Genomic DNA, 57,671 nt, shown 5'->3' with positions numbered 1-57,671 from the left:
TAATGACTCCAACACCAAGGCTCCTGCCCCACTTCCCGGGACAAATCCTGAAGCAGTCTCACTTAGTGGCCTGCTTGCTTTGGTTGGGTTATCATTAAAACTTCTTGGAAGTATACGCATAGCATCAAAGCCTCCCCAAACATAGGGACCACTATCACTGCAACTCCCCACCAGCATTCTTGATGCCTTTTTAGATTTAATACGCTCATACCCCATTAATATGGCTTCTGTTCCCGTTGTACAAGCTGATGAATTGGTGGTGACTTGATTTCCACAACCCAGCATACCCCCGAGATAAGCACTGATGCCACTAGCCATGGTTTGGACTACCGAGGTACTGCCCAATCGTCTCACATTACCTTCATCAACTTGATATATGGCCTCTCTAAACTTATCCACTCCAAGAATTCCCGTGCCAAAAATCACGCCACTGTCCCAATCTGGGCTTTCTGAACCCAAAGGTGACAAACCTGCATTTTCCCAAGCATCCTTACCCGCGATTACGCCGTAAAACATCCCACTTGCATTCAATCCCCTTAATTGAACATTAGTGAAGTAATTATTTAGATTAATGTTATTAATATTCGGTTTTCCAGCTATTTGACATCCAAATTTTAATTTTTCAAGTTCTGAATGAAAACGTATTCCACAGCTTCCTTGTTTTAAGGATGAGGTAAACTCTGGAATACCAGTCCCATTTGGGGCGCAAACCCCTAAACCTGTAACCACTACCCTATTTTCCATCCGAAGTTTGTTTAAACATTCCAGCTAAAACGCCTTTGCAAACCAATTTCTTTTCAGAATTAAAAAGCTTAACGTTACATTTCAACTTATTAAATCGAAAATATTTTTTTTCAGAGACCACTTTCACGGTTTCACCAGGAGATACCGGTAAATAAAACTCCATTTCCGAGCTACTCATTGCTATTTGGAGTGTGTTTTCATTTATGTCAGAAGTTTTAGTTCTTCCCTTTAAAAGATAAATCCCGAGACATACCAAGCCAATTTGAGCGCAGCACTCGGTTAATAGTACACCTGGTGTTATGGGATAATCTTTAAAATGACCTTGATAAAAATGAGAAGTCTTTTTAAATGTATATCTCCCCTCCACACCATTTTCATCAACAAAGTCGATTTCATCCACAAAAAGGAACGGTTCACTGTATGGTAATTGCGAAAGTATTTCTTTTGAAGTCATAATCTTATTGCAAGCTTTCTCCTCCATCAACTTTTAGCACAGTTCCTGTAATCCATTTTGCTTCTTCACGTGTTAACAGATAAACCACGTTAGCAACATCTTCGGGTGTTGTAAGTCTATTGTTGGGGCTTCGTTTTAAAGCTTCTTTTTTAAGAATATCGCTATTGGGAATCATCTGCAGTGACCTAGTGTCCGTAACACCGGCCTGAATACAATTGGCTTTTATGCCAACTTGTGCAAACTCCAAGGCGATATTCCGTGTTATCGCCTCCAATGCGGCCTTAGCGGCGGAGACCGCCGCGTAATTTTTCCAGGCCTTTGAGTTACCCTCACTGGTAAACGCAATTACTCGTGCATCTTCTGCAAACAATTTCTCTTCAACCAAGGTATCTACCCAATCATAAAGACTTATTGCCATCGCATCAATGGTCAAATGAAAATCTTGATTGCTGAGTATTTTATCACTTTCACCTTGCATTGGCTTTAAGTTTCCTTTAGCAATGCTATGAACCAACACTCTTATCTTATCAATCCCAATCAATTCTTTAACTTCTTGAATCAATTCATTACGCTTTACGGGATTAGTGGCATCTTGGTTAAAACTATGAAGTATGCTTTTTACTGCTATTTCTTCAAAGTCTTTTTGGATGGTCTCCAAATCAGATTTCCTGTCTCGGTGCACAATCAATATATGAAATCCTTCTTTTGCCAATTTCTTTGCAGTAGCGAGGCCCAATCCACTGCTACCTCCCAATATTAAAGCCCATTCAGGTCGATTTTCCATTTCTTTAAAATAGTATTACCATTCCAATAGTAAACGCTGTGCGGAAAACCCAGGGCCAAAACTCAATACCATGCCCTGCTCTCCTTTTTTGATTTCTTTACTTAAAAAACGTTCCAAAACATAAAGTACGGTAACACTGCTCATATTACCATAGCTATGCAACACGTCTCTGGTATCATCAATATTCTTTCCCAATTTACCAAACAATTCTTCAACAGTCTGTACAATTTTCTTTCCTCCAGGGTGAAAAATTAAATGTTCTACTTTTTCAATATTAGAATCAAATTTCTCTAAAAAAGGGTGGACGATTTCTGGAAAATACTTCGCTATTATTTCAGGGACAGCGGGGTCTAAAATCATCTTTAAACCGGTATTTGTCAAATCAAAGCCCATTAAATGTGTGGCATTGGTGAAATGATACATTTCTTCGCCGATAATTCTAGGCCCCTGTCCTTCAGCTTCGGAGGATAGCAGCACGCATGCCGCGCCATCCCCGAATATGGCTGCACTCACCATATTGGCCATTGAAAAATCATTTAATTGAAAGGTTGCTGTGGGACTTTCTACAGCGATAATAGCCGCCCGTTTTCCCGGATTGGATTTAAGGAAGTTAGAGGCATAAATTAAACCGGAAACTCCAGCTGCGCATCCCATTTCTGTAACAGGAAGTCTAACAATATCCTGTCGTAATCCCAATGAGTTGACCAAATATGCATCCAAAGAAGGAATCATAATACCCGTACAGCTTACTGTAATAATATAATCCAACGATTCAGGCTCCCATTGAGCGCCTTTTAATGCTTTTTCAAGCACCTGCTCGCCTAGAACTTTTACTTCCCTGGCATAAATGGCATTTTTCTCTTCAAAGGAGGTCGCGGTAAAGACCTCATCAATATCCATAATCCCATAACGGCAATCCACACCGGCCCCTTCAAATATTTTGACCACTTTTCTTCTAAAACGACTGTCTTGACCCGAAAGCCAACCATCAATAAAAGGGATTATATCCGAGGTTTTTCTGCTATACTTTGGTAACTGTTTTGACACCTCTACTATGTGAACTGCATTCATTAATTAGTCTGTCGATTAAATTTCATTACCCATACATACCGAAATGCCCATTTCCATTTAATTTCATGCATAACACTTGGTATTTTTTTTGATAAAGCGATAAGTTCATGCTTCCGAAAACCTTTACTTATGGACACTAACCCATCGTATTTTGCCAAATCGGTCTTTATGAAGAAAAAACCAAATACTTGAAAAAGGGAATATGCCAACCTGCTACGTTGAAGGTCATTTATTACCACCCCAACCTTGGCCAAGCTTACAAACTTGTTTAAAAAAGCGTCTATACGCTCCTCTTCAAAATGATGCATGGTCAATGTGTTGATCAAGATATCGCATGAAAGAGAAGAATCAGCCTTTAGAATGTCAACTTTCATGAACTCTATATTAGAAAAATCCAATGATTTTTGGCTTGCAATGTGTAAAACATCATCTCTTAAGTCTATTCCTGTCATACTGTGCGAAACGCCTTTTTCACTGAGAAAAGTAGAAAGTTTCCGAAGCATGGTTCCATCTCCACAGCCCATATCTAAAATCGTATACGATTTTTTAATGTCCAATTTAACCAGATTCCAAACCGCATTTATTGTAATTGACTCTCCTCCCAGCAACCTATTGCATCTATTAATGTCTGCATAGGCATCACTTAGTGTGTCAAATCCCATATCTGGATTGTCCATGAGTTCCAGTTCTCTACTTCTTACTGAAAAATCCATTAACTCAAAATTGGGTTTCCATGCGTATTCCTAATCAAACTACGGAGCATCAATTTAGAATTTGCCACGGTATTCATTCCAAAATTAAACCAATTGGTATGCATCATAAGGGTTTGTAATTGCCTACCCATCCATAATCTGTTTTTAAAATTCTTTTCCCAAAGGGCTTGATACTCTTTTTCCATATCTTCTCGGGTGAAATTAGCTTTTTCCAAAAAAATCACCACTTGATCGGCTGCTAATTTCGCACTATGTATTGCCATTGCCATTCCGTTACCACAAAGAGGGTGAATTAAACCTGCCGTGTCGCCACACATCAAAACATGGTTTTCAATTGCTTTCTTTCTTTCAAAAGAAATCTGTGCAATGCTTAAAGGTTTTTCAAATTTTGATTTTGCGTTTGATAGGAAATCCTTCAATATTGGATTTTGCGAAGCAATCTTTTTATAAAATGAAGCAATATCACCTTCTGTTTTAAAATCATCGTAACGAACCAAGCAACAGAAATTTATGCTTCCATCCTCTATTTTGGAAAGCCCACCATAACCCCCTGGGAAATTATGAAGTCCTACAACGTTTGATGGGTGCCCCGTATTTTCATAATGGGATTTTATTCCCAACCAGGGAGATTTCTGTTGGATAAAATTTCGTTTCAGCTTTACATCAAGATTGGAACGCTTGCCAAATGCCCCTAAAACAACTTTACAGGTTATTTTTTGTTTCGTGGATAGCATTACCGAAAAATTATCCTGTACATACTGCACCTCCGTTACGGTATCAAAAAGAAAAACAACTCCCCTTTTCTTTGCTAGAATGTAAAGTTGATTATCCAAGGTATAGCGACTAATACCAAAACCGCCCAATGGCAAATTCACCTGAACTAATTTACCTGCTTGTGTGCTGAGTTGAAATGTGTCGATTTTTGGCAACTGAAAGTCATTAAATGCTATACCCAAATACTCTAAATATGGTAACACCTCATTGGATACATATTCACCACATACTTTATGATTTGGATATAGGTTCTTTTCAATGACCAATACCTCTTTTCCTTTATTCGCCAAATCCAAAGCAGCTGTTAATCCTGCCAGACCACCTCCAATAATAAGTACTTCGGGACTATTCACTTTATGAAGATAACCCTTTAAAAACAAAAAAACCGATGCAATTGCATCGGTTTTCCAAAGAAATGTTCTGTTTATTTTTAGTTTGTTTTTTCGTAAGCCTCTTGTTTAAGCTCTTCACTTGCAACAATAGCCAATTCAACACGTCTATTTTTCGCTTTGCCCTCAGCAGTTTCATTACTTTCACGAGGTTGGGTTTCTCCATACCATTTGGTGGTGAACCTTCCGCTAGAAATCCCTTTGGAAACCAAATAACTGGTTACAGATTCAGCTCTTTGCTGTGAAAGGCTCCAATTGTACTCTTCGCTACCTGCGCTATCGGTATGACCTTCAACCAAGACATTTGAATTCGGGTATTCCTTAAATATTCCAGCTAATTTATCCAGTGTGGAAGCGGAAGTTCCCTTAACGTCAGACCTGTTGGTGTCAAAGTAAACACCCGCATCTTCATTGAAAGTAACGTTGATTCCTTCACCTACCCTTGTAACCTCTGCTCCTGGAATCTCTTCTTCAATACGTTCTGCCTGTTTATCCATTCTATTCCCGATATATCCTCCAGCCGCGCCGCCAACAACCGCTCCGATAATTGCTCCAAGAGCTGTATTTCCGTTCTTTCCTACATTATTGCCTATTATACCTCCAATAACAGCACCTCCAGCAGCCCCTATTGCAGCGCCTTTCTGTGTTTTGTTGGCATTTTGAACTGCATTACAGCTCACTATCAGACTTAATGCCAGAACAATCGTAGTACTTTTAAATATTATATTTTTCATCTAGTTATTTTTTTGTGAATTCATAAACTATTGTAACAAGTTCTCCGTCGACTGTTACATTGGATTTAAGTGTCATTGCCTGCTCATTTATCGCAGCAATGGTTAAGCGGTATCCAAAACCTCCTGAGATATCCTTGCGTTTCTCATCAATAAATTTAAACTGTAATTGACTGCTGTAGTTTTGAGATGGTTCTACCACAGACCATCTAAAGAAACGATCTCCACCCTGACAAAGGGTACTTGAAGAAATTGTGTATCTCCCAGTACTGTTATTATCCCTGAAGAACCAATCGCTCCCTTCAAAACAAATATCTTCTGCATCATTAAAAATTACGGACTTGAAATTACCTGTATTGTTTTCATAAGAAACATTGTTCAAACTCCAAGTGCCACTAAGAAGATTTCGCTGGGCCTTGGCATTTTTGGAAACCGAGCATGACATCATCATAAACGATGATAATGCCACAAATAAAAATGTTTGTTTTACCATAAGAAATTTAGGTTATAAGTTTAAGTATATACGATTGAGACACCATATTGTTCATATGGATATGTTAAATTATCCTTAAATGATACATTCAATAGGCAAAGAGTTCCAATAAACGTGTTTCAAATCTCTGCTTGGGCAGGTAATTCTCCTCGAGTCCCTTAGCAAAAGGCACTGGTGTTTCCAAACTACCAACCCTCATTACAGGTGCATCCAAGTGTTCAAAGCATTGCTCCATAACCATTGCTGAAATATCGCTGGCAATACCACCAAACAATGTATCTTCTTGTAAAATAATTAGTTTTCCTGTTTTTTTCACCGAGGTGTAAACAGTTTCTATATCGAGAGGTTGAAGTGTTTGCAAATCTATAAGATCCGCATCAATTTCTTTATGTTTTTCCAAAATTTCCAAAGCCCAATACACTCCAGCTCCATAGGTGACCACCGACAATGAATTTCCCGTGCTTACCAGACTGGCTTTTCCAAAAGGTAGGGTATAGTAGTCTACTGGCACATCTCCATAGACGCTTCTATATAATCCTTTATGCTCAAAAAACAGTACTGGGTTGGGGTCGCTTATTGCAGTGTTCAACAATCCTTTTGCATCATATGGAAAGGCAGGATAGACCACCTTGAGCCCTGGAGTCTTTGTAAACCAAGCTTCATTGGTCTGGGAATGAAACGGTCCTGCTCCAACGCCTCCCCCGCAGGGCATTCTAATAACAACGTCCGCTTTTTCACCCCATCTGTAATGTACTTTTGCCAAATAATTTACAATTGGATTAAAACCAGAGGTCGCAAAATCCGCAAACTGCATCTCCATTACAGCTTTCATCCCATTTATTGAGAGCCCCATTGCTGCGGAAACTACTGCCGATTCACAAATTGGCGTATTTCTGACCCTACTTTTTCCGAATTTGGAGGTAAATCCTTCTGTTATTTTAAAAACACCCCCATAATCCGCGATATCTTGACCTAATAGAATCAATTCATTATAACGCTCCATGGATTGTTCCAAACCCTCGGAAATCGCATCTACAAAACGAATGTTTTTTATTTTTTCTTTTGATTCAATATGTTCATAATCAAAATATTCGTATACATCATTTAATTCTTTAGTTTCAATAATGTCAATTGCGGGTTCTTCAAAGGCAAGTTTTAGATTTGAATTGATTTCTTCAGTAATTTCGCTTTTTAATCGCTCAATATCTTCTTGGGATATAAGCTTCTCTTTCAGCAAAAAAGCTTCGTAGTTTGCAATAGGGTCCTTTTTTGCCCACTTTTTCATCAATTTCTCTGGAACATATTTTGTCCCACTAGCCTCCTCATGCCCACGCATTCTAAACGTTTGAAATTCCAACAGCACAGGCCTTGGCCTTTTTCGAATGGATTTGCATAGTTCATTTACCTTTGAATAGACCTCTAAAACATTATTTCCATCAATAATCCGAGATTCCATTCCATACCCCTTGGCCCTATCGGCAAGATTCTTGCAATTGTACTGCTCATTGGTCGGGGTGGAAAGACCATAGCCATTGTTTTCGATACAAAAAATAACCGGAAGTTTCCATACAGATGCAATGTTGAGAGCTTCATGAAAATCCCCTTCACTGGTAGCCCCTTCCCCAGTAAAAACAGCCGTAACTCTCTTCTTTCTTCCGAGCATATCTGCTAGTGCAATACCATCGGCAACCCCTAATTGAGGGCCAAGATGGGATATCATACCCACAATTTTATATTCTTGTGTGCCAAAATGAAAGCTGCGATCTCTACCCTGGGTAAACCCGCTTTGTTTTCCTTGCCATTGCCCAAAAAGCCTATTAAGAGGTACTCCCCTTGAGGTAAATACACCTAAATTTCGGTGCATGGGCAGAATATATTCCTCTTGTTTCAATGCATTGGTTACTCCAACGGATATGGCCTCTTGACCTATACCACTGAACCATTTGGAGATTTTGCCTTGTCTTAACAAAACCAGCATCTTTTCTTCTATCATTCTTGGCTTAAGCATTCCTGCGTACAAGTCCAGCAACTTTTGATGATTCAGATCTCCTATGTGATATCGCATAAAGTCAAAATTCAGAGGAGATAAAAGTAATGAAAAAGCTATCCATAGGTCACTTAATTTCTGAAACGTTCCGGTTAATTCATTATTTTTGATTGGAAATTAATATTGATGTCATGAGCGCAATTCCAAGTGTAGATTTAAAGGATTTTGTTTCTGAAGATTCGAAAAGAAAAGAAAAGTTTATCAAAGAAATAGGAGCTGCGTTCGAAGATATTGGCTTCGTTGCCTTAAGAGGTCATTTTTTATCGGATGAACTTGTGGAGCAACTTTACAGTGAAATCAAAAAATTCTTCCAACTCCCACAGGAATCAAAAGATAGATACGAAATAGAAGGTATTGGCGGTCAGAGAGGCTATACTTCTTTTGGAAAAGAACATGCAAAGGGGAAAAAAGAAGGAGATCTCAAAGAATTTTGGCACTTTGGGCAATATGTTGAGGACAACCCCAGACTTGAAGCGGAATACCCTGACAATGTAATAGTCTCCGAACTCCCCAATTTTAATAAAGTAGGTGAAGAGACCTATAAAATGTTGGAAAAAACAGCCAAATATGTTCTTAGAGCCCTGGCACTTCATCTTGGATTGACAGAGACTTATTTTGATGATTGGATAAAAAACGGAAACTCCATATTAAGGCCGATTCACTACCCCCCCATTCAAGAAGAACCTAAAAATGCGGTACGAGCAGCTGCGCACGGAGACATTAACTTGATTACGCTGCTTATGGGTGCGCATGGAAAGGGATTACAAGTGAAAAATCATCAGGATCAATGGGTAGATGCAATTGCTGAATCTGACCAACTGATGATCAATGTTGGCGATATGCTTTCACGCTTAACCAATAATAAATTAAAATCAACCATACATCAAGTGGTAAACCCACCCAAAGAACTTTGGGGCACATCCCGCTATTCTATTCCATTTTTTATGCATCCGGTTAGTGAAATGCCCCTAAACTGTTTGGAAGATTGTATTGATGAAGAACACCCAAAAGGGTTTGAAGACATAACTGCCGGGGAATATTTAAATGAAAGACTCATAGAATTGGGTCTTGTAAAAAAGTAACATGGACTTACAAGATCAGCTTAAAAATCTATTTCCGGATCATGTACAGCAGGACAATGAACCGCCTAAAAAGAAATCTGACTATTGGCTACAGGATGCCCCTATTATATGCAAATATGAAAAACGAAAGGGGAAACCTGTCACCATTCTTGAAGGCTATACTGGGGCGGACAGTGATTTTAAAAAATTAGCCAAAGATTTAAAGTCCTATTTAAGTGTTGGAGGCAGTTATAAAAACAATTCGATCATTATTCAAGGTGATTATCGGGATAAAATCATGGATTTTTTAAAAGATCGTGGATTTTCTGTAAAAAGAGTAGGCGGGTAATACTTTTTCTTAAAAAGAACTCTTTTTTTTTATCCGCTGTTAAAATCAGTCTCTGGTAACCAATGTTTTACGAAAAAATTTTTGTGTTCTTAGTTTAAATCTTACATTTATCCTCCTAACCGACGAAAACAATAACGAAAATGAAATCACTGTTGCATATCACCAACGGGGACAATTTCACGTCAAGACTACAATCACTCAAACTTAAAGGAGATATTATTACATGGAGGGAAATGCTTTGTGAAGGCAAGACCCTGTGTGCAGTAGGCAGCGAATCCTTTTGGAAGACCCGGTTTGAATTTTTGAACAAAAATTATAAAGTTTCCAAATCTTGGTTTGTTGAAAAAACCTTAAAAGAGTACCGGTCTCTATGCAACCATAAGCAACAAGATCAAATTGTACTTTGGTTTGAATACGATCTTTTTTGCCAAATAAATATGTTAGCGGTCCTTAGCTGGTTAAAAACCCATAGAAGACACGCTGAAATATCATTGATCTGCAGCGGAAAAGAAGATGAAAGTGACAAATTATATGGTTTAAATGAACTAAGTGATGAAAAACTGTTGAATTTGTATGAGAATAGAACAGTTTTATCTCAAGATGATATTGAATTTGCCGATTATGTATGGCAACTATATTGTAGCGACAACCCTATTCGTTTGGAAAATCTGGTTGCACACAATAACTTTCAGTTCGAATACCTCTCAAGTGCTTTAAAGACACATCTCAAGAGATACCCAACAATTAAAAATGGGCTTAACGAATTGGAAAATCGTGTTTTAGCTACTGTAGTTGATCAAAAACCAGAATCTAGAAAAGAGCTATTGGGAAGCATTTTGTCAGATCAGGGCTATTATGGTTTTGGAGACACGCAATATGAGCGTATTATCACTTCTTTAAAACCACTATTTGGTTCTTTTAATCCAGTAAAGCTAACTAAAAAAGGTAAAGAAGTTTTAGCAAATAAGGCTAACTATTATTCGCAAATACGTGATAATCAATTATATTTAGGTGGTTCCTTAAAGTATAACTTCTTATACAATTCAACTTCGGACCGTATTTTAAAACTTTAAAATGGCATTAGGTGACTCAGAATTAATTCTGAACCCTGATGGAAGCATCTATCATCTTAATCTTTTACCTGGAGATATTGCCTCTACCATAATTACGGTGGGTGACCCAGACCGCGTCCACTCCGTAACAAAGTATTTCGATTCCATAGGAATTAGAAAGGGAAAACGGGAATTCTTAGCACATACTGGGACCTACAAAGGAAAAAAAATTACTGTTATCTCCACTGGTATAGGAACGGACAATGTTGACATTGTTTTCAATGAATTGGATGCACTTTTCAATATAGACTTTACCACCCGAAAGATAAAAGAGAATAAAACACAAATAGATTTTATACGGATTGGTACATCTGGTGCCATACAAGCTGATATTCCTGTAGATTCCTTTATATTGAGCCAATCTGCTATTGGTTTAGAAGGACTTTTACACTTTTATAATACTGGACATGTCAGAAATAGTAAATTGGAAACACAACTTAATAGCTATTTAGGCTGGGATACCCACAATATCGTTGCTTATGCAGTAGATGCTGATGAAGTGTTGAAACATAGAATTCTGTCAAATCGTATACGATTAGGCATAACAGCTACTAATTCAGGGTTTTATGGTCCACAAGGCAGGACTCTGAGATTGAGTCCAAAGATTCTGGACTTCAATAGCAAGTTAACAGCTTTTACCTATGAAAATCAGAAGATTACCAACCTAGAAATGGAGACCTCTGGCATATATGGTTTGGCCAAACTGCATGGACACCGAGCTGTTTCGCTAAATGCCATTCTTGCAAATAGGATTACAGGTGAATTTTCATCCAATGCAAATAAAACAGTCGACAGTCTTATTCAATATACTCTTGAAAAACTTAGTTCCTAAAAGATTGATCCAGCCCTAAACCAAACTCTTTTCTATATATTTAAAACGTAAGATAAATGAATAAAATTCTGAACAAAGCTGAATGAAAACTGTCAAAATAATTGGTGTCCCAGAACATTTTAATCTTCCCTGGCATCTAGCAATAGAGGAAGGTGCTTTTGAAGATCGGGGAATAAAACTACAATGGACGGATGTTCCTGAAGGGACTGGTAAAATGTGTCAGTTGTTACAGGAAAACGAAACGGATTTGGCAATTATCCTTACAGAAGGTTTGGTAAAAAGTATTTCTCAGGGAAATCCGTCTAAAATAGTACAAGAATATGTTTCCTCTCCACTACTCTGGGGAATTCATGTTGCCGCAAACAGCTCACGTACATCTATTCCCGAATTGAAAAATGATAAGGCCGCTATTAGCCGAATGGGTAGCGGAAGCCATCTAATGGCATATGTAAATGCCCAAAATCAAGGCTGGGATACAACCCAATTACAATTTGAAATCATAAACAACCTAAATGGTGCGGTTAAAAACTTAAGTTCCGGTTCCAACGCCTATTTTATGTGGGAACACTTTACAACAAAACCCTTGGTGGAACAAAGCATCTTTAAACACTTAGGAGATTGTCCTACTCCATGGCCTTGCTTTGTAATTGCAGCAACTGATTCATTCTTAACTACACATGCCGATGTACTTACCCATATTCTGGAGGTTATTAATATGTATACCATTGAATTTAAAGCAATTCCAAGTATAGATAGAACCTTGGCAAATAGATATGGGCAAAAATTGGAAGATATTCAAGATTGGCTTACCAAAACAGAGTGGGGACAAAAGCAATTGACAATCGAAACCTTGGATAAGGTTCAAGAAAGACTTCTTAGTTTAAAGCTAATTGACGGTATTAAAAAACCGCAGGAATTTATGATTTAAGTAATCTAAGAAAAATACTTCTTGATTAATACCTTAAATTTTAAATCTGAAAGAGGCTTTTGGGCAGTATCTGTAACATTTGGGTTTGCCATTGCCATAGCTGTTGTCTCCTCTGTGTCTAGTGCAGTTAGCATAATGACAACAATGTTTTTTCTTAACTCTTCATTAAGCCTTTCCTCATAGGCATCCAGAAATTCCCACCCATCCATTATTGGCATATTGGTATCTAAAATAAGTAAACAGGGGGTATGTTCTTCATTCAGAGAGGTTTCTAAAAAATCAATGGCCTCCTTGCCATTACTTGCCGTGTTGACGGTTAAATTGGTATCTACTTGTTTTACAAAAAATCTATTTAAGAAATTAGTTGTATCATCATCATCAACTAACAAAACTGATTTTGGTTTGCGCAAAATATAAGAATTTTCGTACGGGTTATGTTATATAAACGTAACAAATTTACTTGTATTTTATTAACAATTGAGTAAGAAGTAATTCACCAACTTATCAACGGTCTCCCCTTTTGGGCTAAAATTGTATTGGTTTTACTAAAATGTTGATTGCCAAACCAAAGTCCTCGGTTAGCACTCAGCGGTGAGGGATGTCCTGAAGTAAGTATATGATGTTTTGTTTTATCAATCAACACCATCTTCTTCTTGGCAAATCCTCCCCAAAGCAAAAAGACAACACCTTCCTGTTTTTCTGAAACTATTTTAATTACGGCATCCGTGAATTCCTCCCAGCCCTTCTTTTGGTGACTTCCTGCCTGATGTGCCCTCACAGTCAAGGTGGCATTTAAAAGCAGTACGCCCTGCTGCGCCCACCGTTCCAAATTGCCACTCTTGGGGTATGGTTTTTCTACATCAACTTTTATTTCCTTGAATATATTTACCAATGATGGCGGATGGGGAATACCATCTTTTACTGAAAAACAAAGTCCGTTGGCCTGATTTGGACCATGATATGGGTCTTGACCTATAACAACAACTTTTACTTCCTGAAAAGGGCAATGGTCAAAAGCGGCAAAAATATCTCCTCCTTTGGGGTAACAGGTGTGTTGTTTATACTCTTGTCTTACAAACTGTGTCAACTGTTTAAAATAGTCTTTCTCAAATTCAGGCTGTAAATGGGCTTTCCAGCTAGGGTCAATATTCACTTTCATTAAATCGTAATTAATTCTTGCGATAAATCTAAAAATAATATCTTACCATACAACTAAAAATCAAAACCAACCAATGTTCTTTTTCCAAAAAATCAAGTTTCCAACGGCACATACTATCTTGTTTATTATTGCTGCGGTTGTTGCCATTTCTACATGGATTATTCCAGCTGGCCAATACGACCGATTATCCTATGAGAGTGATATGGATACCTTTATCAGAATTTCTGATGGAAAAAGTTCAAATCTTGTAGCTACCCAACAAACGCTTGATGATTTAGGAATTCAAATTCCAATAGAAAAATTCAAAAAAGGGGCAATTTCAAAACCGATTAGTATTCCTGATACTTACAAAAAACTAAAAGGAGAACCTCAAGGTTTTATTGGTTTTATCCAAGCTCCGCTGAAGGGAATTATGCAATCTGCTGATATTATTTTATTGGTGTTGATCATAGGTGGTTTAATAAGTATTGTAAATGCTACCAAAGCATTTGAGGCAGGAATCGCTTGGCTAGCCCTTAAATTGAAAGGAAGAGAGTTTATTTTGATAATAATGGTGACCACTCTGATTGCCTTGGGAGGAACCACTTTTGGGTTGGAAGAAGAAACCATCGCCTTTTATCCAATTTTAATTCCAATTTTTTTGGCGGCCAAATATGATGCAATTGTATGTATTGCATCCATTTATATTGGCTCATCAATTGGTACTTTGGCATCTACAGTTAATCCTTTTAGCACCATAATTGCTTCTGATGCAGCGGGAATAAATTGGACTGAGGGTTTGAATAGCCGTTTGATTATGTTATTGTTAGGTCTGGCTATATGTATTTTTTATATTATCCGCTATGCGCAACGAGTAAAAAAAGACCCTGAAAAATCCCTCATATACAATCAAAAAAAGGAGATTGAGAATCTTTTCACCAGTTCATTGTCCACCACTACAAAACTCACATCAAAACTTAAATTGGTACTTTTCGTATTTGCTAGCTGTTTTCTCATTATGGTTTACGGTGTATCTCAAATGGGATGGTGGTTTTTGGAAATGACCTCGGTTTTTCTTGCGGGAGCTTTGCTTATAGGAGTTATAGCAAGATTAAATGAAAAGAAATTTGTTCAAGAATTCATGTCTGGCGCAAAAGACTTACTTAGCGTAGCTTTCATAATCGGTATTGCAAGAGGAATAACAGTCCTTATGGAAGATGGCCAAGTCAGTGACACCCTATTATTTTATGCCAGTGAGCTAACTGCGGGAATGCATAAAGGTGTATTTATTAATGTGACTTTCATTTTATATAATGGTCTTTCATTTTTCATTCCTTCTTCCTCAGGAATGGCCGTGCTAACAATGCCTATCATGTCACCCTTGGCAGATAGTGTTGGAATAGGAAGGGAAATCATGGTAAATGCTTATCAGTTTGGGGTAGGGCTTTTTAAGTTCATTAACCCAACGGGTATTATTTTGGCCTCCCTGGCCCTGGTCAATGTAGGCTACGATAAATGGTTAAAGTTTGTTTGGCCTTTGGTTGCACTTTTGGGGGTTTTAGCCATGATAATGCTAACGATTGGCGTTTATTTTTAAATAAAAATGTACAGACCAATACCGCGGAAGGCCTAAAAAAGCAACCTTTTGTAATATGGACATCTATCCAAAAAATCCAATATGTACAAACCTACCGTTCTTTTAGGAGTGTGTCTTATTTTCCTTACATCCTGTTTTAACGACGATAACCCTGAGATTACCGAATATTCGTTTTATGAAAATGCAACCATCGTGACCACAATGATGGATGGCTATGGGTTTGCAACCATAGAATCAGGGCAAAGTTTAGTTTTTGAATACTTCTTTACAGCCAGTGAAGAACCCCAAGTAGCGGATGATGAATATGAAGAACGTATTATTTTCGAAATTGACGCTACTGCTGAAAGTTTTTCAATGTCAGGGGATGATTTAACAATGGCCAATACCGTTTTTGACAAATACTGTTTTTGTGATATAAGGGGAAGTATCCCTATCTCATCAGGAACAATTTCAGGAGAAAAAATAAGTGACAATTCCTGGAATATCGAGATTGACGTGACATTTACGGATTATAATGAAGAGTCTCGAAATATTTCAGGGAGTTTTAAGCTTACCAACCTATAGTTCACTCTACTTTTCCATAGTTCCCTATCTTTGCGCAGCCAGAAAGAGAACATGCAGAGCATACATCCCAAAACACTTAAAGATTTAGAATTTCCAACCGTATTGGAGCAGGTTTCAGCTCGCTGTAACACTGAGTTGGGAAAAGAAGTAGTTTTAGAGATTATGCCTATCACCGATAATGGTCTTTTGTTGGAAACTTTAGGTCAGACTTCAGAATATCTAGCTTCATTTTCCAATGACAACAGAATTCCCAACCACGGTTTTGATGCTATAAACAGCGAGTTAAAGTTGCTTACCATTGAAAACACAACCTTGGAAATTTCTGGATTTCGAAGAATAGGAAATATTTGCAAAACGGTTTCATTGCATCAAAAATTCTTTAAAAAGTTTAAAGAATACTATCCATTGTTGTTTGCAACCGTGGATGCGCTCGAGACCAATGAGTTCATTCCAACCGCAATAGACAATGTTATTGACAAGTTTGGAGAGATAAGGGACAATGCGTCAGAAGAGTTGCGAAGAATCCGAGTACAAATCAATGAAGTTCGCGGAAAAATCAACCAAAGCTTCGGAGTTGCCCTAACACGATATCAAACCTCTGAGTTTTTAGATGAAATTCGGGAATCCGTAGTTGAAAACCGTAGGGTTTTGGCCGTAAAAGCAATGTACCGTAAAAAAGTAAAAGGAACGGTAATGGGAAGTTCCAAAACGGGTAGCATAGTCTATATTGTTCCAGAGACCACCTTGAACTTTGTACGCCAACTCAATAATTTAGAATTTGAAGAAAAAGAAGAGGTACAACGTATCCTAAACCAACTTACCGATACCTTCAGGCCGTATGGCTATCTACTAAAACACTACCAAGATTATCTTACACATATAGATATCACTGGGGCTAAAGCAAAATATGCCTCGGAGATGAACGCTTTGCTCCCAAAAATCAATAATGAAAAGGAACTCTTTCTGCGGGATGCCTATCACCCCCTACTCTATTTAAACAACAAATACAAAAAGGAAAAAACTTGGCCACAAACCATTAAACTGCATAAAGAAAACAGGATAATTGTTATTTCTGGGCCAAATGCAGGTGGTAAAAGCATCACCCTAAAAACCATTGGATTGCTGCAAGTAATGCTGCAGAGCGGTTTATTGATTCCAGTACATGAACGAAGTACGGTATGCCTTTTCGACAAAATTTTAACGGATATCGGAGACAATCAATCCATTGAAAATCATTTAAGTACCTATAGCTATCGACTCAAGAACATGAATCAATTTCTTAAACGATGCAACGACAAAACACTGTTCCTGATTGATGAATTTGGTACTGGAAGTGACCCGGAACTGGGAGGTGCACTTGCTGAAGCATTTTTAGAAGTTTTTTATGAGCGAGAGGCTTACGGAGTTATCACTACGCATTATGCAAATCTAAAGGCTCTTGCCAATGAACTACCGCATGCTACCAATGCCAATATGCTTTTCAATTCCAAAACATTGGAACCTACCTTTCAATTGATTTTGGGAGAAGCGGGCAGCTCATTTACATTTGAGGTCGCACAAAAGAATGGTATCCCCTACTCCCTTATCAATAAAGCAAAGAAGAAAATTGAACGGGGTAAGGTTAGGTTTGATGCGACAATAGCAAAACTGCAAAAAGAGCGTTCCAAAATGGTACAGACAGGCTCTAGGTTGCAGGATGAAGAAGCCAAGGCCCGTGATGAAGCATCACGCTTGGAACAACTCAATGCCAAGATAAAGTCCAAGCTTGAGAATTATCAAGAGCTGTATGATCATAACCAACGTATGATTCATCTAGGGGACAAAGTCAATACAGCTGCAGAAAGGTATTTCTTGGATAATAAAAAACGTCCATTAATTTCCGAATTGCTTCGTATCGTAGAAACAGAAAACAGTAAGCGTAAAAAAACCTCCGCCAAACAAACCAAAGCCAAACAAGCACAAAAAAAACAGGTGGCCCAAGAACTGGAAAAGAAAATAGTTAAAGTACGCCAAGAAAAAAAGGTTGAAAAGAAAAAGGCCATTCAAAAAGAACAGAACAAGCCAAGGCCTGTCTTCAAAATTGGTGATCGCGTTAGACTGTTTGACGGTAAAGCAGTTGGAACCATTGATACTTTAGAAAAAAACAAGGCATCTGTTAACTATGGCATGTTTATGACCAATGTAAATGTGGATCAGCTAGAGCTGGTAGAGAAAAAAAAATAAAAGCAACAAATCTATCCCGTACCAGCCCCAACTTATCGAAAATAATAGGGCCATGTAACTTTTGATTGCTATATTTGAAAATTGGTTAACCAATTTTGCTATGAAGTTCATCCATCTATTTACACTTTGTATTTTGTTTATATTGTCCTGTAGTTCTTCGGAAACTATGGAGCTTGAAGTTCCTGAAGACCCTATTTCCGATGTTGAGGAACAAGAGGAGGAAACCAATGAGGAAGAAGAACAGGAACAAGAAGAGGAAACGAGCGAAGATATCATTGTTTGGGAAAACTGGTATTTGTCAGTACCTATAAATAATGGTGAAGGCAAGGCAACCTCTATTTTTTATGAAGACATCGAAAACGATGTTTTATCTACAGATGAATCTGAATACTTCTATAAAAACGAAGATGGAACATATACCCTATTCACCAAGTTTACCGGTTTTACCACTTCTGGTCTTTCGGAACTAGGTGATAAATACTGTAGAACAGAGCTTCGCGAATTTTGGAGGGGCAATCAGGAAACCAATGACAATTGGTTTATGAATGAAGGCACACATATTTTGGAAACTACCTTGAATGTGGATTTTGTGGAAGGAAATGGGCGTACCATTGTGGCCCAAATCCATGGCAAGGAAACACCCGGACTTGAAGGATCCCCGGCAACGGTCAAAATACGATGGAACAGCGGTATGATCCAGTTGGACCATTATACCAAACCGGATGAAGGAGAACTATGGACAAGTCAGTTCGATACCAAAGTGGATGTCGCCCGGGTAGACAATGAAATATTTACCTTTAAACTAAAGGTCGAGGGAGGCAAGTGCTACTATGCCCTCAGCTGCGAGGCCAAGGACATCGACATTGATTATACCTTGATGTATGACTATGTGGGCAATGGATATGCCCATTGGAACTACTTTAAAACGGGCAATTATTTTGGTTGGCACGATGACTACGAGAAGACCGCCCAAGTGACCCTTAGAAAGGTAGTGACTGACCACTATTAACAGCAATCGGTCAAAAGCATTTCACACATTATTAATTTCCACCCACCAGGTCGCGCAAACGTTTGGCCGCATTGGTATAGAATGCCGTGTACTGCGCAACATTTTCTTCGGTAGGATTGGTCAATACTTCGTCCAAATAGGGCAGCTCGGAAAAATCAAAGAAGCTATTTTTCATAGCCTCCGAATGAATCAGGGTGTTAATTTCGGAAAATGTTTCCTGGGTGGTCAAATTTCCATCAATGCCGTATTGTTGCATCACCACTTGTTGCATGGTTTTTGATCGGGTGGTCTGCACCGTATTGGAAAGTGATACGTTTTCCACATCAAAATAATGGGGAACATAGGAGGGGTTGGTTTGCACCATGGCCTCCTGCATTTGGTTCATCACCATTTGCATCTGGCTAATCTCTTGGACCAAATCATTGCTGTTGATTCCTACAGCTGTATTGATATACGAGAACAGTTCGTCACCATGGTACGATTCCCACGCTACGCCTATAATACGCTTGTAATCATTGACCCGCATCGCATCAGGGTGCACCGCTATGGCCATCCCATCGGCATTGCCGGAAGGAAGGATATAATCGCCTTTCTCCACTTCTCCCAAAACTTTAACGGGCACCTGCCCGATAAAGGCCACCTTTTTAAATTTATATTCTTCTTCGGCCTTGGGCATGGCACCCGAAACAATGGGGTTCTTGGAAATCACCATGAACTTTTCCGCATCCGCAAAGTTTTTTGAGATAACCCCAGATTTAACGCCCACCACATCCCCAAAGGACATGATTTCATTAGGGTTGTTTTTTTGGAGCCATTCGGCATAATCAGCTCCCCCGGATTCAAAGGCAACTCCGGTATTGGTCTCATTGTACCGTACAAAGTAGGTCAATTGTACCCCTCTCAAATAAAGCGCAAAGGCCGTCCATACCGCATCATCACAATCTCCTGCCACCCCTACCCCGGCAATACAGGCACCAAGGTTTACCCCAAAAGCAGCAGAGGCCTCATAGAGGTCAATGATTTCCAATAAAAGGTCCATGGAATAGGTATCTGTGGCATAAATGTCCAGTTCGGCAGGTGCCTCAGCAGGTGGGGCGTTGTCATCATCTTCCCGGTCTTTTGCCTCGTCTTCGTCCGGTTCAGAAAGAAATAGAATATCAATAACATCACCATTGTCCACCGTGGTAAAGGCCCGGAACCCTTCTATTCGTCCAATGGCTTCATCATCCGAGTTCCAGAACGAAATGAAATTATTGCTTCTAAAGGCTGTTGGCGTGTTCAACTGAATGGCCATGCCTTGGTTACTGCCTGTGACTTGCAGCGGATAGGCATCAATATTGGCTTGGTCCGTTTCGGTCATTGCAGCGTCAATGGTCACCCGATCAAAAAAATTGGCCTCGTCTTCAACGGTCAATACCTGGTCAATGTTCACATCACCATCAAAATTGGCGGTGCTTTGGTTGTTGACGTTCAAGGTACTGTTCAAGTTGGTAATGCCGTCTGCGACCAAATTTCTGTGGCGCACATAGGGCACATAGTTTAGCGACTGGGAGCTAAAGGCAGAAAAATTGGTACCTGCCTCCAAATCAATATCCACATTTAAGGTCTTTGGTCCATCCCAATTAATTTGATTAAAATTGACCGAACTTTCCTGGGTACGCTGTCCCTCCCCGATCACCAGATTGATGGTGCCATAAGCATCCGTTTGCGTTTCCTGGGTTTCTTGGTACTCCGTGAAACCGAACGCATCTATAATGGAGAAGCGGATGGTCAAGGGTTGATCGGGAATGTTACTTGAGGGCACATCCACCCCAGGAATCTCATCCGGGTTGTTGTCCACTAGTACCGCCTGGTAGGTGATTCCTTCGGTTTGCCCTATGGCAACGACCGAGGTCAAGCAAAGCAGTATAAAAAAGTATAGATTTTTCATTTTAAAAGTTTTTAAAGGAACAGTTACATCCCGGTAATTGAATAGTAATGCCTATTCCGATGTTATGTGTGGTTATACTAAGTTTTTCATCGTCATTGGGATTGGAATTGACCAATGAGTAGCTTTTTCCATATTGGTATTGCACATAGAGTGCGGCTTTGTTGGATATGGGATACTGGATGCCCACCCCTGCCCGGGGCACAACAAGAAAGTTGTCAAATTCGTCCTCCCCGCTTAAGTTGAAGACTTGGTTGTTCAGGGTTTGGGTGCCCCGTAGCAAATACTCCAGGGAAGCGTTCAGGGTGCCAAAGAATTTAAACTCCTTGGATCTTGCAAAGTAATAGGTCACTCCGGTTTGCAATCCCGCGTAGGAAACGTCCCATTCAAAAAAATTGTCCAAAACTTCATCGCTGCCTTTGGCGCCATAATTGGTGTAGCTGAGCCCCACGTCAATATTAAGCTTGTCATTGGGTAGCTGGAAGGTATACCCAAATCCTAAAAAGCTGTTGGTGGCCGACTGCAAATTGTCCAGGGTGCCCCCAGCGGAATTTTGATATTCAAAATTGGAAATGGACTGTCCCATCTCCGCATACAGCAGTTGGGATTGCCCCAAATGCGTAGCAAAAAGGATCATGAAATACATACAATACTTCATGATCAGCGCTTTAAGAGTTGTTTCACCTGCTGTTGTTGCCCGGACTGTACTTTTATAAAGTAGCCTCCTTGCGCAAACTGCTCCAGGGGAATCACCAAGGGGTTCTGATTCTGATCATATTGGCGTTGGTGTACCAAACGGCCTTGCATATCAAAGAGATATACATCTATGGCATCCGACACTGCTTCATTTAGATTCACTACCACCCCGCTTTCAAACGGATTGGGATAGACCAGCAGTTGCAGTGCGTTGGGGTCGCCCCCAAATACAATGGCCTTGACCGGCTGTACAAAACCTTGGCGCAGTTCGTTGTCGTTACTTTCAAAAGTTCGGATCACGGACTGTTGGCCAATACTTTCTTGGATAAAGAAATTGCCGTTACCGGTTTGCACCAATTGGCTCCCTCCGGCCATGGACAACATCTGCCGTTTTAAGGTTTGGCCGGAAAGGGAAATCGTAAATAAAAAAGAAAGGAGTAAAAGTATTTTCATAGAGGTTGATTGAATGGTTGCTTAAATGTAGGCTTTAATTGGGTACCTTGCCCCATGCCTATTGAAAAGCGACCAATACCAAGTTGTTGAATCCACAACTTTAGGTACCAGCCGCTTATACAAACATTAAAGCCGTGTTACCGTAAAGGTCACCACTACGGTCTGGCCAGCAGGTTCTGAAAACGTGAGCTCAACGTCTTGGGTGCCGTTAATGGCAGCCAAGGTAAAGGTGCTTGATTCATCGCCTTGGAACTGAAAAAAACCGCCTCCATCATTTTCGTCCAATTCGCCGGCACAGGTGATACTGCTATTGCTCAATTGATCCTCAGGTACGGTAAAGGTTGCCTCACCGATCAATTGGGTGTCATTTTGCCCTACACTAATCGCCTCATCCATAGCTATTGACCATAGTACTCTGGTATCTACCGTGGTGCCAATTGTTAAGGACGTAGTTAGGTCACCATAGATTTCAAGTTCCACATTGTTGGCATCACCTTCCCCGGAAGTATCGGTCGCCTTAATTTTTGTTAGACTGACCCGGAAACTTATGTCCTCTGGTTCAACGGGAGTTTCCGCTTCATCTTCACTACAGGAAATTGTGGTCATAAGGGTCATACCTAATAACAATAGGGGCAGCATTCTAAGTTTTTGGATAATTGATTTCATAATTGTTTGGTTTAAGATTCAACACCCCAAAACTAGAATCCCAAAAGGCCCAGACCTAATTTTGGGCATGGACAAAGTATGGACAAGCGCAATGGACAAGCCATTTTTTAACTATGGACAAATGAAATACTCACCCACCTGCAATGTTTTGTAAAATATTGATTATCAATAATTAAAGTTGAAATACATGGTTTTTTGAAAACAATTCTTACAGCCACCGTATGGACAAATGTGATTTTGTAGGTTGATTTAGAACGATTTTCAAAGGATATAATAAGTATCTTGGTGACTCAATCAACCTCAAATGAAAACCTCATACCTCCCAGCAATTTTATTGTTCCTATGTTCAATTCATTGCCATGCACAGTTGCAAGGGCAAGACCGAATTGATAGTTTATCAGCCCTTTTAAAGGACACAAATATCTCAGGAAAAAAGAAAGATAAAGTCTTAAATCATCTATGGGAAGCTACAATTGATGGGCAAACCAGGTTGGCGATGACATATGCTGATAAAATAATTGCAAATGCCAAAACGCTAAAAAACGATAGTACTTTGGCACTAGGTTATACCAGGAGAGGGATATGTTTTTCTTATCTCACCAACTATAAGAACTCCGGTCTGGAATACTACAAAGCACTTAAAATATATAAAAGACAAAAAGACTCATTGAAAACTGGGTATATCTATTTGAATCTCGGTTTGGATTTTAGCGAACAAGATGTGATGGATAGTACCTTGTACTATTATAACAAGGCTTTGACAAATTTTTTGACTGTTAAGGATACTGTTCAAATATCAAAAATTAAAAGGTTCATAGCGGATACCTATGGAAAGAAGGGCTACTATGAGATTGGCCTACAAAAGGCATTGGATGCCGCCCGTTTACTAGAAAAGAGCAAAGATTCATTTGAGATTCATATGTCCTACTTCGGCATTGCAAGTTTCTATCATGAACTTAAGGATTCCCTAGCGGCAGAGGATTACCTTAGAAAGATAAATACGTTCTTTGAACGCAATAAGAACCCAAGATGGGAAAGTACTGCTAAATTAAGATTAGCAGCACTTTTTCTGGATAACAAGGAAAAGCATGCTGAGGCTATACGTTTTGTTAATAAGGGAATTGATTTATCCAAGGCCCTTGATTTTAAGATCAATATAGCTGATGGTCTATTGACCAAGGCATTACTCCTCCAAAGAATGGGAGATTTCAAACAATCAGAATTGGTTACCAAAGAAGCCTTGAGCTTTTCAAGGCCTACCAATGTGAAACATAGTATATCCCGCTCGCTAATTCTTTTGGGTGAATTGGCAGTTGCCCAAAAAGAATACGAACAAGGAGAAATTTTCTTAAAGGAAGGATTGGGTATTGCAATTGATGCTAGTCTCTTAACTCAACAGAAGGATGCTTATCAAAACTTGGCAGGACTATCGGAAATAGTCGGTTCAAATCAGAACGCGTTAAAATATCACAAGGCTTTTAAGAAAATCAATGATAGCATATTTCAAAAAGAAAGAATAAATAAAGTTGAAGAATGGAAGCTTATTTATGAAACCGAAAAGAAAGAAGCTGAAATCGCCCTTCAGGAAGAGGAAATTAATACCCTAAATGAGAAAGCCAAAGTGGACAACCTTCGCAAGGGCCTTTATGCCGGGGGTATGGCCTCTGCCCTAGCCCTATTTGGACTTTCCGTTTTTGGTTATCGTCAACGCATCAAAAGGAATCGCATTGCTAGGGAAAAACAGGAAGAAATCTATAAGCAGGAAATCGAACACAAGAAAAAAGAGCTCACCAGTCAGACCTTGCACTTGGTCCAAAAAAACACCTTTATCCAAGAACTGAAAGAGAATCTGGAAAATCTCAGAAATTCCCCGGAAAAATTTAAGGTGGAATTCCGGCGGATTGTGATGCTACTTAAAAGACAAAATGCCTCCGACAAGGACTGGGAAGTCTTTAAATCCTATTTCTCCGAAGTGCATAACGACTTTGACCAAAAGCTAAAGACCCTCTATCCCGACATTTCGGAAAAGGAAATCCGCTTGGCCGCCTTTTTGCGGATGAACCTAACCACCAAGGAGATTGCGGCCACGCTGAATGTACTTCCGGACAGTATCCTAAAATCCAAATACCGCTTAAAAAAGAAGTTAGAACTGGGTAAGGAAACGGATTTAAACAGTTTTTTGAATTCCCTATAGACGAAACCAACAAGTTATAATCGCTTATTTTTCGATTACTGCAATTAAAAACAACAAACTTCCATGGAATAAAATTGGAATTTTTATTTTTGTTGTCTGTTCTACTAATTAAACATATTATCCGGGTCTTTCAAAAAGACGATTCCGTTAAACGGACTATAAATGCATTAAGTCTTCCGATTTTTTAATGCACGGATAATCTCGTCAATTCATTTCATCTAACCTTTAACAAAAACAATTGACCGTAAAATCAATTGTTATGTCACATTTTACATGGATTTCATGCATCACGATGTGGTATAAATACATTGAATTAAAATGAAAAGAAAACAGTTAATAAGCCACAATATAGAAGTATTTTACAATAGAGCATCTGAAGATACCAGACTTGAAAAGGGAATGGGAATATTCGAATTTGAAAGAATTAAATCATTAATAGCAAAGCACACCACCATTACACCTTCAAAAATAATTGATGTGGGTGGCGGGACAGGAAAGTATTCGGAATGGCTTGCCAAGAAAGGACATCAAGTTCATTTAATTGAGCCTGTTTCAAAGCATATTAAAATAGCTAAAGACAGGTCTCAAAAATTAAAGAACAAGTTTTCCGTTCATATAGGCGAATCTCGCAAATTGAATTTTCCAGACAATTTTGCAGATCTGATAATCTTACATGGTCCCCTATATCATCTTCAGGACCAGACTGACCGAAAATTAACCATTTGCGAAGCAAAACGGGTTATTAAAAACAATGGGGTTATATTAGGTTTCGCAATCAATTATACAGCATCCACTTTAGTTGGCCTTTTAAATGGTCTTATTCACAAAGAAAAATTTTTTGACATGTGCAAGGAAGAATTAACAACGGGAATACATAACCCACCAGATAATTTTCCTTGGCTTCTGGCCGAAGCATATTATCATAGACCTGAACAACTCAAGGACGAATTCATAAATCAAGGGTTAACCTATCTTAACATATATGCTATTGAAGGTATGGCCTGGTTGGACAAAGCTTACTTTTCAAATATGTTAAATCATAAAAGAAAAAAAACATTATTGGAACTAATTGAAATCACAGAAAACGATAGTTACCTGTTACCTTTCAGTCCACATATGATGATAGCAGTAAAAAAGCAAACAACCCATGGAACTTAAAGAGAAATATTACAAAGCGGGTTGAGGTCTCTTGACTTCCCATTCCTATGTCACTTCGAGCGCAGCCGTGAAACTTATATATTCATTCTTTTTAAAGTGGTCTCGACTGCGCTCGACTTAACAACAGTTTTTTTTGATTTCTCACTTACGTTCGAAATGACAAGAAAACTGGGTTTTGCAATGCACGTATACCTTGCGTCTATAAGCTCAATCAAAAAATGATTTAGGACCTATAGTTGTGTAACAGTGACATAGAATTCTTGTCTTTAAACAAACTATCCAATCATGAAACAGCTAGTATTTGGGCTTTTTTTGGCCTCTCTCCTTATTTCTTGTAAACAAAATACCGAAAAACAAAACCTGGAACCTGCACAGATTAAGCTCACCAACGGGCATTGGTTTAACGGAAACACCTTTAGTGAACAAACGGTTTGGGTAAAAGGCGGTACGCTTAGTTTTAACCAAGAAAATGCTATAGCCGATACTATTATAGACCTTAGCGGTACGTATGTGATACCGCCCTTTGCCGAAGCACACAACCATAACCTGGAAAGCGAATATGGATTGGAAAAGCGCATCAACGCCTACCTAGACGCCGGGGTGTTTTATGTGAAGCACCTATCCTCCATAAAAAAACGGATAGATTCTTTGATGTATTACTACAACAAACCCACTGGCTTAGATGTAAGCCTGGCTCATGCGCCACTAACCGCAACTGGAGGTCACCCTATAGCTCTCAGAAAACGGTACCTGGAGTATGGCTATTTTGATGGACTTTTTAATACGTTGGAAGAAATTGAATCCCACGGTTATTTTATCATGGATGATGAAGCGCATTTACAAAAAAAATGGGAACAAGTATTATCGTTTAAACCCGACTTTATCAAAATCAATCTCCTCTATTCTGAAGAATACCAAAAACGGAAAAACGATAGCGCCTATTTTGGTAAAAAAGGCCTAGACCCAGACTTGGTTCCTGCCATCGTTTCCAAAGCACATAAAAGCAATTTACGTGTAAGCGTACACGTGGCGACGGCCCATGATTTTCATGTAGCGGTAACTGCAGGAGCGGATGAAATTGCACACCTTCCTGAAATTCATAATGGCAAACCCATTGACCCGGAAGATGCCCAACTGGCGGCAGAAAAAGGCATTGTGGTCGTCACCACTGCGTCCTTGGTCACCAAAAACAAGGAAAAGCCCAAATACAATCAATTGCTGGCCAATGTACGTTCCAACTTGGGCATCTTAAAAGAAGCCAGGGTAACTCTGGCTATTGGTTCCGATATGTACAACGACAATTCCGTAGGGGAATTCCAGTTTCTACACAGCCTAGACCTGTTCAGTAATTTGGAATTGCTAAAAATGTGGTGTGAAAACTCAGCTACCACTACCTTGCCCTATAGAAAGGTCGGGCATTTAAAAGAAGGGTATGAGGCCAGCTTTTTGGTATTGGATGTAAATCCCTTGGAACAAATCAAGGAGGTTAGCCAATCCATCAGCCTAAAAGTAAAACAGGGCGTAATCTTGGATTAGTTAAACAAAGCCCCTTCCCGTCCACTAGGGTTTTACAGCATAGGTACGTATCTTTACACCGTGGAAAATGATAAAAAAATAATCCTTTTTGATGGGGTCTGCAATCTCTGTAATGGAGCCATCCAATTCATCATTAAACATGATAAAAAGGATATGTTCCGCTATGCAGCGCTGCAAAGTGAAATTGGTGAGCGGTTAATTGCGGAGCGATCTATTGATACCACTAAGGTAGATTCTATTATTTTAATTGAACCAGGGGTGGCCTACTTTACCAAATCGGACGCGGCCTTACACATCGCTATGGATTTTGGTGGACTTTGGAAGGCCCTTGCTATTTTCACTTGGATTCCCGCAACTTTCAGGGACACCATTTACGATTTAGTGGCCCGTAATCGCTACAAATGGTTCGGAAAAAAAGACCAATGTATGATTCCCACTCCAGAGTTACAAGCCAAGTTTTTAGGCTAATAACCTAGAATAGGTAACAAGATGTACAAAAGCAACGTTTCTCCCCTTTTGCATCTATGCTAAAAGTATTTGATTATGAAGATTTTCTTGGTTTCTTTTTTTTCATTTCTATTGATTTCCAGTTGTTCAGATTCATATGATAGCGTCGATGATATTTTGAATGGAACTTGGAACGTTGCAAATGTTAGTGGAGGTTTTGTAGGTATGGATCAAGATTTTGAAAGCGGAACTATTACCTGGACCTTTGATGCAAGTAGTTCGGTGTTGACAGTCGTCAACAATAATGTGTTGGTAGATATTATTTACGATGGATTGGATTCAGGAACTTATTCTTATTCTATTTTAATAATTGATAGCAAAAATTACTTAGTAATTGATGATCAGGAGTTTGCTGGCATTTCATTTGCAAATGAACTACTTTTTCTAAATCAAAATGAGATATCTACGGGTTCTGGAGCGGATAGCTTTAGTATTTTACTAGCTCCGTAGTTTTAAACAATGCACATCTATCCAAAAATATCCGTATCCAATTTCCCCGTACTATCCGAAAAGCTTTCTCTTTCAATCCCTAATTTATGTAGCATGCTTACAAAAAGGTTTGACATTGGAACATCATCAAATTTTTGGTAGGAACCGTGTTTCATTCCCATTTTAGAACCACCAGCCAGCACCAAGGGATAGTTTACCGCATTATGGGTCGTACTGCAGGCACTACCATAAAGTACAAGGGTATTTTCCAACAGTGACCCGTATTCATCATAGGTGTTTTTCATTCTATCCAAAAAGTACGAAAATTGCTTGGCCAACCATTGGTCATAACGTCCCCATTCCTCCCAATGACCCGTTGTACGGTCGTGGCTTATGGTATGATGTCCTTTTTTCAGACCAAGGGCTAGTTTTGGAAAACTTTCCCCAAGTCCTAAACCATCTTCCCTGGCCATCATATAGGTCATTACCCGGGTCAAATCTACCTGCATTCCTAAAATCATTAAGTCAAAGGTAGTTCTCATATAACCTTCCGGGTCTACTGTTGCATTTGTATTCAAATTAATATGGTCTGCACTAAAGTCCTTCATTGGAATATCCAACCATCTCTCATTTCGTTTTACCTGCTCTTCCACTTTATTCAAGGAATGCAAATACTCATCCATTTTAATTTGGTCATGTCTTCCCAAACGTCTGTGAAGGCGTTTACTGTCTTCCAAAACAATATCAACGATTTTTTGTTCTTGTTGGATGCTCTTGCGACGACTAGCCGTTGTAGCTCCTCCATTTGGTGCAAAATAACGCTCAAATATTTCGCGATGCCTATGCTCCGAAGGGATTGCCTTACCGGAATGGTCAAAAGAAAGTGTGGAAACCCTTGACTTGTATCCTACTCCCCCATCCGTTGAAAGTGCCAAATAGGGATACCGTGTATCCTGTCCAAATTTTTGGGCAACCACTTGATCCACGGAAATATTGTTGTTGTATTGGCTTCCTCTTAAATCTCCACCAGTTAACCAAGTATCCCCTGCTAAATGTCCAAGAAGACGCCTACTCCTAGGGTGACTAAGTCCCCCTAAAATGGATAGATCTTCTCTATGCGAAGCAAGTGGGGACAATGAATTTGTAAACTGATAATCTTTACCTTCCCCCATAGGGAACCAACTCCATTTTTTATAGTATGGACTATCGGGTTCCGGTAACCCAGCCCCATTTGGAAAATAAACAAAACAAAGTCTTTTCGTGCTCTTTGTTTCCGCTCCAAAAGCATTAAAAGTGTTGCCCATTCCCATTGCCTCCATATAAGGAATCATACAGGTTACGCCCAACCCTTTTAAAAAGGTTCTTCTATCTAAATGCCATGATTTACGTGCCATATCATTTTTTTAAAACTCTCCCCTAAAAGAGCGACTTGTTACTATATTTTCAAACACCGATTGAAATCTGTAGTCTTCCTTTTTAACAGCTCTTACAATCGACTCTATTTCACGTTCATCCACAAAAGTGATATCTCGTCCCAATGCATACGAAAACAAATGTTTTACCAAAGAGCGTGTAAAATCATCCTTTTTCTCCCTTAGAATATACGACTTTATACCTTCAATCCCATCAACAACAGTGCCATCGGGCAGTTCTGTTTTTGCATCTATTGGTTTTTCCATGACCTCAGTCTGAAAAAGTCCGACCGCATTGTAATTCTCAAATACAATTCCGTAAGGGTCAATTTTTCTGTGGCAACCCATACAGGAAACCTTGTCCCTATGAATAAACAACTGCTCTTTTAAAGTAAGGTTTTCAAATCCTGGAGTTTCAGGATCTAATTCGGGAACATTTGGTGGCGGATCTGGCGGATGATCACCAAGTATCTTCGATTTTAACCATACGGCCCTTTTGATTGCATGGGCCTGTGTACCGTCTGAATGACCGCTTAGGAAAGAACCTTGGGATAATAATCCACCTCTTTTCATTTCACCAGTTAAATTAACTGGCCTAAAATGATTCCCCTTAACACTATCAATTCCGTAAAACTCAGCTAAATTCTGATTCAGCAATGCAAAATTGGATTCAATCAAATTGTGGATACCCATGTCCTTTTGAAGCACATAATTTATGAAGTGATACGTTTCATCTTCCATGTCACGTTTCACAAAGCGAGTGAAGTCTTCATACTCATCCACATTGGTGTTCATGGCCTTATGACGGTCAATCCGCAACCATTCCTCTGAAAATTGTTGAATCATTCGCCAGCTTTTGTCATCATGTAACATTCGCTGTACTTGTTTTTTCAATTCTTTCTTCCGATGTAATTTGCCATCGTCCGCAACTTCCATCAACAAACTATCTGGTGGTGAATCCCATAGGAAATAGGCCAATCTTGATGCCAGGTAAAACTCCCGCTCATCATCTGATGACCCTTCTTCAGGCTCTGCCAAATAAATGAAACTTGGAGAACACAGAACTGCCACGAGAACTTCCTTAACCCCGTCCTCATAACGTTCATAATCATTTCTGATGCTTTTCCAAAAATCCAAATACGGGTCAACTTCCCCCTTATCCAAAGGTCTACGGTACGCACGCTCCATAAATCTGGTAAGTACTTGTTTTGTATATTTTTCCTTATCTGTTTTATCTTCAGAAGGGAAGAATATGGTCGTTTGGCTTTCGGGTGGCCAAACTGAATGATAGGGAGCTTCAAATTCCAGTTCTTGAATTAAAAGTGGTGGTCCGGAATCGTGATTATCCTTCACCAGAAAATCATTCCACAACCCAATAATCATAATATTGGCAAGAATTTCGGTCTCAACGGTATCAATTACGGGAATTGGCAGGTTTTCCAGCCTGTCGTAGAATGTATAGTCTTCAGGGTTTCCATAGGAAGCAGTAACTCCTTTAAAGTCGCCAAAGGTTTTATAGTCCATCCCATCATCCGTTCTAGCTCCTGCAAAGGCTCTTAAAATTGGGGAATCATTTGTGAACTTCAACCTACTTCTCTCGGCTTCTTCCATAAGTTCTATGGCTATTGGATGCGAATCAGGATAGGGGGTGATAACAACCTTACTAAACCCAACAAAAAAACGACCTCCAATTTCAAGACTATGCTCACCTTTTTCTAAATAGGCCATAGTAATGGGAGTAGTAATTTCTTTCCTATTTTTAAGGCTATCATTTATGTGTAAACGTTCCTGAAGTTGGTCTCTATCTAGTTTTAGTTTCAAAGATGGCATCCCATCATCCGCAACATAAGGATGCGTAAAATCAATTTGATAATACCCCTCTTGAGGTGCAAAAAAAGTATACTTTGCTTTACTGTTTTCTGTTAAATCCCTTGGTACAAGTCTTTTTGAAACCAGTTTTAAATTAGATTTTGTGCGACAGGTATAAGCGTTTAATTGTATTGCCCCTGTCAAATCTTCTGCAGGTAGCTGGTTTCGCAATGCTATTAGACCAGGTATTTGCGAATACAACTGTTGCCCTTTTGAGGCTTTTACCCTTAACTTGAAGTTACCGTTCATAGGAAAATTATCCTTGATCAAAAGTTTAAGGTTAGGTGATGGGCCTTGCCAAGATTTTGGGGAAACTTCCTTATGGGGGAGTGCTGAATACAGGGTAATCCCATTTTCCACTACCTGATAGCGATCCTTGTGAGATCCCCTCATTCCTATTCCAATATTTTCTTTGATGTTGATAAGGTGTGCCTTTTCAACACTATCCAAACCAATTTTTGGTAGACCATTGGTATCCAAAATTTCAACAATAAAATCATCAGGGTCAATTGGATCGCTCTGATAACCCCCGATTTTACCTGCAGGTTTGTCCTCGCCAATACCTTTTCCAAAAGTAATTTTATATCGGGTTGATTCTGGTTTTTCGGCAGGTGGTATGGCCTTGTCCAAGGCTTGTCGTGCAATCTGTTTGTAATATTCAATATGAAGTGGAGATACTTGCTGTACCTGTCCATTATTGCTAAAACCCATTTCAGACTTTCCGTCTTCGGGCAAAACTTCTCCAAAATTCATGGGAAGGTTCAATAAATTACTTACGGAATGCGTGTACTGTTTTTTTGTCAACCTGCGGATTACAGGTTTCTGCTCCGCTTTTTTAATTTTGACCGCATTTTGAACGGATGCGGTTATCCAATCAACCAAAAGTGCACGTTCTTCCTCTGTTGGTTGCTTTTCTTCTTCTGGTGGCATTTCTCCACTATTGACCATATCCAGCATAAACCGCCAAGTTTCGGCATCTTGGCCTTTGACCAAATCAGGGTCAATTTCATCCAAACGCAACCCTCCTTTTTGCTCTTCTACCCCATGACAGCTATAACAATAAGTGTTTACAATAGGTTTTATGTCTGTGTCATAATCCTTTTCTTTTAGAATTTTAGTCACTTCACCATCATCCAAGGCTAGTAACCCGTCCATGGAATACGGGTCGTCTCCAAGAAATTCCCTTATTTCATCTGGTAAATCCTTGGTAAGATAATTGGACCCATGCGTCAATGAACCCCCATAATGACCGGCAATGCCCAACAGTACAACATTGATTACTAAAATAGCCCTATACAATGTAAATTTCCCTACTAATGAAACGGTACTTTGTTTGTGGATCACTAAAAGCCAAATACTTAGTATCACCGTAGCCAATCCATACCATTTGTGCATAGCAAAACTTTGACTTCCATACTCCCCAGATGCCGCCAATAATGTTCCAGCCAGTGCGGTAGGAACGGCTGTAATTACCGCGGACCAAAGTAAAAGACCGCTTGCTCCACCAAGTTGTAGTGAAGGTTTAAAATAGCTGGCAAGTTCCAGAAAGAACAGCGCCAATAAAATACCAATAGGAAGGTGAACGAGAAGAGGATGAAACTTTCCAAAAAAACCTAATAACCAATGCATTTCATCAGCATCCATGGGTAAAAAAGGTATGGTCAAAGTAACTATTGTAACTACAATTGCGCCTAAAATAAGGGACTTCTTATTCTCCTTTTTCACCTTCTTTTGTTCGATTTGGTTATCGTCCACTTTAACTGATTAATTGATGTATTCGAAATTAATACTTTTAAGGTCAGATTATTAGCAAAAATTTTGCACCAACTGATACAAAATTTGCATAAGGTGTCTTTTTAACGTTTTATAAAGAATTGGGATATGTGGTAGTTATTTTAGATTATTTAAGATAAAATCCAATGTCTTGTTGGTATTACGTTTTTGCTCAAAAGAAAGGCTTTTATGCGTAATGGACTGAATCAACCCTAATTGTCGAAGATGGTTCATCTGTTCTTCATAGTCCAAGGAGACCTTACCGGTAAAAAGAATATCCATTGGTTCTTCATTTTGGTATCTTTTATAAATTTTCCGTAATCCACTCAAATACAATCTGTCCTTGGTAAAGCCGCCTCCCCTGTGCGCCCTTAATGTTATTCCAAAAGCCTCGTCCCTGTTTAATTTATATTGACCATGAATCAAATCAAAAGTATCAGCAAAACTATAGCCTTTTATTAGACCATCGGCAGCCATAACCCTATATGCCAATTCCTTGAGGCGTTTTAATGTAAGGGCTCCACCCATGTACTCGCTAAAAACCGCCAAACCTTCCTGGGTTTCCACATTTTTGGGCAAGCCGTTGGAAAATATCTTCAAGGGCTGCTCCAACCCATTATACGTAGTTACCAAGTGTACACCGATTTCATGATTCGCCAAAGTCAACAACTGATTTTTACTGAACTTGACATTCTTCTTAATAAACAATGTTTGGGAACTATTGCTCACCATTGCATCAGCAGAAATATTTGTGGAAAAACGAATTTTTAATGGAAAGTTATACCGTGGAATAAACTCATCAAAATAGGTTTTTGCTTCATCTGGAGTAAACACCTTGTCCATGTCCGCCGAGCTTGGTTCATCCTTAAAATGCAGTATAAACCTAGCATTCTGAACATCTTTTTCTGTGGGAGTACCAAAGGCACGAAGAGAATTGTAATAGAACTTTTTACCCTTTCCAATGGTCTCAATACATTGGATCATATTGGCGTAATAGTATATTACATCTTGGTATAACTTACGGATAGATTCATCTTCAATACGATCCAATCGTTGTGAGAAAAAAAGACGCTGGAGTTTATAGGGGTCAAATTTTAATTTTGGATACTTGAACTCTGGTTCAATGGTATATTTTGAGGCAAAAAAACGATGCTTTTCCTTTTCTATGTTCAGTGGGTTTACGTAACTGAGCAACTCAATTCTCTTGACCAAACGGTTTAGGTTTGAATCAATATCAAACAGGGCAGGATACTGCTTTTGTAATTCTTGTTGCTGTTTTACCTGAATCATACGCTCTTCTGAAACTCCTCAACTTGCAAAGGTATCAAATCTTTGAGTTGATTCTCAACCGATTTTATTACTTCGGGATACATAACGCCCGAAAGTTCATCACAGTATATTTTTGAAATTTCGGTGGCCAAGACCAAGGTATTGGTAAAGTTTTTGGTAATGTATTTTAGAAAGTATCCATTTCCTTGGAAGGTATCATTGATTTTTGAGGTTGATTCTATCTTATTGGGCAATTGCATGGAACCCAATTTGAAGCGCCAGCTTTCTATTAAGGCTCCATACCTTTTGGTATCAACATTGGAAGTTCCTAAATTCCAAACTGGTACTGATCTATCCCATCGTTTCCAATTATAGCTGTGCATATCAAAAACCAAAACATTCTGAAACTCTTCTTCCAGTTTGCCTATGAGAGCATTTACTACCTTATAAAAATTATGGTGCTTTGTCAGGCTCTGTTGTTTTTCATTATCGGAAAGTGGTTTTTTCCAGAGTTGTTTTCCCCACGCATCTTCATAAATTGCCCTTTCAGGTTCACGGTTCAGATCATATTCAAAGCGGCTGTCACATCCGGCAATTACAATGGGAAAGTTTTGCACCATTTGTTTGGTAGATGGGTCTTCTTCATACCATCGCTCATATTCTGTGTGCAAGCAGTTGGCCCAAAGTGATTTTCGAAATTGATGTCCGTCATGTACGGCCCCACATACAAAAGGAACGTATTTTTCAATCTTTATGGTAAAGGAATAATCATCGGAAACTGCTTCAAAACATGCACCTCCTTTGATTAAGAGTACAATATCATCAACGGATCTTTTATGCATTCTCAACTTCGCTTCTTAATCTTGATCTTCTGTCAAAAGCTTGTAGCTTGTCCAATACTTTGCTCTCCACAAAATCAATCACCTTACTTTGTATTTTCGTTTTGTAGACTTTATTCATATAGGTGATTCCTCCTGGTGACATCACATTCACTTCAACCAGTTTGCCACCAATTACATCAATCCCAACAAAAAAGAGTCCGTCTTTAACCAATTTTGGGCCAATTTGTTTGCAAAGTGCCTTTTCTTGCTTAGTCATTGCATGTCTGGCTACGGATCCTCCAGCCGAAACATTAGAGCGATGGTCATCATTCCCTGGTACCCTCTTCATTGCTCCTATTGGCTCACCATTTAAAATCAGGATACGGACATCACCCTGATCGGCTCCTTCAATATATTCTTGAAGTATTACATAATTTGATGAACCATCGGAGTTTGTGATGTAAAAATCCAGAAGGGACTTTATATTGCTCATTGCCGATTTTTCAATCAAAATAACTCCTGAACCCCCAAAACCATTCAGAGGTTTTAATATCATTTTATCTGCGCTAGACTCCTTTATTTGCCGCACCAGATAATTTTTGTTTTTGGACACATGGGTAGCTGGAATAATGTTGCTGTGGCTATCACCAAATGCTGCAGTATATAACTTATTGTTGGCTTCTCTTAGGCCTTGCAAAGAGTTCATTATAAACACATCATCCTTCACAGAATCCAAAAAGTTCAGCATTATCGGGTCCAAAGGTGGGTTTGCACGCATAAAAATGACATCAAAACCGGCAAGTGGAAGCATCTCTTCGCGTATACTAGCCTGTTTGTAAAAGGTTTTATGACTGTTGGAAACCTTTTCCATTCTATTGATTACCGTACAAAAAGCATTGGTAACACTGTTTCTTATGGTCAAATTTGAAGGAGTACATAAGGCAACCCCATGATTACGCTTTACACATTCATGTATTAAGGTGAGACTGGTATCATTGTCCGGATCAATATCTTCCCACGGATACATTAAAAAACAGATATTCATGACTCTTTATAGTTTGTTATTTCACTTCATCCAAATGGTCATCCCATTCTTTTACACGAGGTTTGCCCAATTTACCAACTGATTTGGCAACCAGCATTGAAACGGTAGCATCCCCAGTAATATTGACCACGGTCCTAAACATATCCAACGGACGGTCGACAGCAAAAATCAAAGCCAGACCTATGGCAAGTTTATCAGCCGGGAAACCGACTGACTCCAATACAATCACCAACATTACCATTCCTGCACCAGGTACCGCTGCGGTGCCAATAGATGCCAATAGTGCAGTTAAAATAATGGTCAGTTGACCCGATAGAGGAAGGTCAAAAGCCAAAGCTTGTGCTATAAAAACAGCTGCAACTCCTTGGTACAAACTGGTGCCATCCATGTTGATTGTAGCCCCAACTGGCAAAACAAAACTGGATACTTCTTTATCAACTCCTATATGCTCCTCCACCCTTTCCATGGTTACGGGCAAGGTGGCCGCACTGGAACTGGTAGAAAATGCCAACAATTGCGCCGGACTTATTTCCTTTAAGAACCAAAACGGGTTCTTTCCTGTGAGCAATTTTACCAAAATGGTGTAAAAAACAATCATGAGGAACAATCCCAAAACAACAACCCCAGCATACTTTAACAGGGCCACCAAAAGCTCTGGATCCCCAGAGGACACCACAACATTGGCCAATAGGGCAAAGACAGCATAGGGGGCCACCAACATGATCAGGTCTACCATTTTAAGGACCACATCATTAAGGGAATCGAAAAAATCCTTTAAAGGTTTTGCCCGCTTCTCCCCTATCAAAAGCAATGAAATCCCCATAAATATGGTAAAGAATATCACTTGCAACATGAGACGATTGTTGCTCATCGCAGCTATGGCATTATCGGGAACCATGTCCTCCAAAAATTTTAAGGGGCCCGCACTCTTCTGCCGTGTGGCTTCCTCAAGCTTTGATGTTACCCCACTATCGCTTGCATACGTATTTGTAAGCCTATCTATGGTCTCAGTTGAAATGCCATCACCAGGTTGCAATATATTTACAAGCAATAAACCCAAAACAATTGCCACAACTGTGGTTCCCATGTAGATGCCAATTGTGCGTAAACCAATGTTCTTGAACTTGGAAATGTCCTTTAAATCGGATATCCCTTTGATCAACGAAGCCAAAATCAATGGTATGGCAATTAATTTTAATAGTTTGACGAAAATGGTACCCAGAGGTTGAATCCAATCGGAGACAAAATCCTTTCCTCCGCTTATTTGGGTCATTGCAAAACCGAAAACAATACCTAATACCATTCCTATTAGGATTTTCCAGTGTAGTTCTAATTTACGCATAGTTGGAATTTGCGCAGTAAGATACTATTTTGAAGGGAAAAAAATAACGAAAGTATTAGATTTTGTTTGTTTTTGATAATAAGGTAAAGTCGGCCAAAACTAGGGCTGCCATAGCCTCAACAATTGGGACCGCTCTCGGTACCACACAGGGGTCATGCCTTCCCTTACCATGGGTAGTTACTTTTTCACCTTCCTTATTGATGGTTTCATACGATTGCAGCACGGTTGCAACGGGTTTAAACGCTATGTTGAAATAGATGTCCATTCCATTGCTAATGCCTCCTTGAATACCCCCACTTCTATTGGTTTTAGTGGTTCCATCTGCATTGAACTTGTCATTGTGCTCACTTCCTTTCATAAGAACCCCGTCAAAACCACTGCCATATTCAAAACCTTTCACAGCATTAATGGACAGCATTGCCTTCCCAAGCTCTGCATGTAATTTATCAAACACAGGCTCACCCAAACCAATTGGTACATTTTGAATGACACAGGTAATGACACCTCCAATAGTATCTCCTTCTTTTTTAATGGATTTTATATAATCTTCCATTTTTTTTGCCATTTCCATATCCGGGCAACGAACAGGATTGGCCTCTATTTTGGAAAAGTCAAGATCCGCATAATCCTTGTCCAGCTTCATCTCACCAACTTGTGACACGAAGGCAGTAATTTTTATGTTCCCCAGAAATTGCTTTGCGATAGCACCGGCAACTACCCTACTGGCGGTTTCCCTAGCTGAGCTTCGGCCACCTCCGCGATAGTCACGGAATCCGTATTTTTTATCGTAAACATAATCCGCATGGGAAGGTCTGTACGAGTCTTTTATATGGGAATAATCTTTGGATTTTTGATTGGTATTATGAATTGCAAAACCAATGGGTGTTCCTGTCGTCTTCCCTTCAAAAATTCCGGAGTATATCTCAACTGTATCCGGTTCTTTTCGTTGGGTAACAATGGCTGATTGTCCCGGTTTCCTTCGGTTCAACTCCAATTGAATTTTTTCCAAATCCAATACTATCCCTGCTGGGCAACCATCTATTACACCACCCAGTGCCCTGCCATGCGATTCTCCAAAAGAAGTAAGCCTAAAAAGATGTCCAAAACTATTACCTGCCATTTGCTAAAATTCAATATGCATCAAAGGTATATGTTCTAAACCGTTTTCAAAAACTGGCTTGCCAGTTAATGTTTATGTAACATTTAATGATTCTGGTTGATGTTTTTTTAACGATATACTTATAAATTATTGATTTGAAATTGATTTTAAGTTTATGCTTTCACAGTTACTTTGTAGGAAATTACAAACTATTGAAAAAAAGGAAGATAGAGTTAGCTGTTATTTCAGATGTTCACTTAGGAACCTACGGATGTCATGCAGATGAACTCATTGCATATTTAAACAGCATCCAGCCTAAAAAGCTCATTTTAAATGGCGATATCATTGATATTTGGCAGTTTAAAAAACGTTATTTTCCTCCATCCCATTTAAAAGTTCTTAAAAGAATCATTGGTATGGCCTCCAAAGGCACAGAGGTTTATTATATTACTGGAAATCACGATGAAATGCTTCGTAAGTTCAGTAATACTTCAATGGGAAATTTTAAAATCACTAATAAACTCGTCCTTAATCTGGACGGTAAAAAAGCATGGATTTTTCATGGCGATGTTTTTGATGTATCCATTCAAAATGCAAAATGGTTGGCAAAATTGGGAGGCTACGGTTATGATATTCTTATTCGCATAAACAGCTGGGTTAATTGGGGCTTGGCCAAAATGGGACGTGAACGTTATTCCCTTTCCAAACGCATCAAAAATAGCGTAAAAGGTGCCATAAAATACATAAGCAACTTTGAAAAGACTGCAGGGGACCTCGCTATTGAAAATCATTATGATTATGTAATCTGCGGGCACATTCATCAACCAAAAAAGGAATTTTACGAAAACAAAAATGGTAAGTGTTTGTATCTAAATTCTGGTGATTGGGTTGAAAACTTGACAGCTTTGGAATATTCCTTCAAACGATGGAAGATTTACCATTACAATCATGATAAGTTGTCACCTTTCTTTGTGGATGAGGACCTTAAGGACATGGACATGACCGAACTTATCGCTTCCATAACGGATAAGGAAATGGATGCGACGGAGCTAACGGAAAATATTGAAAAAGAAAAAAAATTAAATACTCAAAGCCTGACGCAAGATTGATACTGGGTGTTGAGCCTCCCTTTTCGTCCCATCCTTAATTTGATGCCTACAACTTGTTCCATTTGCTGCAACAATGGTATCTGCTGAACTTTTTCTTACCGCCGGAAACAACTTAAGTTCTCCCACCTGCATGCTTGTTTTATAATGCTCCTTTTCATAACCAAAAGAACCTGCCATTCCACAACATCCTGATGCAATAATGGTAACCTTATAATTTTTGGGCAAATTAAGTACATCAAAAGTCACTTTTTGATTGGATAGTGCTTTTTGATGACAATGATTATGAATCTTAACCACTCTCTCCTCCAATGTAAAACTATCTGAAGATATATTTCCCTTATGGATTTCTGACGCCAAAAATTCTTCCATTATAAAAGAATTGCTGGCTAATTTTTCTGCTTGTTTTTTATTGTGATGCAGTCTTTTATATTCGTCTCGGAAAGATAAAATTGCGGAAGGCTCCAAACCAACTATAGGAAGATTCTCTTCCAGAATTGTTTCTAGTTTCTCCAGATTTTTATGAACCAGTTTTTTAGCCTGTCTTAAAAATCCTTTTGACAGGTATGTTCTGCCACTTTCTCCAAAGAACAATTGAACGTCATATCCTAGCTTGCAGAGCAATTCAATGGCATCCTTTCCTACTTCAACATCAAGATATTGTGTGAACTCATCAATATATAAAACCACTTTTTTACCAGATGGTTCGCTTTCCTTTTTGGATTTGTCCAAAAAGCCCTCAAAATTAAAGTTATAGACTTTCGGCAAACTTCTTTCAGGTGCTACACCAGAGGTTTTTTTGAGGAGACCGCCCAATTTTTTTGATTCATACAAGGCATTTGTCAGCCATGGAATTTTACTTCCAAAAGCATTCAACTTAGTATTGTAGGCAAACAACTTACTCCGCAGCGAATAGCCATTTGTTTCTTGAAATTGATACAAAAACTCAGCTTTTAATACTGCAATATCCACATTGCTGGGGCATTCGCTTGCGCAAGCCTTACAACTCAAACATAAATCAAAAACCTCCTTGAGTTCTTTTTGGTCAAATCGATTTGGCTTTTCAGAGTTGGTCAAAAATTCCCTTAAGGCGTTGGCCCTGCCACGGGTAGTATCTTTTTCATTTTTTGTAGCATGATAGCTGGGGCACATTCCCCCAGCCATGTTATGGCTTTTCCTGCAATCTCCACTACCATTACATTTCTCGGCAGCTTTTAAAATTCCTTCACTATCCGAAAAATCCATCAAGGTATCTACCACAGGTTCTTCCCTATCAATTTCATAGCGCAGGGATTCATCCATTGGAAAAGCATCAACAATTTTCCCAGGATTGAAAATATTATTTGGGTCAAAAACCGATTTTATCCGTTTCAATAATTCATAATTGGCTTGACCAATCATCAATGGAATAAACTCTGCCCTTACAATGCCGTCCCCGTGTTCTCCACTAAAACTACCCTTATATTTTTTGGTCAACTTTGCCACATCTGTGGTTATGGAACGAAATAAAGTAACATCCTCAGATTTTTTCAGGTTTAGGATAGGCCTTAAATGAAGCTCTCCCGCACCTGCATGTGCGTAATACACCGCATCTTGATCATACCCCTTCATGATCTGGGTGAACTCACCAATGAAGTCCTTAAGGTCTTCCAAGGCTACTGCAGTATCTTCAATACATGCCACCGCTTTTCGATCTCCTACCATATTACCCAACAACCCAAGCCCAGCTTTGCGCAGTTCAATAGCTTTGTTGATATCTCCTCCCTTTAGAATTGGGTTGGCATAGCTTAAGCCAGATTTTTTTATGGTCTTCAGTAATTCTTGAAGCTGTTTTTCTAATTCATCTTCAGTATCTGCCCTTACTTCCAACATTAAAATTCCGGCTGGGTCTCCATCCACAAAAAATCGGTTGGCCAATTGCGCCCTGTTATTTTTTGTACAATCAAGAATTACCCTATCCATCATCTCACAGGTATGCAAATTATGTTGCATAACAGGAACCACATCACTTAAACAATCTTCCAACGTATGGTAATGAGTTGCCACCATTGCAGATAAAGAAGGTGGTAAATCATCCAATTGTAATGTTATTTCAGTTGTAAAAGCCAAAGTTCCCTCACTACCTGATAATAATTTACTTAGATTGAAATCTGGATCTTGGTCGTTACCAAAAATTTTGTTTTTTAAAAGCTCATCCACGGCATAACCCGTATTCCTTCTATGGATACTCGGCTTGGGAAACTCTTTTTTTATATTTTCTTGATTCTCAGCATTGGAAAGCTCTACATATAGTTTGTTGTAAATGGCCCCTTCCAGTGAATTTTGATTCTTTTTATCCAGAAACTTTTCTTTATCAATATTGGAGAAAAAAGTCTCGCTTCCATCAGACAAAATACATTCCAAAGCAACTACCTTATCACGAGTTACCCCATATTGTATTGAAGTTGTACCGGACGAATTGTTCCCTACCATTCCTCCAATCATACATCTATTTGATGTTGATGTATTGGGACCAAAAAAAAGACCGTATGGTTTTAAGTATTGATTTAATTCATCCCTAACTACCCCTGGCTGTACCTTGACCTGTTTCTTCTCTTTGTCCAAGCTCAAAATTTGGGTAAAATGTTTTGATACATCCACCACAATCCCAGTTCCTACGCATTGCCCTGCCAGAGAGGTTCCGGCTGTTCTTGGAATAAGGCCAATATGTTGTTTATTTGCAAATGCAATTAACGTTTTAATATCCTCTTTGTTCTTTGGATAGACCACGGCGACAGGTGTTTTTCGATAGACCGAAGCATCCGTGGCATAAAGGGCCCTACTTAAGTCATCTGTAAATAATTCGCCTTGTAATTCTTCGGAAAGGGATTTAAAAAAAGATTTATCCAATCTGGAACAATTTTTGGTTATTTAATTCAGTTTTATTGTCAGAAAGCCTTACAAAGCTATCTTTAATTTTTAACTAATAGAGAAACTTATGAAGATTACCACATTATTTACAGGTCTTTTTTTATTTGCAACTTTCGCAACCTATGCACAAGACATTTCTAACCATGCGTTGGGACTTAGGTTAGGAGACAGTGATGGTTTTGGAGCTGAAATTTCCTATCAAAAATCCATTTCCCGGTACAATCGAGCAGAATTTAACCTCGGATGGAGGGATAGCAGGGCTTTTGATGCCTTCAAATTATCTGGACTATACCAGTGGGTGCACCAATTGGATGGAAATTTTAATTGGTACTATGGAGTTGGTGGTGGATTGGGAAGCGTAGATTTTGAACCCATACCTAATTCGGATGATAACGATGGGCTATTTGTATTTGCCGCTGGTGATATTGGTGTGGAATATAATTTTGATATTCCCCTACTCCTGTCACTTGATTTTAGACCAGAAATTGGGTTATTGGGATATGATGGCTTTGACAACGATTTTGATTTTGATATTGCACTAGGAATACGCTATCAATTTTAGTGAAAGTTAGTAAAATCTAAAGCCCTTGACTTTTCTAAAGCATCGAGGGCTTTTTTATGCGATATGTAATGAATATCTTAGCTCCTTAATTTGAAACAAATGAAAAGAATATTTGGAATTGCCATAATGATACTGTTTATAGCTTCTTGTAGCTCAAAACCTGAAGGGTTTAACTTAAATGGCACGGTAACTGGGGAATTGGACAATGGCACCCAGGTTTATCTGAAGACTACTGACTCCCTTAATCAATTAATCGATATCGATACCACAACAGTGGAAAATGGAATTTTCAGCTTTAACGGAACGCAGGCAGAACCCAAACTTCATTATATATTCTTGGAGTCCAATAGAGGAAACATTCCTTTTATTTTGGAAAATGGGGATATCGATTTAAAATTTCAAAAAGATAGTCTTGGTTACGCAAAACTAAAGGGTACTCCCCAAAACGAGCTTTTTATGGGCTTTTTAAGTGAATCCAGAAAGCTATCCGAACGGGCAAGATCTATGCAGGAAGATATGCGAACAGCTTCACAAAAGCAAGATACGGCTACTGTTACTGCAATACGTGAAGAATATATTGAATTCCAAGATGAAGTAAAAACCTTTAATGTTGATTTTGCAAAAGAAAATCCAGATGCCTTGATATCTGTATTGATATTAGGAAATTTAATGATGAGCAAAGGGCTTCCCAGTGATGAGGTAAAAGCTTTGTATGAAGCACTTACCCCAGAAATAAAGGCCTTGCAACCAGCAAAACAGCTAAAAGAGCAACTGGACAAGATAAAAAGTACAGATATTGGCAGTATAGCGCCAGAATTTTCTGCGCCTACTCCTAATGGAGATGTATTGGCACTCAATGAGGTAAAAGGAAAATTAACCTTAGTTGATTTCTGGGCGGCTTGGTGCAGGCCATGTAGAGCAGAAAATCCCAATATTGTTTCGGTTTATAACAAATACCATGATAAAGGCTTAAATGTTATTGGTGTATCATTGGATACAAGAGCTCAAGACTGGACTAATGCAATAGAAGCAGATGGACTTGCTTGGAATCATATTTCCAATTTAAAACGCTTTCAAGATCCAGTAGCGCAATTATATAATATAAATGCCATTCCAGCCGCCTTTCTTTTGGATGAAAACGGAGTTATAGTGGCGAAAGATTTACGAGGGCCAGCTTTGGAACAAAAAGTAGCTGAATACCTTAACTAAGGTTTATAAAAATCAACGTTGAAAGCTCAAGACTTAACCCTTGGGCTTTTTTTATTTCTAAAAAATAGAATCTATATTTTTCCCATTTTTTCTAGAACAAAGAGAATCAATATGGGAAGCGCCAATAGAACGACTATTAAGGTATCCGTCACCAAAAGTTCCGGCCTAAGTACAAGTGTAGTTACATACCCCCCTATTGCACCTCCAAAATGCGCTGTATGACCAATATTTCCAAGTCTGCTTTTCATACCATAAATGGAATAGAGCAGATATGCTATTCCTAAAACATAGGCCGGCAATGGTATAGGAATGAACATAATTCCTAATTGCATATTTGGGTTGAGTAAAATTGCTGCATACAAAATTCCGGTGACTGCGCCACTTGCACCAACAGCACTATAGTACGGTTCATCTTTATGAAAAAAAAGGGCCAACAGGCTACCCCCTATCAAACTAATAAAATAAATAATCAAGAACTTTGTCGCACCAAACCAATTGATGACTACATCTGCAAAAAAATATAGTGTAAACATGTTAAAAAACAGATGGGAAATATCCACATGTAAAAACCCAGAGGTGACTGTTCTTTCCTTTTGCCCTGCCTTAATACTTCCAATGCTAAACTTATATCTGTCAAAAAAAACGGTATCGCTAAATCCTCTTAAAGACACTATAATATTGGCGGCGATAATTGCAATGGTAGCCGCATGCAAATTGTACATATGCTGATAAAATTAGAGACAAATATAGCTATATTTGCCTCAAGAATTATCTATGCAATTAGCCGTTTTTATCCTCGTTTATCCGCTTCTCTGGTTAATTTCCAGGCTCCCATTTAGAGTACTTTATTTACTCTCTGATGGCGTATACCAATTGCTGTACCATGTTGTTGGTTACCGTAAAAAAGTAGTGCGCGACAATCTGGAATTGGTTTTCCCAGAAAAATCAAGTTCAGAACGCTTGGAAATAGAAAAGAAATTCTTCAAACATCTTTGTGATATGTTTTTGGAAATGATAAAGACGTTGGGCATAACGGATGCCCAGATTCAAAAGAGATACTACTTTACCAATATTGAAGAAGCCTTGGACTTGGAGCACCAAAAAAAAAGTATTATCGTAATGATGCCCCATTATGCTAGCTGGGAATGGGTTTTTTCCCTTAATAAGCATGTTACATCTGAAGGATATGCTATTTACCAACGTGTCCAAAATAAGTATTTTGATAAATTGGTACGGGATATTCGCAGCAAATATGGAACAACACTTATTCCAACCTTTGATTCCCGCAAAATAATTTCCAATCTAACCAAAAATGGCACTTTGTTTACTGTTGGGATTGTAAGCGATCAATCTCCCATGCATTTCAAAGCAAAACACTGGACCAAATTTATGGGCATTACAGTTCCTGTTCATGTGGGAGGGGAAGAACTGTGCAAAAAACACAATCTGACCCCACTGTACTTAAAGGTAAAAAAAGTAGGTAGAGGTTACTATCAAGCAACTTTTAAACCTTTAGTGGAAAATGTTGAAAAATCCGTCTCCTATGAAATTACTGAAGCTTTTTTAAAAGAAACTGAAAAATCAATTCTAGAAGCTCCTGAATTCTACTTTTGGACCCATAAACGCTGGAAGCACAGAGATAAAGTTCCAAAAGAGTATTTAACTGCCAATGCGATTACTTCGCAAAAAGATGTATGAAATATTTAATCTAAGGTATTATTAGATACCAGCGATTTCTTTGATTTCTCCAATAATTTTATCTGCCAAGTCGTTGGCCTCAGCTTGAGATTTAGCTTCCGTATATATTCTAATTATTGGCTCAGTGTTCGATTTTCTGAGGTGAACCCAATTCTCTGGAAAATCTATTTTAACCCCATCTATCGTGCTAACGTCTTCGCCCTTGTATTTTTCATGCATGGCAACAAGAATTCCATCAACATCCAAGTCTGGGGTCAATTGGATTTTCTTTTTACTCATAAAATAACTGGGGTAACTTGCTCGCAATTCTGCAACAGTTCCGCCTTTTTCTGCCATCAACATTAAAAACAAAGCAGTACCTACCAAAGAATCCCTGCCGTAATGACTTTCCGGATAAATAATTCCACCGTTTCCTTCTCCTCCAATAATTGCATTGTTGGCCTTCATTTTGGTCACAACATTGACTTCTCCAACGGCGGCAGCTTCATAGGTTCCTCCATGTTTTTCCGTAACATCGCGAAGCGCCCTCGAGGAAGATAAATTAGAAACTGTGTTTCCCTTGGTTTTACCCAGTACGTAATCTGCACAGGCCACCAAAGTATATTCTTCTCCAAACATTTCCCCATCATTGCTAATAAATGCAAGACGATCCACATCTGGATCCACAACAATACCAAAATCGGCATTCTCTTTCACGACCAATTCACAAATATCTCCTAAATGCTCTTTGAGCGGTTCAGGATTATGCGGAAAATGACCCGTAGGGTCACAATACAACTTTACCACTTCTACCCCAAGTTCCTCCAACAGTTTTGGAATAGCTATTCCACCTGTAGAATTAACACCGTCAACCACTACCTTAAAACCAGCTTTTTTGATAGTTTCTTTATCAACTAGGGAAAGATTCAAAACTTCATCGATATGAACATCTATATAGGAATCATTTTTAGTGATTTTCCCCAAATCATCCACTTTGGCAAAATCAAAATCTTCTTTTTCGGCCAGCTCTAAAATAATAGCGCCTTGTTCCGCATCCAGAAACTCCCCACGCTCATTCAATAATTTAAGCGCATTCCATTGTTTGGGGTTATGACTGGCGGTTAAAATTATTCCACCATCAGCTTTCTCCAATGGAACTGCAATTTCAACCGTTGGTGTTGTGGATAACCCCAAGTCTACTACATCAATCCCAAGACCTACTAAGGTAGAAACCACCAAATTCTGAATCATTTCACCAGATAAGCGCGCATCGCGACCAATGACAACCGTTAACTCTTGTTTTCCTGAATAATCTTTTAGCCAAGTACCGTATGCAGCGGCAAATTTCACAGCATCTATAGGTGTAAGATTATCATTTGTAGCCCCTCCTATGGTTCCACGAATTCCAGAAATTGATTTAATCAGTGTCATAAATTGTTAAAAAAGTTTTTGCAAATATAAACGGCTATTCCATTTTCCATGTTCTGAATTTGTAAATTTCACTGGAAAAGAAATTTAACGCTATGAACTTTCTTGCCCATATCTATTTATCCTTTGATGACAAAGAAATAACCCTTGGAAATTTCTTTGCAGATCACATACGTGGGAATAAGTTCAAACATTTTCCTGAAAAAATCCAAAAAGGAATTTTACTACATCGGGAAATAGACACCTTCACTGACTCCCACCCTATTGCCAAACAAAGCAGTAAAAGGCTACATAAAAACTATAGTCATTACAGTAGGGTAATCGTTGACATTTTCTACGATCACTTTTTGGCAAAAAATTGGACAACGTATTCCGAAGTGCCTTTACAAGTTTATGTCGAAAACTTTTACGATTTACTTGAAGACAACTATGAAATCCTTCCTTTAGGTACTCAACGACTCATGCCATACATGATTGCAGATAATTGGCTGTATAGCTATGCTAATCTTGATGGGATTTCAAGGGTCCTAAATGGCATGAACAGGCGAACAAACAATAAGTCCAAAATGAATTTTGCCATTTTGGATTTAGAAGAACATTACTCAGCATTTGAGCATGAATTCACCGAATTTTTTAAAGAATTAATTGATTTTTCTCAACAAAAACTAACTCTATTATGCGAAAACTGATACTTTTTGTCCCACTGATTTTATTTTTAAACTGTAAAAAACAACCTGCCATTCCCACCGGTCTCGTTACGGAAAAAGCCATGGTGGTATCAGCAAGGGAAGAAGCCTCCAAAATTGGGGTGGAAATTATGAAAAAAGGAGGGAATGCCTTTGATGCTATGGTTGGTGTGGAATTTGCCTTGGCTGCCGCTTATCCATTTGCAGGAAGTCTGGGTGGCGGAGGTTTCATGGTTTACCGAAAGAATGATGGAGAGGTTGGAGCCCTGGATTACCGCGAAAAGGCACCATTGTCTGCCCACAAGGATATGTATTTGGATTCCCTGGGTAATGTTATTCCTGGCATGAGCACCGTTGGAGCAACAGCGGTTGGAGTCCCTGGGACCGTTGCGGGAGCCATGGAGGTGCACAGAAAATTAGGTTCATTGCCATTGAAGGATATTTTGGAACCAGTTATTGCACTGGCAAAAAAAGGTGTAGTGGTCACGGAAAAACAGGCGGCACGACTGGAAAGGGTAAAAGAAAGTTTTATCGAAGTAAATGGCGATAGTACCAAATATGCTGCGAATTTTAAACCGGGAGATACCATTAAATATCCGGAGTTAGCCCTAACCTTGGGTAAAATTCTAAAACAGGGTAAGGATGGATTTTATAAAGGAGAGATAGCTGAAAAATTAGCGGCTTTTATTCAACAAAATGGCGGATTTGTTACTGTTGAGGATTTGGCCAAATATGATGCGAAATGGCGTGTGCCCATAGTCTTTGACTATAGGGACATACGGATAATTTCAATGAGTCCACCCAGTAGCGGTGGGGTTACCATGAACCAAATTTTTAAAATGATGGAGCCATATCCCGTTTCAAAATATGGACATAATTCCATTGAAACGGTTCAACTTTTTGTTGAAGCTGCTCGAAGAGCCTACGCAGACCGGAATTATTTTCTTGGTGACCCGGATTTTGTGGACATTCCTCTAGATGTCCTACTAGATGATGACTACATCCAAGGAAGAATGGAAGGCTTTTCTTTTGAAAAGGCAACATTATCATCAGATGTATCACATGGTGATATTGAGATTACAGAGAGTGACGAAACCACTCATTACTCCATTGTTGATGCAGATGGAAATGCCATTTCCACTACCATAACATTAAACGGCGCCTATGGGTCCAAATTGTACTGTGATGAGCTTGGATTTTTTCTGAACAATGAAATGGATGACTTTAGCGCGAAACCCGGTGTGCCTAATATGTTTGGATTAATTGGAGCCGAAGCCAATAGTATTGCTCCTGAAAAACGCATGCTAAGCAGTATGACTCCCACAATAGTTGAGAAAGATGGTGAACTTTATATGGTGGTAGGTACTCCAGGAGGTTCTACGATTATTACGGCAGTGGCACAAACCATTCTTAATGTGTATGAATTTAACTTAAGTATGCAAGAAGCGGTAAACGCACCCCGCTTTCACCATCAATGGCTGCCAGATATGCTTATGTTTGAGGCCGAAGGTTTTGAAGAAGATCTAAAATCAAACCTAAAGGAAAAAGGCTATGAAATTCTTGAAGGTAGAACCCGAATTATAGGTAAGGTAGATGCAATACGTGTCTTGGAAGATGGAAAATTGGAAGGTGGAGCAGATAAGCGTGGTGATGATACTGCTGTAGGGTTTTAAATTTAATGGCATGACATACGATGTTGTAATCCTGACAGACAGAAGGTATTTAAACCCCAGTAAACAAGATGTCTATGAGAAAAATGTGCTCTTGGAAGATGAACTGGTATCCAATGCCCTGAAGGAAGAAGGGCTTCAAGTGGCCCGGAAATCCTGGGACGACCCTGAGTTTGATTGGGCTACTACCAAATATGCATTGTTTAGGGCCACTTGGGATTATTTTGACCGCTATGATCAATTTTCAACTTGGTTTAAGAAGGCAGCTACGTTGACCAAATTTATCAATTCCGAAAAGCTCCTAAACTGGAATATTGATAAGCACTACTTGAGAGATCTGAACGAAAATGGAGTGCACATCCCAAGAACGCTATATATTGAACCACAAACAAAGACCACTCTGCAAAAGTCCTTCAAAAAAGCCAAAGAGATCCATGGTTTTGTTGCAACCGACTATGTTTTAAAACCATGTATAGCAGGAGGAGCCAGGCATACCTATAAATTCCATGAATCTGAAATTGAAAAGTATGAAGCTACCTTTCAAGAATTGATTGCACATGAAGCTATGATGCTGCAGGAGTTTCAAGAGAATATTGTTCGCCAGGGTGAGTTGTCCATGATGGTTTTTAACGGACAGTTCAGTCATGCTGTTCTAAAAATTGCCAAACCTGGTGATTTCAGGGTACAGGATGATTTTGGTGGCAGTGTACAGAGACATGATGCCTCTTTGGAAGAAATCAATTTTGCCCTGCAAACTGTGAAAGCCGCTCCCGAGCTTCCCATTTATGCGAGGGTCGATATTTTTAGGGACAATGATGGGGATTTAGCCTTGGCCGAACTTGAGATTTTTGAACCTGAACTTTGGTTCAGATTGTATCCAGAAGCTGCCAATATTTTGGCATCCAGCATAAAAAAACAGCTTTTTTCATGAAGCGCATTTTAAAAATTATTGGATTTTTTGTTATGGGTTTCTTACTTATACTCTGGTATATCCATGAACCGTTACCTCAAGGAACTTCTGGCCCGCAAGCTGACCAACTTGCATATAAAATGCTGAATGCCCTAAACTATCAAAAATACAAGGATACCCGTTTTTTGGAATGGTCCTATAGAAATGCCGCCAATCAGTACAAATGGGGCAAGCAAAAAGGTATTGTCGAAGTAAAATGGGACGACTACAAAGTGACCCTCAATCTAACCAATAACAGCGAAAGTAAAGTAACAAAATCAGGCGAAAGTATTTATGGGAAAAAAGAAAAAAAATTGGTTACCAAAGCGCTCAAAATGTTCCATAATGATTCTTTTTGGCTGGTGGCGCCCTATAAAGTTTTTGATAAAGGAACGACAAGAAGTATTGTAGTGTTGGAAGATGGTTCGCAAGCACTTTTGGTTTCATACTCCAAAGGCGGAACCACTCCAGGAGATAGTTATTTATGGAAGTTGAATCCACATGGGTTTCCCAGCAGCTTTAAAATGTGGGTGAAAATAATACCTCTCGGTGGCCTAGAAGTCACTTGGGAAGATTGGCAAGTAATGGAAAGCGGTGCTTTTTTGCCAAAAACCCATAAACTTGGGCCATTGGAATTGAGCATGGGAAACGTAAAAGGATATAATTTTAATTAGATTTAGTTGCCTAAATAGTATCCTAGTTTTTTACTTGACCCATTTGCTGCTTTAACTCTTCCATGGATTGTTGTAATTGCCGCAATAGTCCTGTTTCAGTTGTAGCATCTACATTAAAGGTAAGTTTACTGCTCACTTCCCAAATCTCCTGAATTTGAAAAGGCTTTATATCATATGGAGGATACGTTTCGTTCAAAGAAACCAAAGTGATATTGTTGGAGTTTGGTTTTTTTTCAATCTTTTTGACCAAAACCGCGTCTTGTAACACCACCACATACATCTTATTGGCACTTACGTGGTCAATATGTTCGATTGCCCGTGCCAAGACCCAATCACTCGGTTTTAAGTTGGGCAACATACTGTCTCCTTCTACTTGAAAACCACGGTATGTAGCATTACGAAACTCAGGAATAGGCAAATCAAAAGCGGGCAATTGACGATACCAACTTGTATCAGCAATGTTTTGGGGATATCCAGCCGCCGCCTTGACGTTTACCAATACCATATTATCATTTTCAGAACTATCAACGGTAACCACCTTTGGAATTACACTGGTACGGGAAGTCTCCAAATGCTTTTCTTCGCTTTCGGCAAACAACCAAAGTGGATTTATATTAAATTGTCGTAACAGCTCCGACACCACTTTTCCAGATAATTTGGTACGCCCGCGCTCAATATCTGCTGTAGTATTTGAAATTCCCAATAACTTGGCAAACTCGGATTGGGTATGGCCTAATTCCCGTCTAATTTCAATAAAACGCTTTAAGGTTAATTCATTCTCCATACTTTCTTTTCTGTCAGGTCGAGCGCAGTCGAGACCTTATTAAACTATTCATTGTAAAGCCTCTCTACTGTACTAGAGGCATATTAATGCATCAAATATAGCGATTTTGGAATATTTCCAAAAAATAATTTGGAATATTTCCATTTTTAGGAATATTTCCATAATTTTGGATTAATTACAATCTCAATATGAATTTTGACCGAATACAAGAAAAGCTGAATATTCTAGCCGATGCTGCCAAATATGATGTCTCCTGTGCAAGTAGTGGCAGCAATCGAACCAACACCAATAAAGGTCTGGGTGATGCTTCCAAAATGGGAATCTGTCATAGTTATACCGAGGATGGACGTTGTGTATCCCTTCTTAAGATTTTATTGACCAACCATTGCATTTTTGATTGTGCTTACTGCGTAACCCGTAAAAGCAATGATGTAAAACGAGCCGCTTTTAAGATTCAGGAAGTTGTGGATTTGACCATCAACTTTTACCGCAGAAATTATATTGAAGGCTTGTTTTTGAGCTCTGGTATTTTTAAAAATGCTGATTACACGATGGAACGCTTAATCGCAGTGGCCAAAAAATTACGTGAAGAGGAAAATTTTAATGGGTACATCCATCTAAAATCTATTCCCGACACCAGTGATGAATTAATGTATGAGGCTGGATTGTATGCAGACCGACTCTCTGTAAACATAGAAGTACCAACCATTTCTGGCCTTAAATTATTGGCTCCGGACAAAAAGCATGAGGATTTTACCAAACCCATGCTAAAGGTCAAAAACGAACTGCTACGCTTTAAAAATGAGCGTAAAATCATTAAAAGCACTCCAAAATATGCGCCAGCGGGACAAAGCACACAGATGATTGTGGGCGCCACTGGTGAAACGGACAAAGACATTATGTATTCCGCCACATACTATTATAAAAAGTATCATATGAAACGGGTGTATTATTCGGGCTACGTGCCCGTGGCAGAAGACAGCCGTTTACCGTCCATTGGTTCCCAAGTTCCCATGTTGCGGGAAAACAGATTGTACCAAACGGATTGGTTGTTGCGCTTTTATGGTTTTGCCGTGAATGAAATTTTGGACAAGGAACATCCTAATTTGGATATTGATGTAGATCCCAAACTTTCTTGGGCCTTGCGAAACATGCACCACTTTCCCGTGGATGTCAATACTGCCGATAAACGTATGCTGGCACGTATTCCAGGTCTGGGTATGCGCTCCGTGGAAAAAATAGTGAATGCAAGACGATTTAGAAAACTGAACTGGGATCATCTCAAGAAGATTGGAGTGGCCCTCAACCGTGCCAAATATTTTATGGTATGCGATTCCAGAAATTGGGAGCGTCGCGATTTGGATGCGGAAAAAATTAAAGGAATGATTCTACAGACTTCTTCCGGGAAGTTTAGGAGTCAGTATAGCAATCAATTAGCATTGTTTAATTAAACAAAAACCAGAATACAATGAACACGTTACAAACCCAAAACAACCTTGATTTCTTGGAACGTAGCCGTAGTACCATCTTAAACTTAGGTTACGATTTTGTTCGATTTAGAAATAAAACAAAGAAAAAAATGGGTCTATTGAAAACGAGATTTATAAAATAATCGTGGTTATTTCGAACCGCCTTATCGAGTGCAGTCGAGATAGAAGAGTGAAATGACAGCATAAAAATAGAACACTATGGAGAATACGAAAACCCTTATTTACGACGGAAGCTTTAATGGCTTTCTCACTGCAGTCTTCATTGCTTTTGAAGAAAAAATAAATGTATCGGACATTCAACGAAACAGTCATGGACAAAATGGCCTTTTTTCCGAAACGGAAACCATATTTACAGATGTCCATAAGGCCAAACGAGTATGGAACGGCATACGCAACAAAAGCCACAATGCCATTTCCAATGTCTATTTTGCGTTTTTAAGTGAGACCGATGGTATTGAACTTATGCTCTTTACCTACATTCAAAAATTAATGGCATCCAAAAACGGGAAGCAGCTGGATTATTCTGATGGTATTGTGTTGCGCATAAGTCAACTGGCACGCTCCGTAGGTCGCGAAAAACATCGTATGGAAGCCTTTGTGCGCTTTCAACTAACAAAAGATGAGATATACTTTGCCAACATTGAGCCTGATTTTGATGTACTACCTTTGATTTCAAAACATTTCCGTAACCGTTATGCCGACCAGCAATGGCTTATTTATGACGTAAAACGAAAGTATGGCATCCATTATAATTTGGAACATGTGGAATTGGTATCACTTAACCTTAAAGAAGTCCATTTTAACAAAGTGCACAAGAGCGATGCCTTTTTAAGCGAGGAATACGATTACCAAACACTTTGGAATGATTATTTTAAGAGCACCAATATCAAATCCCGCATCAATAGAAAACTGCATACACAACATGTACCGAAACGCTATTGGAAATATTTGAGTGAAAAGAAAGAGACTGCTTGATATTAGAGTGAAATTCAACGAACTTCGCTATAGGTTGCTTAATAGTCCTTAAAATGAAACTCAAAGTCATTATTACTGGGAGCACGGGTATGGTAGGGGAAGGTGTTCTTCATGAGTGTCTTCAACATCCTAATGTTGAGAAAATTCTAGTCATAAACAGAAGACCGTGTGGCATATCGAATCCAAAATTATTTGAGATTATACATACAGATTTCTTTGACTTTTCTCAAATTGAAAATCAATTGAGCGGGTTTAATTCTTGTTTTTTTTGCCTAGGAGTGAGCTCTTTTAGAAAAAAGGAGCAAGAATATTTTTCCTTGACTCATACCCTAACCATGTATGTTGCTCAAAAGCTGATACAATTTAATCCAAGCATGATATTTTGCTATATTTCAAGTACAGGTGCCAATAGTGAAAAAAAGGGAGGGCAAATGTGGGCAAGAATAAAAGGTATGACAGAGGATGACCTAATGAAACTACCCTTTAAAAGAGTATATATGTTTAGGCCAGCAATATTAAACCCTACTAAAGGCCTAAAGAACTATCACAAATTTTACTCTGTATTCAAGTTTTTTTATCCTTTTTTTAGATTGACCTTTCCAAAATATGTTTCTACTTTAAAAGAATTGGGGCTAGCTATGATTAATTCGGCAACAAAGGGCTATGAAAAACAAATATTAGAGGTTTCGGATATAGTAAAACTATCAAAACAATAATATAACTGATTTAATGGTTGAAGTAATAATAATACAAACACAATGAATAAACTTCTATCAGTTATCTTTTTTGGTCTCTTGCTTGTAGAGTGAAAGAAACCAAATACAGGAAATACTCAAGTTTCTCCAGAAAAAAAGAAACAAAATCGTAAAAACCTTTTATTTTTCAAGTATTTACGCAAAACTAAAATTTCCTAAGTACTACGCGTTCTTCCTTTTTTTAAAGTATTTTCATGCCTCTAATTAAATACCTATGAAATCTAAAATCCTTTTTTCGTTTCTTTTAGTATTGACCATGTCACATGTTAATGCACAAGAAAAAACAGTCCCTGTTGAAAAGGGCATGGTGAAAGTGGCCATTTTATACCCTAATGAAGCCGATAAAACATTTGATATGGAGTATTATGCAAACAAACATATGCCCCTAGTGGCAGATTTGTTTGGTAATTTATTAAAACATTATGCCGTTGACAAGGGTGTTTCTGGGAGAACACCTGAAGATTCTGCCCCATATGTGGCAATTGGTTACCTCTATTTTGATAAACTATCAGATTATCAAAATGCCTTTAAGATAAATGGAGAAAAAATATTGAGCGATATTCCCAATTACACCAACATTAAACCAGTAGTTCAAATAAGTGAAATAATACAACACTAACAGTCCACGTATTCTAACTTCTATGACATTCAGTCCTGTTTAGCTATTTTTTTAATAGTGTTTGTTATTTACTCCGCTCACCTACAAACTGGTCGCTCTTATTTTTAAAGAGTACATTAAACGTTGTCAAACTTCCATAAATACGGGTAATGTATTGTTGTAAATCCACCTTTTCTTGATCGTCCAAATTTTTGCTACTGTTTATTTTTTGTTCCATCACACGAATACGATCACGAACCATCACAATTTTATGAAAAAAGGTGTCAATGGGCATTTCTTTGTTAGCCAAATCATCACCGGGTTCCAAAATCAATTTTCCGCCGCGCCATTTATCTGCAATGGCTACTTTCTCCGAAGTATCACTCCACTTCTGCAGGATTGAAACCAAAGAACGTTCCACATCAAAAAAGCTAACGCTATCAACTTCATCCTCTACTCCTTCAATTACTTCAAATTCAGAATCAATATCAATAGTTTCTAATCCGTTTTCCAAAAAAGTGACCCAATAGTGTTTTGAGGATACATTCGTGACCACACCTTTTCCATATTCAGAGTGGTTAATTCGAGAGCCTATGCCCAGTAATTTCATATTTTAATTGTTTTGTCATTTCAAACATATGTGAGAAATCTCAGTTCTAGCTTTCTCAGCCGTTCCACTTCTCCGGAATGACATTTGTTCGGTTCCAAAAATAAGGCATCAATTAACAAAAACGAAACAAGAAGTCACTTCCTTTTTAAGATTCAAAACCGTATTTTAGCGGCTTGTGCTATGATCAACTACGAAGAAAACATTGAAGTTAGAGGGGCCCGGGTCCATAACTTAAAAAATATTGATGTTACTATTCCCCGTGAAAAACTTGTTGTAATCACGGGGCTTTCAGGAAGCGGAAAATCTTCACTGGCGTTCGACACCATTTATGCGGAAGGACAACGCCGCTATATTGAGACATTTTCGGCCTATGCACGTC

54 protein-coding genes (2 of these 54 only partly in view) are annotated in these 57,671 nt (G+C 38.8%); 27 read left to right on the top strand and 27 right to left on the bottom strand.

Going from position 1 to position 57,671, the window contains the following annotated elements:
• The 9 genes from AAY42_RS03515 to AAY42_RS03475 all read right to left on the bottom strand — a co-directional run.
• Positions 1 to 744 carry the 5' portion of a beta-ketoacyl-[acyl-carrier-protein] synthase family protein gene (locus AAY42_RS03515; protein ID WP_055392616.1) on the bottom strand. It extends 534 nt beyond the left edge of the window, so the window shows 744 of its 1,278 coding nt (coding positions 1-744); its start codon is at positions 742 to 744; the stop codon falls past the left edge of the window.
• Positions 734 to 1,225, bottom strand: coding sequence for a 3-hydroxyacyl-ACP dehydratase FabZ family protein (locus AAY42_RS03510; protein ID WP_245625584.1), 492 nt, complete (start codon positions 1,223 to 1,225; stop codon positions 734 to 736). The genes AAY42_RS03515 and AAY42_RS03510 overlap by 11 nt, the downstream gene beginning before the upstream one ends.
• Positions 1,203 to 1,982, bottom strand: a complete 780-nt coding sequence (locus tag AAY42_RS03505; RefSeq protein WP_055392615.1) for an SDR family oxidoreductase — start codon at positions 1,980 to 1,982, stop codon at positions 1,203 to 1,205. Before AAY42_RS03505 ends, AAY42_RS03510 begins: the two co-directional genes overlap by 23 nt.
• 15 nt (positions 1,983 to 1,997) lie before the next feature.
• Positions 1,998 to 3,053 (bottom strand): type III polyketide synthase, encoded by a 1,056-nt coding sequence (locus tag AAY42_RS03500; RefSeq protein WP_055392614.1) that lies wholly within the window; start codon positions 3,051 to 3,053, stop codon positions 1,998 to 2,000.
• Positions 3,053 to 3,766, bottom strand: coding sequence for a methyltransferase domain-containing protein (locus AAY42_RS03495; RefSeq protein WP_055392613.1), 714 nt, complete (start codon positions 3,764 to 3,766; stop codon positions 3,053 to 3,055). The genes AAY42_RS03500 and AAY42_RS03495 overlap by 1 nt, the downstream gene beginning before the upstream one ends.
• Positions 3,766 to 4,893, bottom strand: a complete 1,128-nt coding sequence (locus tag AAY42_RS03490; protein ID WP_055397704.1) for an NAD(P)/FAD-dependent oxidoreductase — start codon at positions 4,891 to 4,893, stop codon at positions 3,766 to 3,768. The genes AAY42_RS03495 and AAY42_RS03490 overlap by 1 nt, the downstream gene beginning before the upstream one ends.
• A 77-nt stretch (positions 4,894 to 4,970) precedes the next feature.
• Positions 4,971 to 5,663 carry a YiaD family glycine zipper/OmpA-like lipoprotein gene (locus AAY42_RS03485; RefSeq protein ID WP_055392612.1) on the bottom strand — a complete coding sequence of 231 codons (693 nt, stop codon included), beginning with the start codon at positions 5,661 to 5,663 and terminating at the stop codon, positions 4,971 to 4,973.
• A 4-nt stretch (positions 5,664 to 5,667) separates the two neighbouring features.
• Complete coding sequence (locus AAY42_RS03480) at positions 5,668 to 6,129, bottom strand: lipocalin family protein (protein ID WP_245625583.1); 462 nt, start codon at positions 6,127 to 6,129, stop codon at positions 5,668 to 5,670.
• 112 nt (positions 6,130 to 6,241) lie between these two features.
• Entirely contained in the window at positions 6,242 to 8,218 is a 1,977-nt protein-coding gene (locus AAY42_RS03475) for an alpha-ketoacid dehydrogenase subunit alpha/beta (protein WP_055392610.1), read from the bottom strand.
• A gap of 113 nt (positions 8,219 to 8,331) precedes the next feature.
• Between AAY42_RS03475 and AAY42_RS03470 the strand changes: the two genes are divergently transcribed.
• From AAY42_RS03470 to AAY42_RS03450, 5 genes are all read left to right on the top strand, one after another.
• A complete protein-coding gene (locus AAY42_RS03470; RefSeq protein WP_055392609.1) occupies positions 8,332 to 9,282 on the top strand; it encodes an isopenicillin N synthase family dioxygenase in 951 nt (316 codons plus the stop codon).
• Between the two features lies 1 nt (position 9,283).
• The gene (locus AAY42_RS03465; protein WP_055392608.1) at positions 9,284 to 9,610 is read left to right on the top strand and encodes a translation initiation factor; all 327 of its coding nucleotides are present in this window, start codon (positions 9,284 to 9,286) and stop codon (positions 9,608 to 9,610) included.
• A 140-nt stretch (positions 9,611 to 9,750) separates the two neighbouring features.
• On the top strand, positions 9,751 to 10,683 hold the full coding sequence (locus AAY42_RS03460; RefSeq protein WP_055392607.1) for a DUF1835 domain-containing protein: 933 nt from the start codon (positions 9,751 to 9,753) through the stop codon (positions 10,681 to 10,683).
• Position 10,684: 1 nt separating this feature from the next.
• Entirely contained in the window at positions 10,685 to 11,554 is an 870-nt protein-coding gene (locus AAY42_RS03455) for a nucleoside phosphorylase (RefSeq protein WP_055392606.1), read from the top strand.
• Between the two features lie 82 nt (positions 11,555 to 11,636).
• Complete coding sequence (locus AAY42_RS03450) at positions 11,637 to 12,482, top strand: substrate-binding domain-containing protein (protein WP_055392605.1); 846 nt, start codon at positions 11,637 to 11,639, stop codon at positions 12,480 to 12,482.
• A gap of 5 nt (positions 12,483 to 12,487) precedes the next feature.
• Here the strand turns inward: AAY42_RS03450 and AAY42_RS03445 are convergent, their stop codons facing one another.
• Together AAY42_RS03445 and AAY42_RS03440 are read right to left on the bottom strand one after the other, a co-directional pair.
• Entirely contained in the window at positions 12,488 to 12,892 is a 405-nt protein-coding gene (locus tag AAY42_RS03445; RefSeq protein WP_175288716.1) for a response regulator, read from the bottom strand.
• A gap of 83 nt (positions 12,893 to 12,975) precedes the next feature.
• A complete protein-coding gene (locus tag AAY42_RS03440) occupies positions 12,976 to 13,641 on the bottom strand; it encodes a uracil-DNA glycosylase (RefSeq protein WP_055392603.1) in 666 nt (221 codons plus the stop codon).
• Positions 13,642 to 13,714: 73 nt separating this feature from the next.
• Here AAY42_RS03440 and AAY42_RS03435 point away from each other — a divergent pair, with 73 nt between their 5' ends.
• The 4 genes from AAY42_RS03435 (at position 13,715) to AAY42_RS03420 (ending at position 19,013) form a co-directional block, all read left to right on the top strand.
• Positions 13,715 to 15,217: a YfcC family protein gene (locus tag AAY42_RS03435; protein WP_055392602.1), complete on the top strand. Its 1,503-nt coding sequence runs from the start codon at positions 13,715 to 13,717 to the stop codon at positions 15,215 to 15,217.
• Between the two features lie 81 nt (positions 15,218 to 15,298).
• Positions 15,299 to 15,781 carry a hypothetical protein gene (locus tag AAY42_RS03430; protein WP_055392601.1) on the top strand — a complete coding sequence of 161 codons (483 nt, stop codon included), beginning with the start codon at positions 15,299 to 15,301 and terminating at the stop codon, positions 15,779 to 15,781.
• A 51-nt stretch (positions 15,782 to 15,832) separates the two neighbouring features.
• The gene (locus AAY42_RS03425; protein WP_055392600.1) at positions 15,833 to 18,004 is read left to right on the top strand and encodes an endonuclease MutS2; all 2,172 of its coding nucleotides are present in this window, start codon (positions 15,833 to 15,835) and stop codon (positions 18,002 to 18,004) included.
• A gap of 100 nt (positions 18,005 to 18,104) precedes the next feature.
• Positions 18,105 to 19,013 carry a polysaccharide lyase family 7 protein gene (locus AAY42_RS03420; RefSeq protein WP_082433310.1) on the top strand — a complete coding sequence of 303 codons (909 nt, stop codon included), beginning with the start codon at positions 18,105 to 18,107 and terminating at the stop codon, positions 19,011 to 19,013.
• A gap of 31 nt (positions 19,014 to 19,044) precedes the next feature.
• Here AAY42_RS03420 and AAY42_RS03415 read toward each other — a convergent pair whose 3' ends face one another.
• The 4 genes from AAY42_RS03415 to AAY42_RS03400 all read right to left on the bottom strand — a co-directional run bounded on the left by AAY42_RS03415 (position 19,045) and on the right by AAY42_RS03400 (position 22,755).
• Positions 19,045 to 20,943, bottom strand: a complete 1,899-nt coding sequence (locus AAY42_RS03415) for a hypothetical protein (RefSeq protein WP_055392598.1) — start codon at positions 20,941 to 20,943, stop codon at positions 19,045 to 19,047.
• A gap of 1 nt (position 20,944) precedes the next feature.
• Complete coding sequence (locus AAY42_RS03410) at positions 20,945 to 21,598, bottom strand: outer membrane protein (protein ID WP_082433309.1); 654 nt, start codon at positions 21,596 to 21,598, stop codon at positions 20,945 to 20,947.
• Between the two features lie 2 nt (positions 21,599 to 21,600).
• The gene (locus AAY42_RS03405; RefSeq protein WP_175288715.1) at positions 21,601 to 22,011 is read right to left on the bottom strand and encodes a T9SS type A sorting domain-containing protein; all 411 of its coding nucleotides are present in this window, start codon (positions 22,009 to 22,011) and stop codon (positions 21,601 to 21,603) included.
• Between the two features lie 204 nt (positions 22,012 to 22,215).
• Positions 22,216 to 22,755: a hypothetical protein gene (locus tag AAY42_RS03400; protein WP_055392595.1), complete on the bottom strand. Its 540-nt coding sequence runs from the start codon at positions 22,753 to 22,755 to the stop codon at positions 22,216 to 22,218.
• A 304-nt stretch (positions 22,756 to 23,059) separates the two neighbouring features.
• Here AAY42_RS03400 and AAY42_RS03395 point away from each other — a divergent pair, with 304 nt between their 5' ends.
• The 5 genes from AAY42_RS03395 (at position 23,060) to AAY42_RS03375 (ending at position 28,600) form a co-directional block, all read left to right on the top strand.
• On the top strand, positions 23,060 to 24,949 hold the full coding sequence (locus AAY42_RS03395) for a tetratricopeptide repeat protein (RefSeq protein WP_139063633.1): 1,890 nt from the start codon (positions 23,060 to 23,062) through the stop codon (positions 24,947 to 24,949).
• A gap of 318 nt (positions 24,950 to 25,267) precedes the next feature.
• The gene (locus tag AAY42_RS03390) at positions 25,268 to 26,107 is read left to right on the top strand and encodes a class I SAM-dependent methyltransferase (RefSeq protein ID WP_055392593.1); all 840 of its coding nucleotides are present in this window, start codon (positions 25,268 to 25,270) and stop codon (positions 26,105 to 26,107) included.
• 285 nt (positions 26,108 to 26,392) lie between these two features.
• Positions 26,393 to 27,643 (top strand): amidohydrolase family protein, encoded by a 1,251-nt coding sequence (locus AAY42_RS03385; RefSeq protein WP_055392592.1) that lies wholly within the window; start codon positions 26,393 to 26,395, stop codon positions 27,641 to 27,643.
• A 60-nt stretch (positions 27,644 to 27,703) separates the two neighbouring features.
• The gene (locus AAY42_RS03380) at positions 27,704 to 28,111 is read left to right on the top strand and encodes a thiol-disulfide oxidoreductase DCC family protein (RefSeq protein ID WP_055392591.1); all 408 of its coding nucleotides are present in this window, start codon (positions 27,704 to 27,706) and stop codon (positions 28,109 to 28,111) included.
• A gap of 75 nt (positions 28,112 to 28,186) precedes the next feature.
• Entirely contained in the window at positions 28,187 to 28,600 is a 414-nt protein-coding gene (locus AAY42_RS03375; protein ID WP_055392590.1) for a hypothetical protein, read from the top strand.
• Positions 28,601 to 28,617: 17 nt separating this feature from the next.
• Here AAY42_RS03375 and AAY42_RS03370 read toward each other — a convergent pair whose 3' ends face one another.
• From AAY42_RS03370 to aroC, 7 genes are all read right to left on the bottom strand, one after another.
• Positions 28,618 to 29,973, bottom strand: coding sequence for a DUF1552 domain-containing protein (locus tag AAY42_RS03370; protein WP_055392589.1), 1,356 nt, complete (start codon positions 29,971 to 29,973; stop codon positions 28,618 to 28,620).
• A 9-nt stretch (positions 29,974 to 29,982) separates the two neighbouring features.
• On the bottom strand, positions 29,983 to 33,615 hold the full coding sequence (locus AAY42_RS03365; protein WP_222836830.1) for a DUF1592 domain-containing protein: 3,633 nt from the start codon (positions 33,613 to 33,615) through the stop codon (positions 29,983 to 29,985).
• A gap of 135 nt (positions 33,616 to 33,750) precedes the next feature.
• Positions 33,751 to 34,923 (bottom strand): flavohemoglobin expression-modulating QEGLA motif protein, encoded by a 1,173-nt coding sequence (locus tag AAY42_RS03360; protein ID WP_055392588.1) that lies wholly within the window; start codon positions 34,921 to 34,923, stop codon positions 33,751 to 33,753.
• Positions 34,920 to 35,744: an N-formylglutamate amidohydrolase gene (locus AAY42_RS03355; protein ID WP_055392587.1), complete on the bottom strand. Its 825-nt coding sequence runs from the start codon at positions 35,742 to 35,744 to the stop codon at positions 34,920 to 34,922. Before AAY42_RS03355 ends, AAY42_RS03360 begins: the two co-directional genes overlap by 4 nt.
• Positions 35,737 to 36,768 carry a glutathione synthase gene (gene gshB / locus AAY42_RS03350; protein ID WP_082433308.1) on the bottom strand — a complete coding sequence of 344 codons (1,032 nt, stop codon included), beginning with the start codon at positions 36,766 to 36,768 and terminating at the stop codon, positions 35,737 to 35,739. The genes AAY42_RS03355 and gshB overlap by 8 nt, the downstream gene beginning before the upstream one ends.
• 16 nt (positions 36,769 to 36,784) lie before the next feature.
• Positions 36,785 to 38,110, bottom strand: coding sequence for a dicarboxylate/amino acid:cation symporter (locus tag AAY42_RS03345; protein ID WP_055392585.1), 1,326 nt, complete (start codon positions 38,108 to 38,110; stop codon positions 36,785 to 36,787).
• Between the two features lie 55 nt (positions 38,111 to 38,165).
• Complete coding sequence (aroC, locus tag AAY42_RS03340) at positions 38,166 to 39,230, bottom strand: chorismate synthase (RefSeq protein ID WP_055392584.1); 1,065 nt, start codon at positions 39,228 to 39,230, stop codon at positions 38,166 to 38,168.
• 191 nt (positions 39,231 to 39,421) lie between these two features.
• On the opposite strand from aroC, the gene AAY42_RS03335 reads away from it, so the two are divergent.
• Positions 39,422 to 40,318, top strand: a complete 897-nt coding sequence (locus AAY42_RS03335) for a UDP-2,3-diacylglucosamine diphosphatase (protein WP_055392583.1) — start codon at positions 39,422 to 39,424, stop codon at positions 40,316 to 40,318.
• On the opposite strand, the gene AAY42_RS03330 is transcribed toward AAY42_RS03335, so the two are convergent.
• The gene (locus tag AAY42_RS03330) at positions 40,289 to 43,204 is read right to left on the bottom strand and encodes an FAD-binding and (Fe-S)-binding domain-containing protein (protein WP_055392582.1); all 2,916 of its coding nucleotides are present in this window, start codon (positions 43,202 to 43,204) and stop codon (positions 40,289 to 40,291) included. The two genes, AAY42_RS03335 and AAY42_RS03330, sit on opposite strands and share 30 nt — an antisense overlap.
• Positions 43,205 to 43,292: 88 nt before the next feature.
• Between AAY42_RS03330 and AAY42_RS03325 the strand changes: the two genes are divergently transcribed.
• Positions 43,293 to 43,787, top strand: a complete 495-nt coding sequence (locus AAY42_RS03325) for a hypothetical protein (protein ID WP_055392581.1) — start codon at positions 43,293 to 43,295, stop codon at positions 43,785 to 43,787.
• A 99-nt stretch (positions 43,788 to 43,886) separates the two neighbouring features.
• The gene (locus tag AAY42_RS03320) at positions 43,887 to 44,996 is read left to right on the top strand and encodes a TlpA disulfide reductase family protein (RefSeq protein ID WP_055392580.1); all 1,110 of its coding nucleotides are present in this window, start codon (positions 43,887 to 43,889) and stop codon (positions 44,994 to 44,996) included.
• Between the two features lie 71 nt (positions 44,997 to 45,067).
• Here the strand turns inward: AAY42_RS03320 and AAY42_RS03315 are convergent, their stop codons facing one another.
• Positions 45,068 to 45,718 (bottom strand): rhomboid family intramembrane serine protease, encoded by a 651-nt coding sequence (locus AAY42_RS03315; RefSeq protein ID WP_055392579.1) that lies wholly within the window; start codon positions 45,716 to 45,718, stop codon positions 45,068 to 45,070.
• Between the two features lie 52 nt (positions 45,719 to 45,770).
• Between AAY42_RS03315 and AAY42_RS03310 the strand changes: the two genes are divergently transcribed.
• Positions 45,771 to 46,694 (top strand): lysophospholipid acyltransferase family protein, encoded by a 924-nt coding sequence (locus tag AAY42_RS03310; RefSeq protein WP_055392578.1) that lies wholly within the window; start codon positions 45,771 to 45,773, stop codon positions 46,692 to 46,694.
• Between the two features lie 21 nt (positions 46,695 to 46,715).
• On the opposite strand, the gene glmM is transcribed toward AAY42_RS03310, so the two are convergent.
• Positions 46,716 to 48,104, bottom strand: coding sequence for a phosphoglucosamine mutase (gene glmM / locus AAY42_RS03305; protein ID WP_055392577.1), 1,389 nt, complete (start codon positions 48,102 to 48,104; stop codon positions 46,716 to 46,718).
• Positions 48,105 to 48,196: 92 nt separating this feature from the next.
• Here glmM and AAY42_RS03300 point away from each other — a divergent pair, with 92 nt between their 5' ends.
• Genes AAY42_RS03300 through AAY42_RS03285 form a run of 4 tightly spaced genes read left to right on the top strand, consistent with a single transcriptional unit; the run spans position 48,197 to position 52,080 of the window.
• Positions 48,197 to 48,790, top strand: coding sequence for an acyl carrier protein phosphodiesterase (locus AAY42_RS03300; protein ID WP_055392576.1), 594 nt, complete (start codon positions 48,197 to 48,199; stop codon positions 48,788 to 48,790).
• Complete coding sequence (ggt, locus tag AAY42_RS03295) at positions 48,778 to 50,460, top strand: gamma-glutamyltransferase (protein WP_055392575.1); 1,683 nt, start codon at positions 48,778 to 48,780, stop codon at positions 50,458 to 50,460. Before AAY42_RS03300 ends, ggt begins: the two co-directional genes overlap by 13 nt.
• Positions 50,461 to 50,470: 10 nt before the next feature.
• Complete coding sequence (locus tag AAY42_RS03290; protein ID WP_055392574.1) at positions 50,471 to 51,388, top strand: ATP-grasp domain-containing protein; 918 nt, start codon at positions 50,471 to 50,473, stop codon at positions 51,386 to 51,388.
• Positions 51,385 to 52,080 carry a hypothetical protein gene (locus AAY42_RS03285; RefSeq protein ID WP_055392573.1) on the top strand — a complete coding sequence of 232 codons (696 nt, stop codon included), beginning with the start codon at positions 51,385 to 51,387 and terminating at the stop codon, positions 52,078 to 52,080. The genes AAY42_RS03290 and AAY42_RS03285 overlap by 4 nt, the downstream gene beginning before the upstream one ends.
• A 22-nt stretch (positions 52,081 to 52,102) precedes the next feature.
• Here AAY42_RS03285 and AAY42_RS03280 read toward each other — a convergent pair whose 3' ends face one another.
• Positions 52,103 to 52,864 (bottom strand): XRE family transcriptional regulator, encoded by a 762-nt coding sequence (locus AAY42_RS03280; protein ID WP_055392572.1) that lies wholly within the window; start codon positions 52,862 to 52,864, stop codon positions 52,103 to 52,105.
• A 188-nt stretch (positions 52,865 to 53,052) separates the two neighbouring features.
• Here AAY42_RS03280 and AAY42_RS03275 point away from each other — a divergent pair, with 188 nt between their 5' ends.
• The 4 genes from AAY42_RS03275 to AAY42_RS03260 all read left to right on the top strand — a co-directional run bounded on the left by AAY42_RS03275 (position 53,053) and on the right by AAY42_RS03260 (position 56,703).
• Positions 53,053 to 54,315 (top strand): putative DNA modification/repair radical SAM protein, encoded by a 1,263-nt coding sequence (locus tag AAY42_RS03275; protein WP_055392571.1) that lies wholly within the window; start codon positions 53,053 to 53,055, stop codon positions 54,313 to 54,315.
• A gap of 237 nt (positions 54,316 to 54,552) precedes the next feature.
• A complete protein-coding gene (locus AAY42_RS03270) occupies positions 54,553 to 55,329 on the top strand; it encodes a TIGR03915 family putative DNA repair protein (protein ID WP_055392570.1) in 777 nt (258 codons plus the stop codon).
• Positions 55,330 to 55,382: 53 nt separating this feature from the next.
• A complete protein-coding gene (locus AAY42_RS03265) occupies positions 55,383 to 56,045 on the top strand; it encodes a Rossmann-fold NAD(P)-binding domain-containing protein (RefSeq protein WP_055392569.1) in 663 nt (220 codons plus the stop codon).
• A 253-nt stretch (positions 56,046 to 56,298) separates the two neighbouring features.
• The gene (locus AAY42_RS03260; RefSeq protein WP_055392568.1) at positions 56,299 to 56,703 is read left to right on the top strand and encodes an EthD family reductase; all 405 of its coding nucleotides are present in this window, start codon (positions 56,299 to 56,301) and stop codon (positions 56,701 to 56,703) included.
• 64 nt (positions 56,704 to 56,767) lie between these two features.
• Here AAY42_RS03260 and AAY42_RS03255 read toward each other — a convergent pair whose 3' ends face one another.
• Positions 56,768 to 57,292: a hypothetical protein gene (locus AAY42_RS03255; protein ID WP_055392567.1), complete on the bottom strand. Its 525-nt coding sequence runs from the start codon at positions 57,290 to 57,292 to the stop codon at positions 56,768 to 56,770.
• Positions 57,293 to 57,472: 180 nt separating this feature from the next.
• Here AAY42_RS03255 and uvrA point away from each other — a divergent pair, with 180 nt between their 5' ends.
• Positions 57,473 to 57,671 carry the start of an excinuclease ABC subunit UvrA gene (gene uvrA / locus AAY42_RS03250; protein WP_055392566.1) on the top strand. The gene runs 2,663 nt beyond the window's last position, so 199 of the gene's 2,862 nt are visible here — the first part of the coding sequence; it begins with the start codon at positions 57,473 to 57,475; its stop codon lies off the right edge, out of view.

The organism is Flagellimonas eckloniae (assembly GCF_001413955.1).
Taxonomy (GTDB): domain Bacteria; phylum Bacteroidota; class Bacteroidia; order Flavobacteriales; family Flavobacteriaceae; genus Flagellimonas; species Flagellimonas eckloniae.
This window is presented reverse-complemented; position numbering and strand designations above follow the sequence as displayed.

Excerpts from the sequence above, each read along its gene's own strand:
- AAY42_RS03510 (WP_245625584.1), bottom strand. The coding sequence starts at position 1,225 with ATGGAGGAGAAAGCTTGCAATAAGATTATGACTTCAAAAGAAATACTT.
- AAY42_RS03505 (WP_055392615.1), bottom strand. The coding sequence starts at position 1,982 with ATGGAAAATCGACCTGAATGGGCTTTAATATTGGGAGGTAGCAGTGGA.
- AAY42_RS03500 (WP_055392614.1), bottom strand. The coding sequence starts at position 3,053 with ATGAATGCAGTTCACATAGTAGAGGTGTCAAAACAGTTACCAAAGTAT.
- AAY42_RS03495 (WP_055392613.1), bottom strand. The coding sequence starts at position 3,766 with ATGGATTTTTCAGTAAGAAGTAGAGAACTGGAACTCATGGACAATCCA.
- AAY42_RS03485 (WP_055392612.1), bottom strand. The coding sequence starts at position 5,663 with ATGAAAAATATAATATTTAAAAGTACTACGATTGTTCTGGCATTAAGT.
- AAY42_RS03475 (WP_055392610.1), bottom strand. The coding sequence starts at position 8,218 with ATGCGATATCACATAGGAGATCTGAATCATCAAAAGTTGCTGGACTTG.
- AAY42_RS03470 (WP_055392609.1), top strand. The coding sequence starts at position 8,332 with ATGAGCGCAATTCCAAGTGTAGATTTAAAGGATTTTGTTTCTGAAGAT.
- AAY42_RS03465 (WP_055392608.1), top strand. The coding sequence starts at position 9,284 with ATGGACTTACAAGATCAGCTTAAAAATCTATTTCCGGATCATGTACAG.
- AAY42_RS03460 (WP_055392607.1), top strand. The coding sequence starts at position 9,751 with ATGAAATCACTGTTGCATATCACCAACGGGGACAATTTCACGTCAAGA.
- AAY42_RS03455 (WP_055392606.1), top strand. The coding sequence starts at position 10,685 with ATGGCATTAGGTGACTCAGAATTAATTCTGAACCCTGATGGAAGCATC.
- AAY42_RS03450 (WP_055392605.1), top strand. The coding sequence starts at position 11,637 with ATGAAAACTGTCAAAATAATTGGTGTCCCAGAACATTTTAATCTTCCC.
- AAY42_RS03440 (WP_055392603.1), bottom strand. The coding sequence starts at position 13,641 with ATGAAAGTGAATATTGACCCTAGCTGGAAAGCCCATTTACAGCCTGAA.
- AAY42_RS03435 (WP_055392602.1), top strand. The coding sequence starts at position 13,715 with ATGTTCTTTTTCCAAAAAATCAAGTTTCCAACGGCACATACTATCTTG.
- AAY42_RS03430 (WP_055392601.1), top strand. The coding sequence starts at position 15,299 with ATGTACAAACCTACCGTTCTTTTAGGAGTGTGTCTTATTTTCCTTACA.
- AAY42_RS03425 (WP_055392600.1), top strand. The coding sequence starts at position 15,833 with ATGCAGAGCATACATCCCAAAACACTTAAAGATTTAGAATTTCCAACC.
- AAY42_RS03420 (WP_082433310.1), top strand. The coding sequence starts at position 18,105 with ATGAAGTTCATCCATCTATTTACACTTTGTATTTTGTTTATATTGTCC.
- AAY42_RS03415 (WP_055392598.1), bottom strand. The coding sequence starts at position 20,943 with ATGAAAAATCTATACTTTTTTATACTGCTTTGCTTGACCTCGGTCGTT.
- AAY42_RS03410 (WP_082433309.1), bottom strand. The coding sequence starts at position 21,598 with ATGAAGTATTGTATGTATTTCATGATCCTTTTTGCTACGCATTTGGGG.
- AAY42_RS03405 (WP_175288715.1), bottom strand. The coding sequence starts at position 22,011 with ATGGCCGGAGGGAGCCAATTGGTGCAAACCGGTAACGGCAATTTCTTT.
- AAY42_RS03400 (WP_055392595.1), bottom strand. The coding sequence starts at position 22,755 with ATGAAATCAATTATCCAAAAACTTAGAATGCTGCCCCTATTGTTATTA.
- AAY42_RS03395 (WP_139063633.1), top strand. The coding sequence starts at position 23,060 with ATGAAAACCTCATACCTCCCAGCAATTTTATTGTTCCTATGTTCAATT.
- AAY42_RS03390 (WP_055392593.1), top strand. The coding sequence starts at position 25,268 with ATGAAAAGAAAACAGTTAATAAGCCACAATATAGAAGTATTTTACAAT.
- AAY42_RS03385 (WP_055392592.1), top strand. The coding sequence starts at position 26,393 with ATGAAACAGCTAGTATTTGGGCTTTTTTTGGCCTCTCTCCTTATTTCT.
- AAY42_RS03375 (WP_055392590.1), top strand. The coding sequence starts at position 28,187 with ATGAAGATTTTCTTGGTTTCTTTTTTTTCATTTCTATTGATTTCCAGT.
- AAY42_RS03370 (WP_055392589.1), bottom strand. The coding sequence starts at position 29,973 with ATGGCACGTAAATCATGGCATTTAGATAGAAGAACCTTTTTAAAAGGG.
- AAY42_RS03360 (WP_055392588.1), bottom strand. The coding sequence starts at position 34,923 with ATGATTCAGGTAAAACAGCAACAAGAATTACAAAAGCAGTATCCTGCC.
- AAY42_RS03355 (WP_055392587.1), bottom strand. The coding sequence starts at position 35,744 with ATGCATAAAAGATCCGTTGATGATATTGTACTCTTAATCAAAGGAGGT.
- gshB (WP_082433308.1), bottom strand. The coding sequence starts at position 36,768 with ATGAATATCTGTTTTTTAATGTATCCGTGGGAAGATATTGATCCGGAC.
- AAY42_RS03345 (WP_055392585.1), bottom strand. The coding sequence starts at position 38,110 with ATGCGTAAATTAGAACTACACTGGAAAATCCTAATAGGAATGGTATTA.
- aroC (WP_055392584.1), bottom strand. The coding sequence starts at position 39,230 with ATGGCAGGTAATAGTTTTGGACATCTTTTTAGGCTTACTTCTTTTGGA.
- AAY42_RS03325 (WP_055392581.1), top strand. The coding sequence starts at position 43,293 with ATGAAGATTACCACATTATTTACAGGTCTTTTTTTATTTGCAACTTTC.
- AAY42_RS03320 (WP_055392580.1), top strand. The coding sequence starts at position 43,887 with ATGAAAAGAATATTTGGAATTGCCATAATGATACTGTTTATAGCTTCT.
- AAY42_RS03315 (WP_055392579.1), bottom strand. The coding sequence starts at position 45,718 with ATGTACAATTTGCATGCGGCTACCATTGCAATTATCGCCGCCAATATT.
- AAY42_RS03310 (WP_055392578.1), top strand. The coding sequence starts at position 45,771 with ATGCAATTAGCCGTTTTTATCCTCGTTTATCCGCTTCTCTGGTTAATT.
- glmM (WP_055392577.1), bottom strand. The coding sequence starts at position 48,104 with ATGACACTGATTAAATCAATTTCTGGAATTCGTGGAACCATAGGAGGG.
- AAY42_RS03300 (WP_055392576.1), top strand. The coding sequence starts at position 48,197 with ATGAACTTTCTTGCCCATATCTATTTATCCTTTGATGACAAAGAAATA.
- ggt (WP_055392575.1), top strand. The coding sequence starts at position 48,778 with ATGCGAAAACTGATACTTTTTGTCCCACTGATTTTATTTTTAAACTGT.
- AAY42_RS03290 (WP_055392574.1), top strand. The coding sequence starts at position 50,471 with ATGACATACGATGTTGTAATCCTGACAGACAGAAGGTATTTAAACCCC.
- AAY42_RS03285 (WP_055392573.1), top strand. The coding sequence starts at position 51,385 with ATGAAGCGCATTTTAAAAATTATTGGATTTTTTGTTATGGGTTTCTTA.
- AAY42_RS03280 (WP_055392572.1), bottom strand. The coding sequence starts at position 52,864 with ATGGAGAATGAATTAACCTTAAAGCGTTTTATTGAAATTAGACGGGAA.
- AAY42_RS03275 (WP_055392571.1), top strand. The coding sequence starts at position 53,053 with ATGAATTTTGACCGAATACAAGAAAAGCTGAATATTCTAGCCGATGCT.
- AAY42_RS03270 (WP_055392570.1), top strand. The coding sequence starts at position 54,553 with ATGGAGAATACGAAAACCCTTATTTACGACGGAAGCTTTAATGGCTTT.
- AAY42_RS03265 (WP_055392569.1), top strand. The coding sequence starts at position 55,383 with ATGAAACTCAAAGTCATTATTACTGGGAGCACGGGTATGGTAGGGGAA.
- AAY42_RS03260 (WP_055392568.1), top strand. The coding sequence starts at position 56,299 with ATGAAATCTAAAATCCTTTTTTCGTTTCTTTTAGTATTGACCATGTCA.
- AAY42_RS03255 (WP_055392567.1), bottom strand. The coding sequence starts at position 57,292 with ATGAAATTACTGGGCATAGGCTCTCGAATTAACCACTCTGAATATGGA.